This is a genomic window from Xanthomonas sp. D-109 (assembly GCF_017746095.1).
GTDB classification, from domain to species: Bacteria; Pseudomonadota; Gammaproteobacteria; order Xanthomonadales; family Xanthomonadaceae; genus Xanthomonas_A; species Xanthomonas_A sacchari.
In genome coordinates this window covers 373,753-431,423 of the sequence record NZ_JAGHWV010000001.1, presented here as the reverse complement: position 1 = coordinate 431,423, position 57,671 = coordinate 373,753, and the positions used below count along the sequence as shown (strand labels likewise).

Sequence of the window (57,671 nt, the reverse complement as noted above, 5' to 3'; positions counted from 1 at the left end):
CCCGCAGGTTGGGGCTGTGCTGCAGCGCCTGGTCGACCAGCATGCTCAACTGCGGGTCGTGCAGGGTGTCCCACCAGCGCTGCGGCGGCGGCGCCGGTACCACGCCGGCGGCGGCCGCCGTGGCATCGGCGCGATGCAGCCGCGGCTGCGCCAGCGCCGCCTCGGCCACCGGCGGCGGCTTCACGTAGTCCGGGCCGAGCATGCAGGCCGACAGCAGCGAGGGCAGCGCGGCGGCGACGAGAACGCGGGAGAAACGCAGGGCCATGGAATCCTCAATGCATCGCGAGCGGAGCGCCGCCCTTGGGCAGCGGCTTGAGCAGGAACGCCAGCGGGATCGTGCAGACCACGATCACCCCGAAGATCCAGAACAGGTCGTTGTAGGTCATCACCAGCGCCTGCTGCTGCACCAGCCGCGCCAGTTGCGCCAGCGACTGCATCGCCGCGCCGGCGCCGGAGGCCGACTGCAACTGCGCGGCGATGCCGTGCAGGTAGTCCTGCGCCAGCGGCGAATTGGCGGTGGTGCCGCTGCCGAGCATCTGCGTATGGAACACCATGCGCCGCTCCTGGAAGGTGGAGATCAGCGCCAGCCCGATCGAACCGCCCATGTTGCGCGCAGCGTTGAACAGGCCCGAGGCGTCGCCGGCCAGGTCCGGCGGCACCGAGGAGATCGCCGCCTGGTTGAGCGACATCATCGCCAGCGCCAGTCCGCAGCCCTGCAGCAGCTGCCCGACGACGAAATGCATGCCGACCGACTCGGCGGTCAGATGCATGTTGACGAAACAGGCCGCGGCGAAGCAGCTCAACCCGCCGAGCACCAGCACGCGCACGTCCACCGTGGTCAGCAGCTTGGGCATCATCGGCATCAGCAGCACCGTGGGAATACCCGACAGCAGCACCACGTAGCCGGACTGCTCGGTGTTGTAGCCGGAGATCACCGCCAGGAACTGCGGGATCATGTACATGACCCCGAACAGGATCATGCCCACCGCCATCACCATCACGAACACCGCGCCGAAACTGCGCTGCAGCAGGATCGACAGGCGGATCACCGGCTGCCGGCTGAGGAACTGCGAGCCCACCAGGGCGATGAAGCCGACCAGCGACACCACGCTCAGCAGCACGATCTCGGTGGACTCGAACCAGCGCTCGCGCTGGCCTTCCTCCAGCACCACGGTCAAGGCGCCCAGCCCCGCGGTCAGGCCGAAGATGCCGAGCCAGTCGGCGTCGAGCAGCCCGCGCAGGTACATGCGCTCGTGCGGCAACCCGAGCAGCAGCAGCGCCACCAGGCCGGCGCAGACCGGCACGTTGAGGAAGAATGCGTAGTGCCAGCTCACGTTCTCGGTGAGCCAGCCGCCGAGCAGCGGCCCGATCACCGGGCCCAGGATCACGGTCATGCCGAACAGCGCCGTGCCCAGGGTCTGCTGCGCCGGCGGCAGGCGGGTGGCGACGATGGTCAGCGCGGTGGGGATCAGCGCGCCGCCGGCGAAGCCCTGGCCGACCCGGCCGAGGATCATCATGGTCAGGCTGTTGGACAGTCCGCACACCACCGAGAAAAACGTGAACAGCAGCGCGCAGATCAGCAGGAAGTTGCGCAGCCCGAGGGTGCGCACGAACCAGCCGGTCAGCGGGATCATCACGATCTCGGCGACCAGGTAGGAGGTCGAGATCCAGGTGCCCTCGGTGCCGCTGGCGCCGACCTCGCCCTGGATGGTCGGCAGCGCGGCGTTGACGATGGAGATGTCCAGCGTCGCCATGAACGAGCCGATGGTGCCGGCGGCCACCGCCAGCCAGGCGCCGGTGTCGGCCTTTTGCGGCGCCTGCGCGCCGGCCGCCGCGGCCGCTTCGCTCACGGGGTGCGCCCGCGCGGCGCGACCGCATCCTGGCCCTGCGCGTCCTCCTCCTCCACGCGCTCCTTGGCGTCCTTGGCGCTGCGCGTGTCGACCGTCACCGTGACCGACATGCCCGGCACCAGCACCTTGCGCGCCTCGGCGCCGGCCTTGAGGCGGATCCGCACGGGTACCCGCTGCACTACCTTGGTGAAGTTGCCGGTGGCGTTCTCCGGCGGCAGCAGCGCGAACTGCGACCCGGTGCCCGGGGCGATGCTCTCGACCACGCCATCCAGCTCCACCCCGGACAGCGCATCGACCTCGATCCGCGCCGGCTGCCCCGGCCGCATCAGCCCGACCTGGGTTTCCTTGAAGTTGGCGCTCAGGTACAGCGCCTCCACCGGCACCACGCTCATCAGCCGGGTGCCGGCGGCGACGAACTGGCCGACCTGCACGGTCTTGTCACCGATGCGGCCGGCGATGCGCGCGGTCAGGCGGGTGTCCTCCACCGCCACCTCCGCCTGCGCGGCGTCGGCCTGCGCCTGCACCAGCGCGGCGCGCGCCTGGTCGAGCTGGGCGCTGGTGCCCTGCACCTGGCTCTCGGCGGCGACCACCTGGGCCTTGGCCGCGTCGAACTGCGCCTGCGCGCGGTCGCGGTCGTGGACGATGCTTTCGTAGTGTTCGTGGGTGTCGGCGCCGGACGCAGCCAGCGGCCCGAAGCGCTTGGCCTCGCCCTGGGCGAAGCGCAGGCTGGCGGCGGCCGCGGTGACCTGGGTGCGTGCCTGCAGCAGGCTGGCGCGCTGCGCCTGCAGCCCGGCCTCGGCAGCGGCGATGTCGGCCTGGCGCACCGCGATCGCGGCCTGCGCCTGCTCCAGGGTGGCGCGATAGGTGCGCGGGTCGATCTCCAGCAGCGGCTGCCCGGCGGTCACGCTCTGGTTGTCGCGCACGTACACCGCGGTCACGTAGCCATTGACCCGCGGCGCCACCGCCACCGTGTCGGCCTGCAGGTAGGCGTTGTTGGTCTCCTGCAGGTAGCGGCCGGTGGTGAGGTAGTAGATCAACCACACCACCAGGCCGATCACCACCAGCAGGCCGATCAGCAGCAGGGTCCATTTGACCTTCGGGTTCTTCAGCGGCGATGGGGTGTCGGCCTTGCCGGCGTCGTCGTCGCGCGCGCCGTCCTGGCGCTTGCCGGATTGGCCCTGGTCGGCGTGGGCGTCGCGCGCGGCGGTCTGCCGCGGCGCCTGCGAGGAGTCTGGGTCGTGGTTGCTCAAGTCGCTGATTCCTGGGGAGAGGAAGAACGTCGCCGGATCGGGACGGCGACGCCACCAAACGGTAGCGTACGCCCGCCAGCGCATTATTTGTACCGGCGAGTACAGAGTGTGTGAGCATCGCGTGGCGGTGGCGCTGCGGCGTCTCTGCGAGTGCGGATGCTGTGCGGCGCCAGACCCGGCCGCTTGCGTCGAGGGAGCGATTTGCCGGTCGCTCAGCCCGATGGGGCGCCATGCGCGGAGGCGCCCTTCGGTCGCGCGAAGGGCGCTATCGGGAAGGCCTGTCGCGGCTGAAGCCGCTCCTACGGGAGAGGTGCTGCCCGCTCCGATCTCGACCGGGAGAGCGTGCCGGCGCGGTACCTGCGTGCACCGGCAAAAGGGGAAGGAGCGGCTTCAGCCGCGACGGGCGAAGACGCGATGCGTGCCAGGCAGCATCGCGTCGGGACTGAAGTCCCTCCCACAACAGCCGCTTGCACTTGGCATGGCCGGCTCGGGCAAGCATGTCGTGCTGCCCCGCCCGGATCAACGACAACGCATCGCCCGGGACAGCAAAGACCAGCGCCTCAACGGCCGGTCTTGATCTCCGTCCACAGGCGGGTGTACAGCTTGTCCACCTCGGGCGGGTTGATCGAGTAGGTGAACATCTTCGCGGCCACGTCCGGCGGCGGATAGATGGTGGGGTCGTTGCGGATCGCCGCGTCCACCAGCGGGGTCGCCTGCGGCACCGGGTTGGCGTAGTGGATGAAGTCGGTATTGGCCGCGGCCACCTTCGGCGTCAGCAGGTAGTTGATGAACGCGTAGGCGTTGTCCGGATGCTTGGCGTCCTTGGGGATGGCCAGCATGTCGAACCACTGCGGCGCGCCTTCCTTGGGAATCGAGTAGGCCACGTGCACGCCGTTCTTGGCTTCCTCGGCGCGGTCGCGGGCCTGGATGATGTCGCCGGACCAGCCCACCGCCAGGCAGGTGCTGCCGTTGGCCAGCGAAGTCACGTACTGCGAGGAGTGGAAGTTCTGCACGTACGGGCGGATGCGCTTGATCAGCGCCGCGGCCTGCTCGATCTTGGCCGGATCGGTGCTGTGCGGATCCTCGCCCAGGTAATGCAGCGCGATCGGGATCAGGTCCGAGGGCGTATCCAGCAGGGTCACGCCGCAGTCCTTGAGCTTGGCCAGGTTCTCCGGCTTGAACACCAGATCCCAGCTGTTGGCGATGTCGGTGCTGCCGAACGCGGCCTTGACCTTGTCCACGTTGTAGCCGATGCCGGTGGTGCCGACCATGTACGGCACGCCGTACTTGTTGCCCGGATCCTGCTGCGCGATGCGCTGCATGATCTGCGGGTCGAGATTGGCCAGGTTCGGGATCTTGCTCTTGTCCAGCGGCAGGAACACGCCGGCCTGGATCTGCCGGCCGAAGAAGTTCAGCGTCGGCACCACCACGTCGTAGCCGCTGCCGCCGGCCAGCAGCTTGGTCTCCACCATCTCGTCGCTGTCGAAGACGTCGTAGGTGACCTTGATGCCGGTCTGCTTCTCGAAGTCGGGAATCGTGTTCTCGGCGATGTAGTCCGAGTAGTTGTACACGTTGAGCACCTTCGCCTCGCCCTGCCCCGCCTTGTCCGCGTCGCCGCCGGAACCGCCGCAGCCGGCGAGCAGCGCCGTGGCCAGGGAAAGAGTGAGCAGTCGCAAGGTCATGGCAGGTCTCCGCGGGTCCATGGGCAAGAGGGGGAAGGATCGGCGACGCGCGCCGGTCCGGGGACAGTCCAGACTACCCAGCGCCGGGCTATTTGCCCAGGGCCTGCGCCGTGTCCTCCAGCGCCAGCCAGGCCTTGTCGAACAGTTCGTCGACCTGGGCACGGCTGAGGATCAGCGGCGGCGACAGCAGCATCGCATCGTGGGTGGCGCGCAGGATCAGGCCGCGGCGCAGCGCGTTGTCGCGACACAGCGCGCCGACCTTGCCGCGCTCGGGGAAGTAGTGCCGACGCGGTTTGTCCGGCACCAGCTCGAGCGCCCCGATCATGCCGACGATGCGCGCCTCGCCGACCAGCCGGTGCTCGCCCAACTCGGCCCAGCGCTGCGCCAGATACGGCGCGATCTCGCTGCGCGCGCGTTCGACGATGCCCTCGTCCTGCAGCAGGCGCAGGTTCTCCAGCGCCACCGCCGCGCACACCGGGTGGCCGGAATAGGTGCAGCCGTGCGCCAGTTCGCCGCCCTGCTCCTTCAGCACCGTGGCCACGCGGGTGCCGAACATCGCCGCGCCGAGCGGGATGTAGCCGGAGGTGATGCCCTTGGCGATGGTCATCACGTCCGGCTGGAAGCCGAAGTATTGCGAGCCGAACCATTCGCCGGTGCGGCCGAAGCCGCAGATCACCTCGTCGGCGACCAGCAGCACGTCGTAGCGGCGGCAGATGCGTTCGATCTCCGGCCAGTAGCTGCGCGGCGGGATGTACACGCCGATCGCGCCCATGATCGGTTCGCCGATGAACGCGGCCACCCGCTCCGGCCCCAGTTCCAGGATCTTGTCCTCCAGCCTGCGCGCGGCCAGCAGGCCGTACTCCTCCGGGTCCAAGTCGCCGCCGTCGCCGAACCAGTACGGCGGATCGATGTGGTGGATGTCGGGGATCGGCAGGCCGCCCTGGCGGTGCATGCCCTTCATCCCGCCGAGGCTGGCGCCGGCCATGGTGGTGCCGTGGTAGCCGTCGTGGCGGCCGATGAAGATGGTCTTTTGCGGCTGGTCCTGCACGGCCCAGAAGTGCCGCACCAGGCGCAGGATGGTGTCGTTGGCCTCGGAGCCGGAATTGGTGAAGAAGGCATGGTCGAGATCGCCCGGGGCCAGTTCGGCGAGCTTGGCGGCCAGGCGGATGGTGGGTTCGGTGGTGCACTGGAAGAAGCTGTTGTAGTAGGCCAGCTGTTCCATCTGCCGCGCGGCGGCCTGGCCCAGTTCCTTGCGCCCGTAGCCGACGTTGACGCACCACAGGCCGGCGAAGGCGTCCAGCAACTGGTTGCCGTCGGCATCCCAGACGTAGGCGCCGTCGCCGCGGGTGAGGATGCGGGTGCCTTTCTGCGCGAGGGCGGCGTTGTCGTTGAACGGGTGCAGGTGGTGCGCGGCATCCAGGTCCTGCAGGGCGCGCGTGTCGATCGGGTCCATGTCCACTCCAATGTTGGTACCAAGGCCGCAACGCGGCCAAGCTTTGCTGCTCCTGCTGCTCCTGCTGCTGTTGCTCTCGCTGTTGCTCTTGCTTTTGCTTTTGCTTTTGACTTACCGGGTTCCCTTCCGAAGCGGCGGCCGTGCCGGGGAAAAACCCCGAAGGGGCGGCGCACATGGATGTGCGCCGTTCGCGGCAGGGGCAGGATGCCCCTTCCGCGAATCCCCGGCATGGACGCGGACCCGGAGCGCGTTAGCGCGGAGGGCGCGAGGCAGGGTGTGCTTTCTTTTGGTTACTTTTCTTTGCACAAGCAAAGAAAAGTGACTCGCCGCCAGGCGAAAGCTTTGCTTTTGAGGATGCTTCCGCCATGGCCAAATTGTAGGAGCGGCTTCAGCCGCGACCGAGGCGATCAGCCGTGTCTGTCGCGGCTGAAGCCGCTCCTACAGTTCTTCTCGTCTGACACTCAAGCTTGAAGCAACAGCAAAGGCTTTCGCCCTTGCGGGCGAGTTACTTTTCTTTGCTCGCGCAAAGAAAAGGTAACCAAAAGAAAGCGCGCCCTGCCTTCGCGCCCTCCGCGCTGCGCGCTCCGGGTCCGCGTCCATCACGGGGATCCGCGGAAGGGGCATCCTGCCCCTGCCGCGGACGGCGTACATCCATGTACGCCGCCCTTCGGGTTTTTCCCCGCGATGGCCGCCGCTTCGGAAGGGAACCCGGTAAGTCAAAAGCAACAACCGAAGCAACAGCAACAGCAACAGCAACTGCAACTGCAACTGCAACTGCAACTGCAGGATCGAATCTGCTGCAGAGCGTAGGCAATTTCGTCGCAAACGATGCGTCACGCGAGCCACCAAAGCCACCAGGAACTCACACGTTCAACAACAAAAACTCCCGCTCCCACGAACTGATCACCCGGAAGAACGTCTCGTACTCCTTGCGCTTGACCGAAATGTACGCCCGCACGAAGCGAGGCCCCAGCAACTCCTGCAACGGCGCACAACGCTCCAGCTCGTCCAGCGCCTCGCCCAGCGAACGCGGCAACTGATAGCCCATCTCCTTGCCGCTGCCCGTGGTCGGCTCGGTCGGCTCGAGCTTCTCGCGGATTCCGAGCAAGCCGCAGGCCAGCGTCGCCGCCATCGCCAGATAGGGATTGGCGTCGGAGCCGGCGAAGCGGCTCTCCACGCGCATGTTCTCGATCGTGTCGATCGGCACGCGCAGGCCGCAGGTGCGGTTGTCGAAGCCCCACAGCACGTTGCTCGGCGACACCTCGCCGAACATCAGCCGGCGGTAGGAGTTGACGTTCGGCGCGAAGAACGCCATCGCCATCGGCACGTACTTCTGCAGGCCCGCCAGGTAATGGGCGAAGGTGCGGCTGTACTCGCCGGCGCGGCGGCCGCTGAAGACGTTCTTGCCGTGCTTGTCCACCAGGCTCTGGTGGATGTGCATCGCACTGCCCGGCTCGTTCTCCATCGGCTTGGCCAGGAAGGTGGCGTAGACGCCGTGGCGCAGCGCCGCCTCGCGCATGGTGCGCTTGAACAGGAACACCTGGTCGGCACGCGACAACGCGTCGGCGTGGGTGAAGTTGACCTCCAGCTGCGCCGCGCCGGATTCGTGGATCAGCGTGTCCACGTCCAGTTCCATCGCGTCGCAATAGTCGTACATCAGGTCCAGGATCGGGTCGAACTCGTTGACCGCATCGATCGAGTACGACTGCCGCGCCGTCTCCGGGCGTCCGGAACGGCCGGCCGGCGGCAGCAGCGGGAAGTCCGGGTCGGTGTTCTTCTGCACCAGGAAGAATTCCAGCTCCGGCGCCACCACCGGCTTGCAGCCGATCGCCGCATACGCCGCCAGCACGCCGCGCAGCACGTTGCGCGGCGCCAGTTCGTGCGGCTTGCCTTCCTTGGTGTAGCAGTCGTGGATCACCTGCGCAGTGGGGTCGGCGGCCCACGGCACCATGCGCACCGTGTCCGGGTCCGGGCGCAGCTGCATGTCCGAATCCGACGGCGAGGTCAGGTCGTAATAGTCGTCCGGGTAATCGCCGGTGACGGTGGTGGCGAAGATGCCCTCGGGCAGGCGCGTGCCGTAGTCGTGCGAGAACTTGGCGGCAGGAATGATCTTGCCGCGGGCGTTGCCGGTGATGTCCGGCACCAGGCATTCGACTTCGGTGATATGGCGTTCCTTGAGCCAGCGCCGCAGCGAGCTTTCCTGCTGTTCCGGCGTGTGCTTGCGCGATCGGGGTCGACTGGCCATGGGACTCAATGCCTGCGGGTAGCCGCATAGTGGCGACAGGCGTCGCCGAAGGATTGGAAGATGCCGAGATAGAACGCGTCGTCGAGCACCCGCCACTCCGGATGCCATTGCACGCCGAGCAGGAAGCCGGGGCCGATGCCGCGGAAGGCCTCGATCAGGCCGTCCGGCGCCAGCGCCTCGACGATCAGGTCGCCGCCGAGCCGGGCCACGCCCTGCCCGTGCAGCGAGTTGACCCGCACCCGGTCGCGGCCGGCGATCTCCTCCAGCCAGCCGCCGTGGCTCAGTGTCACCTCGTGCGCCGGCGCGTACTGCGCCTCCAGCGGCGCCTGCGGATCCTCGCGATGATCGGACAGCCCTGGCTGCGCATGCACCTTCTGGTGCAGGGTGCCGCCGAGGGCGACGTTGATCTCCTGGAAGCCGCGGCAGATCGCCAGAATCGGCAGGCCCAGCGAGATCGCCTGCGGAATCAGGTCCAGCGTGTTGGCGTCGCGCGCCGGGTCGTGCAGGTTGCCGAGCCAGCTCGGCTCGTCGCTGTAATGATGCGGTTCGATGTTGCTGACCGCACCGGTCAGCAGCAGGCCATCGAGCCGGGTCAGCCAGGCACGGGCATCGACCGGCGGCTGCAGCGACGGCAGCAGCACCGGGGTCACCCCCGCACCATCGACGGCGGCACGCAGATACTTTTCGCCCGCGGTCAGGAACGGATGCTGGCCGATGAGCTTGCGGTCGGTCGGCACGCCGACCAGGGGCGATACGGCCATGCGAAGAACTCGTGTGGCGTCGTCGCAAGTTACCGCGGGCGTTTTATTTTTACAACACGACGCACTTCGGAACGCGGCACAGACTGCATGCGCGGCGCCCACATTGCGCATGCAACACCGTGAAATCTTGCCGCAGCGTGACGACAGTGCGGCCGACCGTTGGCACAGCGCGCCCCGCGGCTGTTGAGTATTCTTGACGCCATGGCGCTCTGCTAAGCTCGAAACACTCCCGCAGTCCGCCGCGATGACCCGCATGCACGATGCTCCGCTGCTGCCCCCGGACGACGCCCAGACCCTGCAGTGCATCGCCGGCTGCGAGCAGATCGACCTGCTGCTGCCGGACTGCAACGGCCTGCTGCGCGGCAAGCGCATCGCCCGCGACGCGCTGGACAAGGTCTACCGCGACGGGGTGTGCCTGCCGATGTCACTGATCGCCACCGACATCACCGGCAACACCGTCGAGGAAACCGGGCTGGGCTACGACATCGGCGACGAGGACCGGCTGTGCTTCCCGGTGCCGGGCAGCCTGCGGCCGGTGCCGTGGGCGCCGGTGCCGTCGGCGCAGGTGCTGCTGACGATGCAGGACGGCGCCGGCGGCGCGCTCGACTTCGCCCCGCGCCAGGTCCTGGCGCAGGTGCTGGCGCGGCTGCAGGCACGCGGGCTGACGCCGGTGATCGCGGTGGAACTGGAGTTCTACCTGTTCGACCCGCACGCCGATGCGCAGGGCCGCCCGCAGCCGCCGCTGCACACCCACAGCGGGCTGCGCAGCGACAGCACCCAGGTCTATTACATGCAGGAACTGGACGACCAGCGCGGCTTCACCGACGCGGTCGCGCAGGCCTGCCGCGCGCAGAGCATTCCGGCCGACACCGCGGTCGCCGAATACGCGCCGGGCCAGTTCGAGATCAACCTCAAGCACCGCGCCGACGCGCTGGCCGCCTGCGACGATGCGGTGCTGCTCAAGCGCGCGATCAAGGCGATCGCGCAGCAGCAGGGCCTGCTCGCCAGCTTCATGGCCAAGCCCTTCGCCGCGCAGTCCGGCAGCGGCCTGCACCTGCACGTGAGCCTGCTGGACAGTGCCGGCGACAACGTGTTCGCCTGCACCCCGCAGGCGCCGGCCGCGCTCTTGCGCCACGCCATCGGCGGGCTGCAGCACAGCGCGGAGGACTGCCTGCTGCTGTTCGCCCCGCACGCCAACAGCTACCGGCGCTTCGTCGCCAACGCCTTCGTCCCGCTCAACGACAGTTGGGGCTTCAACAACCGCACCGTGGCGATGCGGGTGCCGCACAGCGACCCGGCCAACACCCGCATCGAACACCGCATCGCAGGCGCCGACGCTAACCCCTATCTGGTCGCCGCGGCGGTACTCGCCGGCATCGAGCACGGCCTGGCGCAAGGTCTCGATCCGGGCCCGCCGACGCAGGGCAATGCCTACGCCCAGCACCCCGCACGCGAGCCGGACTGGCGCGGCGCGATCGCCCGTTTCCTGGACAGCGATTTTGCCGCCACTTACTTCGGCACGCGCTTCCGGCATATCTACGGCCAGCAGAAGCGCCGCGAGCTGCTGGACTTCCAGGCGCAGGTCAGCGATGTGGACTATCGCTGGTATTTGCGCACGGTTTGAAGGCTGGGAATCGGGAATGGAGAAACGGGAATCGAAAGCAGGCACCGCGAATGCGCCTGCAGCCCGGCGCGTGGTGTGCCTGGGTCATCGCAACGGTTCGCCACCATGACCAACGCTTCTCCGATTCCCAATTCCCAATTCCCGACTCCCGGCGCTTCCTGGTACCTCGACAGCGCCGCGCCGTTCCCGAAACTGGAACCATTACGCGGCCAGGTACGCGCCGACGTGTGCATCCTCGGCGCCGGCTATACCGGGCTGAGTGCGGCGTTGGCGCTGGCCGAGGCCGGGTATCGGGTGGTGGTGCTGGAGGCGCAGCGGGTCGGCTGGGGCGCGTCCGGGCGCAACGGCGGGCAGGCCATCGTCGGCTACGGCTGCGAGCAGCACACCCTCGAAGCCCTGCTCGGCCAGGACGATGCGCGGCTGCTGTTCGATTTCTCGCGCGACGGCATGCACCTGCTGCGCAGCCGCATCGCCCGCCACGGCATCGCCTGCGACTGGCGCGACGGGCATGCGCACGTGGCGATCAAGCCGCGGCAGGAACGCGCGTTGCGCGCCGGCATCATCGAGATGGCGCAGCGCTACGACTATCCGCTGCAATGGTGGGACCGCGCGCAGTTGCACTCGCAGTTGCGCAGCCCGCGCTATCTGGGGGCGATGTACGACGCCGCCAGCGGCCACCTGCATCCGCTGGAGTACGCGCGTGGCCTGGCGCGGGCGGCGCTGGCGGCCGGCGTGCGCATCCACGAGCAGACGCCGGTCACGCAACTGGTGCGCGGCGCGCGGCCGATCCTGCGCAGCGCGCACGGCGAGGTCGAGGGCGAGTTCGCCATCCTCGCCGGCAATGCCTGGCTGCGCGGCATCGCCCCGGAACTGGAATCGCGGATCATGCCGGTCGGCACCTACATCGGCGCCAGTGCGCCGCTGGGCGAGGCGCTGGCGCGCGAGCTGATCGGCAACGACATGGCGGTGGCCGACGTCAACTGGGCGCTGGACTACTTCCGCCTCAGCCGCGATCACCGGCTGCTGTTCGGTGGCCGCGCCAGCTATTCCTCGCTGCCGCCGCCCGGCCTGCGCGGGGTGATGACCCGGCGCATGCGCCGGGTGTTCCCGCAGCTGCGCCAGGTCGAGATGGACTCGGTGTGGGGCGGCTACGTCGACATCACCCGCAACCGCGCCCCGCACTGGGGTCGGCTGACCCCGAACGTGTACTTTGCGCAGGGCTTCTCCGGCCACGGCGTGGCCGCCACCGGCCTGGCCGGCGCGGTCATCGCCGCGGCGATCGGCGGGCAGGCGCAGCGGCTGGACGTGTTCGCGCGGATTCCGCACGCGCCCTTCCCCGGCGGCCGCCTGCTGCGCACGCCGCTGCTGGTGGCGGCGATGTCCTGGTACAAGCTGCGCGACGCGCTGTGGTAGCCAGCGACGCGCCCGCGCCACCCTCAAGTTTGCGCGCGCGCGGCCGCTAACCGGGTTCCACCCCTGGATTGCCGCCCGCGAGGCACGCATGTCGCACCCGTTGTCGATCGCCCCGATCGCCCCCGACGGCAGCCCCGCACAGCAGCGCATCCTGCTGGTGGAAAACTCGCGGACCTTCACCGACCTGCTGCGCGCGGCGATCGCGCAACGGGTCGAACTGCCGGTCGTGGTGGTCTCCACCCTGGCCGAGGCGGCCGCCGCGCTGGACGACGGCGGCTCCTGGTTCCTGGCGCTGACCGGGCTGGTGCTGGCCGATGGCGACCGCGACACCGTGGTGGACTTCTTCGTCGCACGCGGCCTGCCCACGGTGGTGGTCAGCGGGGTCTACGACGAAGGCCTGCGCAAGCGCATCCTGACCCAGCAGATCATCGATTTCGTGCTGAAGAATGCGCCGGACAGCATCGATTACCTGGCCTGGCTGGTGCAGCGGCTGGCGCGCAATCGCGCCATCACCGCGCTGGTGGTGGACGACTCGCCGTCGGCGCGCGCCTACGCCGCCTCGCTGCTGAAGATGTATGGCTACCGCGTGGTCGAGGCCGCCGACGGCGCCGCCGGGCTGCGCGCGATCGAAGCCAACCCGTCGATCCGCCTGGCCGTGGTGGACCAGGAGATGCCGGGCATGGAAGGGGTGGAATTCACCCGCCGGCTGCGCACCTTGCGCGCACGCGACATGCTGGCGGTGATCGGCCTGTCCGGCAACAACGATCCCTCGCTGGTGCCGCGCTTCCTCAAGAACGGCGCCAACGACTTCCTGCGCAAGCCCTTCTCGCGCGAGGAGTTCTTCTGCCGGGTCTCGCAGAACGTGGACCAGTTGGAGCTGATCGGCACCCTGCAGGACCTGGCCACGCGCGATTTCCTCACCAGCCTGCCCAACCGCCGGCACTTCCTCGAACAGAGCCAGCGCATGCTGCCGCAGTGGCTGGCACGGCAGGAACCGGTCAGCGTGGCGATGCTCGACATCGACCACTTCAAGCACATCAACGACACCTGCGGCCACGAGGCCGGCGACGAGGCGCTGCGCGCGGTCGCCGCGACCCTGGCCGCGCACGCGCGCCCGCAGGACATGGTGGCGCGCTTCGGCGGCGAAGAGTTCTGCATGCTGGTGCCGGGCCTGGACGCGGCCGCGGCCACCGATTACTTCGAGAACCTGCGCGCGCGCATCGCCGACCTCAGGATCCCGGTCGGCACGCAGACCCTGCGCCTGACCATCAGCATCGGCGTCAGCAGCAGCGGCCCGCAGCGGCAGACCCTGCATCCGCTGCTGACCGAGGCCGACAAGCACCTGTACCTGGCCAAGGCCGGCGGCCGCAATCGGGTCGAATACGCACCCTCGACGCCGCAGACGCTCAGCGACGCGGCCGCCTGATCGCCAGCAGCGCCAGCAAGGTCAGCAGCGCCGCCGCACTGAGGTAGTAGCCGACCCACGGCAGGCCGTACTGCTTGGCCAGCCACACCGCGACATACGGCGCCGGTGCCGCGCCGACGATGCCGGCCAGGTTGAACGCCAGCGAGGCGCCCGTGTAGCGCACCGGCACCGGGAACAGTTCGGCCAGCAGCGTGCCGCAGGGCCCGTAGGTCAGGCCCATGAAGAAGAAGCCCAGCGCCAGGAAGGCCAGCACCTGCCACGGCTGCCCGGCCTGGAACAATGGCGCGAACAGCAACCCGAACGCGATGATCGCCACGCTGGCCACCAGCATCGCCGGGCGCGTGCCGCGGCGGTCGCCATACCACGCCGACAACGGGATGCCCGCGGCGAAGAACAGGATGCCGACCATCTGCAGCAGCAGGAACTGCTCGCGGCTGTAGTGCAGCGTTTTGGTGCCGTACTGCAGCGCGAACACCGTCATCAGGTAGAACAGCACGAAGGTCGCCAGCACCGCGAACGTGCCCAGCAGCGTCGCGCCGATGTGCTGCGAGAGCACCGTCTGCATCGGCAGGCGCACGCGCTCGTTGCGGTCCAGGGCGCGCTGGAAGTCCGGGGTCTCGTGGATGCGCAGGCGCACCCACAGCCCGGTGATCACCAACAGGGCGCTGGCGACGAACGGAATGCGCCAGCCCCAGCGCAGGAACTGCGCCTCGTCCAGCAGCGCCCCCAGCAGCAGGAAGATGCCCGAACACAGCAGGAAGCCGAGCGGCGCGCCCAACTGCGGGAACATGCCGTACCAGGCGCGCTTGCCCGGCGGCGCGTTCTCGGTGGCCAACAGCACCGCCCCGCCCCACTCGCCGCCCAGGCCCAGGCCCTGGCCGAAGCGGCACAGCACGAGCAGCGCCGGCGCCCACAGGCCGATGCGACCGTAACTGGGCAGCAGGCCGATCAGCACGGTGGACAGGCCCATGGTCAGCAGCGCCGCCACCAGGGTGGCCTTGCGCCCGATCCGGTCGCCGAAATGGCCGAACAGCGCCGACCCCAGCGGCCGCGCGACGAAGGCCACGGCGAAGGTCGCCAGCGACTGCAGCTGCGCCGCATCGGCATCGCCTTCGGGAAAGAACAGCTTGGGGAACACCAGCACCGCGGCGGTGGCGTAGATGTAGAAGTCGAAGAACTCGATGGTGGTACCGACCAGGCTGGCCAGCAGCACGCGACGCGGCGAGTTGACGGGCGGAACGGCAGACGCGGCAGCGGTCATGGAGGCGGTATCGACGGGCAACCGGTCGATTCTGGCAGATCGGCGAAGCTGCGACGCGCTTGGTTGCGCTGGCAACGATCGCCTGCGCGGCGCCTCACGCCACGCTGGCCCGCGCGCGCCCGCCCTGCTTGGCCAGATACAGCTGCGCATCGGCCTGCGCCAGCAACTGCGCGGCGCTGGTCTCGGCCTGGGGCAGCGCCACCGCACCGCCCAGGCTGATGCTCACGCATGGCCCCAGCGGCGAAGCCGCATGCGCCAGCTGCAGCTCGGCGACCCGCTGCAGCATGCGCTGCGCCACCTCGCGCACGCCCTCGGCCTCGCTGCCCGGCAGCAGCGCCACGAATTCCTCGCCGCCGTAGCGGGCCAGCAGATCGTGCGGACGCAGCACGCAGCCGGCCAGCGCCTGGGCGACCGCGCGCAGGCAGCCGTCGCCGAGTTGATGGCCGTAGTGGTCGTTGTAGCGCTTGAAGTAGTCCACGTCGATCATCAGCGCCCCGCAGGGCTTGCCTTCGCGCAGGCAGGCCTGCCAGTGCGTGCCCAGGGCCTCGTCGAACCGGCGACGATTGGCCACCCCGGTCAGCCCATCCAGCAGCGCGACCTCGCGCAACAGGTCGCTCTGCAGCTTCATGATCAGATGGTTCTGCACCCGCGCCCGCACCACCACCGGCTGCACCGGCTTGCTGATGAAATCGGCGCCCCCGGCCTCCAGCGCGGCGACCTCGTCCTCCGGCGCATCCTGCCCGGTGACGAACACCACCGGAATGTCCGCCGTCGCCGGGTCGGCCTTGAGCCGACGGCAGACCTGCAGCCCGTCCAGCTCCGGCATCATCACGTCCAGCAGCACCAGGTCCGGCGGCTGCTGCTGGCACAAGGCCAGGGCGCGCGCGCCATCCAGCGCCATGCTGACCTCGCAGGCGTCGCGCAGCAGTTCGTGCAGCGCGTGGATGTTGATCGGCTGGTCGTCCACGATCAGCACACGCGGGCGCCGTCCCTGCGGGGCGAGGCGTCGGTAGGCAGCGAAATCGCTCATGGGGAAGCGGTCTCCAACAAGGTGTTCAGGGTGACGAGGGCGTCGTCGAAACGCAGCGCCTGCACCTGCTCGCGCAGCCGCAGCGCGTCGCCGGCCTGGGCGCCGGCGATGGCCGGCGGTGCCCGGGCCAGCAGGGTCAGCGCGGCCAGGTCGGACTGACGCAGCAGCGGTTCCAGCGCACGCAACCACGGCTGCAGGGGCGCTTCGCTCATGGCGTTCGTCGCGGCAGGCGGCGTGGGCGTGGGCGTGCGCAGCGGCGCGGCCGCGGCGCGCAGCGCGTCCAGATCCTGCGCGGCCACCGCGTGCAGCGCCGCCAATGTCGCCGCCACGTCGGGCAGGTGCCCGCCGCGTGCGTCCTGCTCCAACGCGGCGGCGGCCTGCGCCAGGTTGGCGGCACCCAGCGTCGCCGCGCTGCCTTTCAAGGCATGTGCGGCATCGGCGCTGGCGCCGGCATCGCCCTGCCGCAACGCCTCGTCGACCCGCTGCAGCAGCATCCGGTGCTCCTCGGCGAAAGCATCGAGCATGCGCACGAACAGGCCGGCGTTGTTGCCGAACCGGGCCAGGATCGCATCGAGCGCAGCCGGTACAGGCGGCGCCGGCTGCGGGGCCGCCGCCGGCGCAGCGGTACGGCCGCTCAGGCGCAGCAGCGCTTCCACCATCTGTTCCAGATCGATCGGCTTGCCGATATGCGCGTCCATGCCCGCCTCCAGGCAGGCGTCGACGTCGTCCTGCGCGGCGTTTGCGGTCATCGCCAGGATCGGCAGCCGCGCAAAGCGCGCGTCGGCGCGGATGCGCCGGGTCGCTTCCAGGCCGTCCACGCGCGGCATCTGCATGTCCATCACCACCACGTCGAAGACCTGGCCGCTCTCGCGCACGCACTGCACGCCGGACAGGCCGTCCTCGGCCAGCGCCACCTGCGCGCCCTCCGCGCACAGCAGTTCCTCGGCCACCTGCCGGTTCAGCGCATTGTCCTCGACCACCAGCACGCGCAGCCCGGGCAGGCGCGCCACGCGCTGCGGCGCCGGCGCTGGCGCGGCGATGCTGGCGTCGCCGTTCCAGGCCCGCTCCAGTGCTTCGATCACCTGGCACGGCGTCACCGGCTTGACCAGGTGACCGGCGAACGGCGGCGACACGTGGCTCTGCGTCTGGCCCAGCAGTTCGCTCTGGTAGGCGGTCAGCATCAGCACCAGCGGCGGCACGGCGCACATCGCGCGCAGTTGCGCCGCCGCGGTGACGCCGTCGATGCCGGGCAGGCGCCAGTCCATCAACACGGCGTCGTAGCGTGCGCCGTTGCGCTCGGCCGCGAGCGCACGCGCCACCGCCTCCTCGCCGCTGGCGACGCCGTCCACCCGCCAGCCGCATGCGCCCAACGCATCGGTCAGCACCTCGCGCACCAGCGCGCTGTCGTCGACGACGAGCACATGCCGCGGGCGCGTGCAGCCGCATCCAGTACCCGCCTCGGCGTTCGCGTCCAGCACCAGCGGCAGGTCGAACCAGAACCGGCTGCCCTCGCCGAGCACGCTGTGCACCTGCAGCTCGCCGCCCATCATGCCGATCAGGCGCCGGCTGATCACCAGGCCCAGGCCGCTGCCGCCGAAGCGGCGGCTGATCGAGGCCTCGGCCTGGGTGAAGCTGTGGAAGATGCGCTGCTGCTGCTCGGCGCTGATGCCGATGCCGGTGTCCTCCACGATCATCCGCAGGGTCACCGCCTGCGCCTGCCGCTGCAGCAGCTCCACGCGCAAGCGCACATGTCCGTGCTCGGTGAACTTGAGCGCGTTGCCGGCCAGGTTGATCAGCACCTGCTGCAGGCGCAGCGCGTCGCCGATCACCCGGTCGGGGATGCCGCGATCGAGCTGGTAGACGATCTCCACTTCCGGCCGCTGGTGATTGCCCGCCAGCACCACCGCCAGGTCGCGCAGCAGTTCCTCGATGCGGAACGGATGCAGGTCCAGCTGCAGTTTGCCGGCCTCGATCTTGGAGTAGTCGAGGATGTCGTTGAGCAGGCTCAGCAGCGACTTGCCGGCCTTCTGCGCCTTGCTCACGTAGTCGTCCTGGCGCGCGTCCAGCGCGGTGCGCTGCAGCAGCTGCAGCATGCCCAGCACCGCGTTCATCGGCGTGCGGATCTCGTGGCTCATGTTGGCCAGGAACGAGGACTTGGCCTGGCTGGCCTCGTCGGCGCGCGCCTTGGCCTGGCGCAGCTCCTGCTCGGCCTGCAGTTGCGCGCTGATGTCGCGGTTGATGCCGATGACCCGGGTGACCCGGCCCTGCGCATCGCGTTCGGTGTGCGCGCCGGCCTGGATATGCCGCAGGCCGCCGTCGCCGCGCCGCACGCGGAACACCGGGTCGTAGACCGTCCCGTGCGCCACCGCCGATTGCAGGCTGGCCTCGGTCATCGCGAGGTCGTCGGGATGCACCTTCACCCGCCAGTCGGCATAGCGCAGGCCGCTTTCCCGCAGCGCTGCAGGCCACTCGTACAGCTCGTACATGCGCTCGTTGCATTCCAGCGCGTCGTCGCCCGGGGTCCAGGTCCAGATGCCGAGTTCGGCGGCGTCTGCGGCCATCGCCAGTTGGTCGTGCGCGCGGGTCAGCGCCTGGCGCTGGCGATGCCGATCGGTGATGTCGGCGATGACGCCGACCAGCAGGCATTCGCCGTCGATCCACATCGTACCGAGGCTGATCTCGATCGCGAACGCGTCGCCGTTCTTGCGCAGCGCCTGCAGTTCGCGGGCGCTGTCGACGCGCTCCGGCCACGCGCCCGTCGGCGGCACGTCGGCCGCCACCGCCGCGTGCAGGCTGGACGCCGCCTCGGGCATCAGCCGGCTGACGTCCTCGCCGACCAGTTCGTCGGCACCATAGCCGAACACGCGTTCGCCGGCGCGATTGACCGAACGCACCTTGCCGCGCGCGTCGAAGGTAATGATGGGATTGACCGCGGTGTCCAGGATCGCCTGGGTCAGGGCCATGCTACGCGCCAGCGAGCGCTCGGCCGCCTGCCGTTCGCTGATGTCCAGGGCGATGCCCAGGTAGCCGGAGAGTTCGCCCTGTGCGGTGCGGATCGCCGTCACCACCAGGCTCACCTGGCGGGTCGCGCCGTCGCGGCGCACATATGTCCACTCGCAGGTATCGGCGCCATCGCGCTCTGCCTTTTCCACGAACACGCGGAAGCCTTCCACCGGATGCCCCAGCTCGGCGGCCAGCATCGCGCCGCGGGCGGCCACCTCCTCGGCCAGGTGGAACGCGCCAGGCGTCAGCGTGCCGACCACGTCCTCGCGGCGGTAACCGAGCAGGCGCTCGGCGCCGGTGTTGAACAGGGTGATGGTGCCGTCGCGGTCGGTGGCGATGATCGCCACTTCCGAGGCGGCGCTCAGCACGCCTTCGAGCATCGCGGTGCTGCGGCTCAACTCGGCGGTCCGCGCCGCCACCTGGCTTTCCAGGGTCGCGTTCAAGGCCAGGATCTGCGCCCGCGCGGCCTTTTGCTCGGAGATGTCGCGCACCGTCTTGGACGCACCGATCGGCCGGCCTTCGGCGTTGTAGATCGGCGATACGCTGACCAGCACGTCCAGCAGGCGTCCGTCGGCATGCCGGCGCACGGTCTCGAAATACGGCACATCCTCGCCGCGTCCGATCCGCCGCAGCACCGATTCTTCCTCGTGCATCAGTTCCGGCGGCACGATCAGCTCGCCCAGCCGCCGCCCCATCGCCTCGGCCTCGCTGAAGCCGAACAGCTGTTCGGCGGCCCGGTTCCAACTGGTGACCACGCCCTCGAGCGTCTTGCCGATGATGCCGTCGGCAGAGCTTTGCACGACGGCGACCAGGTTCGCCTGGTCGCGGGCGATCTGCCGGCGCCGCACGCGGTTGCTGCACAGGGCGAACGCCAGCGCCGACGCGAGCACGCTCAGCACGGCGCCCAGCGACAGCGCCGTGCGCAGCGACCACGGCGTGTTGGCCGCCAGGAATGCCGGCCCCGCGGTCACGCGCAGCTGCCAGCGCCGCCCCATGACCTCTCGCTGCAGCGCCACCACCGGCGCCGGCGCGTCGGTCGGCTGCGCCGCACTGGCATAGAAGGTGCCCGCATCGGCGGCATCGAGGTCGCGCAATGCCATGCCCGACCATCGCGGATCCGGATGCAGGGCCTGCATCATCTGCGACATCAGCAGCGGCGCATAGGTCCAGCCAAGCAGCTCGCGCTGGCGTTGCGCCGGCGCGGCGGGCGTCGCGCCATCGCGGTACACCGGCAGCAGCATCAGGAACGACTGCGCACGCTGCGCGCCGGCCTGCACCAGGGTGATCGGCGCGGTCAGCCGTGGCGCACCGCTGTCCGCGGCCGCCTGCGCGGCGGCGCGGCGGGCGGACTCCGAGGCGATGTCCAGGCCGACCGCGGCGGCATTGTCCGCCAGCGGCTCGATGTATTGGATGACGAACCGGTCGCCAGCGTGCGGCGCCAGCTGGCGGATGCCGAAGCCCGGCCGTCCTTCCGCGCGCGCAGCGGCGACGAAGGCGTCCTGCCCGGTCTCGGTGACGCGGCGGATGAAGCCGAAGCCGCGCGCGCCCGGAAACTCCGTGCGCAGGTCGCGACTGCGCGTATAGCGTTGCACCTGCGCCTGGCTCAACCCATCGCCGGCAGTCAGCACCACGCCGCGCATCCCGCGCAAACCGTACTGATAGCGGTACAGCACTTCCTCGATCTCGTCGAAGGTGGCGCGCGCGTGCGCGGCGAGCTGCGCCTGCAAGTGGCGCGCATTGGCCCGATGCAGTTGCATGGCGACCATCGCCGTCGCCGCCATTCCCAACAACAGGACGCTGCCCGCCCAATAGAACGGCCAGCGCGTGATGCGCCGCTTCGCCATGCGTGTCCCCGGTGCGGCATCGGCGGCTGCCCGCGGCAGCGCGACCGACGCCCGACGTGCCTTCCGCCCGGCATGACGCGGAAGCTGCAGTCGTTGCTGGCGTGATCGGCGTGGGCCGGGCGAACTTGACCGTCGGCGGGCGCGAATGCCGGTCAAAACGCGAGAAACCAAGGGCTTTTCGCGCATGCTGTGGTGAACATCACAGGCCATGCCGGGCGTTTCCCGCAGCGTCGCGCGACGCGGGCAGCTCGCCGGGCAGCGCTGTCTGTCGACGCCGCAGGGCGAGACAGAGACGGCGCGCGCCTGCAGACTCAGTCGTGCCCGACCTCCGCATGCAGCGTCTGTGCCGCCGCCCGACCGGCAACGGTCAGCACCGCCAGCTCGCGCTCGCCCGCCCGCTCCACCCGCACCCAACCCGGCCCCGGCTGCCCGGCCAGTTCGGCATCGCCTAGCCAGGCCAGGGTGCGCAACAGCACGCTCATGCGCACCTCCAGGCGCTTGCACACGCGCGCCAGTACCATGCCCTCCGGCGCCTCGGCCAGCAGCTGCAGCAGACGCGCGGTCAGCAGCGGATCAGCGGACAAGCGCGACGCCGATGTCGCGCGGGGCCGCTGTGGCGGCGTCGGCCAGATGCGCAGTGACCACCACCGGAATCGACTTGGAGGTCGGCGTGCGCGCCTCGTCGGCGAAGCTGGACAGGGGCACCAGCGCGTTGGTTTCGGGGTAATAGGCCGCCAGGCAGCCGCGCGGGATGTTGTACTCGACCAGCATGAAGCGCTTGGCCTGGCGCGGCACACCGTCCTCGCACAGGCTGTGCAGGTCCACCCAGTCGCCGGCGCGCATGCTCAGGTCGGCGATGTCGGCGGCGTTGATGAACAGCACCCGGCGCTCGCCGAACACGCCGCGGTAGCGGTCGTCCAGGCCGTAGATGGTGGTGTTGTACTGGTCGTGCGAGCGCGTGGTGGCCAGGGTGAACACCAGTTGCCCGGGATGCTGACGGCGCGCGCGGTGGATCGGGTTGTCGGTGGGCACCGCATGCACCTTGAACACCGCGCGGCCTTCGGGCGTGTCCCACTCGCGGTCGCGCGCGCCGTTGGACAGGCGGAAGCCGCCCGGCACCCGCACCCGCGCATTGAAGTCGGCGAAGTCGTCGAACATCTGACCGATCAGGTCGCGGATGCGGTCGTAGTCGGCCACCAGCCAGCGCCAGCGCACCGCACTGCGCGCGCCGAGCGTGGCCTCGGCCAGGCCCGCCACGATCGCCGGCTCGGACAGCAGGTGCGGCGAGGCCGGCGGATTGATGCCGCCGGACAGGTGCACCATGCTCATCGAATCCTCGACACTGACCTGCTGCGGCCCACCCTCCTGGATGTCGATTTCGGTGCGGCCCAGGCACGGCAGGATCAGCGCGTCGCGGCCGTGCACCAGATGGCTGCGGTTGAGCTTGGTGGTGACGTGCACGGTCAGTTCGCAGCGGCGCAGCGCGCGGTGGGTAGCATCGGTGTCGGGCGTGGCGGTGGCGAAGTTGCCGCCCATGGCGAAGAACACCTTGGCGCGGCCGTCGGCCATCGCCTCGATCGCGCCCACGGTGTCGTAGCCGGGCGCGCGCGGCGGGGCGAAGCCGAACACCGCCTGCAGCCGGTCCAGGAACGCCTCCGGCGGCTTCTCGTAGATCATCATGGTGCGGTCGCCCTGCACGTTGCTGTGGCCGCGCACCGGGCAGGCGCCGGCGCCGGGACGGCCCAGGTGGCCGCGCAGCAGGAGCAGGTTGGCGATCATCTGGATGGTCGCCACCGAATGCTTGTGCTGGGTGATGCCCATGCCCCAGCAGGCGATCAGCCGCTCGGCCTTGAGGTAGATCTCGCCGGCCTTGCGCAGCGCAGCCTCGCTCAGCCCGGACTCCTCGACGATGGTGTCCCACGGCTCGGCCGCGACCTCGGCGGCGAAGGCCTCGAAACCGACGGTGTGGCGCGCGATGAACTCCAGGTCCAGCAGCCGCGGCTGGCCACTGCTTGCCGCCTCGGCGTCGCGTTCCAGCACGTGCTTGATGATGCCCTTCACCGCCGCCAGGTCGCCGCCGATCTTGAGCTGGAAATAATCCGAGGAGATGCGCGTGGAGCCGTTGTGCAGCATCTGCAGCTTGTCCTGCGGATCGGCGAACTTCTCCAGGCCGCGTTCGCGCAGCGGATTGAACGAGACGATCGCCGCGCCGCGCTTGGCCGCCTGGCGCAGTTCGCCGAGCATGCGCGGATGATTGGTGCCGGGGTTCTGGCCGAAGATGAAGATCGCATCGGCCAGTTCGAAATCCTGCAGCGATACGGTGCCCTTGCCGACCCCGATCTGCGCCTTGAGCGCGGTGCCGGACGGCTCGTGGCACATGTTGGAGCAGTCCGGGAAGTTGTTGGTGCCGAACTCGCGCACGAATAGCTGGTACAGGAAGGCGGCCTCGTTGCTGGTGCGGCCGGAGGTGTAGAAGATCGCCTCGTCCGGCGACGCCAGGCCATTGAGATGCCGGGCGATCAGCGCGAACGCCGCGTCCCAGTCGATCGGCACGTAGTGATCGGTCTCGGCGTCGTAGCGCAGCGGCTGGGTCAGCCGGCCCTGCCCCTCCAGCCAGTAGTCGCTGTAGCGGGCCAGTTGCGCGACGCTGTGCTGGGCGAACAGTTCCGGAGTGGCGCGGCGTGCGGTGGATTCGGCGGCCACCGCCTTGGCACCGTTCTCGCAGAACTCGAACGTCGAGGTGTGGTCGCGGTCGGGCCAGGCGCAGCCGGGGCAGTCGAAGCCGTCGGGCTGGTTGGCGTGCAGCAGGGTCTTGGCGCCCTGCACCGCCACGTCCTGCTCCATCAGGTGCTTGGCCACGGCGCGCAACGCGCCCCAACCGCCGGCCGGTTGCGTGTAGGGCTGGATGGTCTTCTTGCTCATGCGGGCTCTCCGGCGGGTTCGGTCTGCGCTAGGCGCTGCGGATGGCTGTAGACGACGTAATCGTGATCGCGGGCGAAGCCGATCAGGGTCAGGCCGGCGCTGTCGGCGAGCGCGATGGCCAGCGCGGTGGGTGCGGAAATGGCGGCCAGCAGCGGGATGCCGGCCTGGGTGGCCTTCATCGCCATTTCATAGCTGGCACGGCTGGTGACCACCGCGAAGCCGGCGCCCGGGTCGAGGCCGGTGCCGGCCAGCGCGCCGATCAGCTTGTCCAGCGCGTTGTGGCGGCCGACGTCCTCGCGGATCAACTGCAGCTCGCCCTGCGCATCGGCCCAGGCCGCGGCATGGGTCGCGCCGGTGAGCGCGTTGAGCGTCTGCCGCGCGCGCAGGTCGCACAGCGCCCGGGCCAGCGCCTCGGCCGCGATCGGCACGCCGGCCGGCACCGGACGCGGCGTGCGCAGCACCGCCTCCAGCGACTCGCTGCCGCACACGCCGCAGCCGCTGCGCCCATCCAGGTTGCGGCGCCGAGTCTGCAGCGCGGCGGCCTGGGCCGGCGGGATCCGCAGGCGCAGCGACACACCTTCCAGATAGGTTTCCACCGCCTCGATGCGCAGCTGCGCCGGCGCCGCGACGATGCCTTCGCTGAGCGAGAAGCCCAGCGCGAAATCCTCCAGGTCTTCCGGCGTGGCCATCATCACCACGAACGGCGTGTCGTTGTAGGCGAAGGCCACCGGCACCTCGGCCGCGACCAGGTCTTGGGCGACAGCCGTGCGCCCGTCGCGGTGGCGACGCACGCCGCGCGCGACCGCACCTGGCCTGGATGACGCACCCGAATACATCGCGACCCTCCGGACTCAGTGGAACAGCACGAACGCCTTCTGCAGGGTGACCCAGATGCCCCACAGCATCGGCACCCCGACCGCCAGCCAGGCCAGCACCAGCCACAACGGGTTGCCGCCGCGGCCGACCTGCGCCAGCTGCGCCGCGTCCGGCGCCGTCTGCCCGCTGCCGCCGACCCGCTCGTGCGCCAGCCGCTTCTCCGCCGCCAGTTCCTCCGGCGTCATGAAGTGCCTGGCCGCGACCGGCCGTACCAGCAGGTTGCAGATCAGGCCCAGCACCAGCATCCCGGCAAGGATGTACATGGTGGTGTTGTACACCTGTGACGGCGGCACGCCCATGCCCAACTGGTACTCGCGCATGTAACCCACCACCACCGGGCCGAGGATGCCGGCGGTGGCCCAGGCGGTCAGCAGGCGGCCATGGATGGCGCCGACCATCTGCGTGCCGAACAGGTCGGCCAGGTAGGCCGGAATGGTGGCGAAGCCGCCGCCGTACATCGACACGATCACGCAGAAGATGCCGACGAACAACGCACTGCCACCGAACTTGCCGGCCCACGGCGCAGCCGCGTACAGGGCGATGCCGAGCACGAAGAACACCGTGTAGGTGTGCTTGCGGCCGAGCTTGTCGGACATGCTGGCCCAGAAGAAGCGCCCGCCGATGTTGAACAGGCTCAGCAGGCCGGTGAAGCCGGCGGCGATGGCGGCGATGGCCGCCAACTGCGTGGTGTCGAGGCTGGCGAAACCGGCATCGACGCCGATCAGGCGGCCGCCGAACACTTCCTGCAGCATCGGCGAGGCCATGCCGATCACGCCGATACCGGCCGACACGTTCAGGCACAGCACGCCCCACAGCAGCCAGAACTGCGGAATGCCCCAGACCTTGCGCACGTGCACGTGATGGGCGGTGATCATGGCATTGGCGCTGGCCGTTGGCGCGGTCCAGCCGGCCGGGGTCCAGCCGCTCGGCGGCACCCGGTAGCCGAACGCGCCGGCCATCATGAACACGAAATACAGCCCGGCCATGACCAGGAAGGTTTCCTTCACGCCCACCGAGTCGGGGCCGGCGAAATGCCGCATCAGCGCGTCGGCCAGCGGGCTGCCGATCATCGCGCCGCCGCCGAAGCCCATGATCGCCATGCCGGTGGCCATGCCGCGGCGGTCCGGGAACCACTTGATCAGCGTGGACACCGGCGAGATGTAGCCCAGCCCCAGGCCGATGCCGCCGATCACGCCCGAGCCCAGCCACAGCAGCCAGATCTGGTGCAGGTGGATGCCCAGCGCCGAGATCACCAGGCCGCCGCACCAGCACAGCGCCGCGACCACGCCGGCCTTGCGCGGGCCGGCGCGTTCCAGCCAGCCGCCCCACAGCGCCGCCGAGCAGCCCAGCAACACGAAGAACAGCGTGTACATCCACTGCAGCTCGCTGATCTTCCAGTCGCAACTGGCCGAGACGATGCGCGCCAGGAAGCCCATGTCGGGCGGACAGGCCACCGCCGCGGTGACGCCCAGCGCCTTGGACAACGGCAACCAGAACACACTGAAGCCGTAGGCCATGCCGATGCACAGATGGATGGCCAGCGCCGCCGGCGGCACCAGCCAGCGATTGAACCCGGGCTGGGCGACGATGCGTTCCTTCGAGAGCAGGCCGGCGTGATCGGCCGGCACGGAGCCAACGATGCGGTGCGGTTCGTTCATGCAGTTGTTTCCTCCGAGACGTGGCCCCCTGGTTGCGGCGGAGCGCCTGCGGCATCTCCGCCATCCCGCTTGCTGAACGGCGCCATAACGGACCACCGGACGGACCGAGGGTATTACAAAACGCGCGTCGCCGCCGCGCCCGCCAGCACACAGCCGCCGTGCGCTGGCGCACGAGGGCGGACGCGTGCCCCACGATCCACCAGCACACAGGACGCCGGCCGATGCGTGATTCCGCTCCTGCAAGCGGGTCGGTTAGGCTTGCGCCCCCTTCGCCTGCGAAACGTCCATGCCCGTCCTGTCCCGCCTCGGCGTCGCCGCCACCCTGCTGCTCGGCAGCCATCTCGCCCATGCAGCCGACCTGCCCGCCGACGTGCTGCGCCAGGTGCCGGCCGGCTACCAGCCGCTGGCGCAATTGCAGGCCGATCTCGATGGCGACGGCCGCGCCGACTACCTGCTCGCGCTGCAGCAGCGCGGCGAGGCGCAACGCGATCCGGCGCCGGCCCGACCGTTGCTGATCTTCGTGCAGCAGGGCGATGGCCACTACCGGCTGGCGGCGCGCAACGACCGGGTGATCCTCAAGCGCGACGAGGGTGGCCAGTGCGACCCGTTCACCGATAGCGAGGACCCGTTCGCCGCCAAGGGCCGCTATTTCACCGTGCAGAACGGGGTCTCCTGCGGCCAGCACTGGACCGACTTCATCACCTTTCGCTACGACGCGCAGCGCAAGCAGTGGCTCTTCCACAAGCGCATCCAGCAGCGCTGGGAGATGAACCCGAATCCTGCGCCCGACGCCGAGGCGCTGGTCAAGGACGGCGACCAGGTGCAGTCGGCCGATCCGCGGCATCCGGTCGATTTCGCCGCTTACGTTCCGCGCTGAAGGCGCGAGGCGCGCCGTCCCGGCGGCGCGTCCGCGACATCATGGCGTGTCGCCGACCCTGGCGGCGACGCACCGCGCACGGGCACATGGCCAATGCCGCGTCCGAATGCGGCCAGCACGACATCAGCGCGAACGGCACGCTGCGCGCTCCATCCGTTCCCGGAGCCTCCATGTCCAGCTTCCGTTGCGTCGGCCTGCCGGCCGCCCAGTTCGCTCCCCTGTTCGAGCTCGACGACGCGCACCTGCAGGCGCACCACGCGCGGCGCCTGCGCGCCGACAGCGCGCTCGGCTATCCGTGCAGGATCAGCCTGGAGGACGCGCGGCCCGGCGAGGAACTGCTGTTGCTGCACTACCTGCACCAACCCGCGCAGACGCCGTACCGCGCCGCCGGCCCGATCTACGTGCGCCGCGACGTCGCCACTGCCACGCCAGCGCCGGGCGAGGTGCCCGATGCCATCGTCCGCCGCCTGATCTCGCTGCGCGGCTACGACGCCGATGACCTGCTGATCGCCGCCGACGTGCAGCCCGGCGAACGCATCGCCACCGCGATCGCCTGCGCCTTCGCCGACCCGCAGGTGCATTACCTGCACCTGCATCATGCGCGACAGGGCTGTTTTGCGTGCCGGGTGGAGCGGGAGCCGGGATTGGGGAGTCGGGATTGGGAATGAGTGGCTGCGCCGCGCTCTAGAACACCACCTGTTCCGTAAGAGCGGCTTCAGCCGCGATGAGGGTTACCGGGAAAGCCCGTCGCGGCTGAAGCCGCTCCTACGACATCCGCAGCCGCAACCCCGCTTTTCACCAATCCCGAATCCCCAATCTCCAATCCCCGCTCCGGGCTACTCACCCAGCTTGATCCAGGTCGCCTTCATCTCCGTGTACTTGTCGAAGGCGTGCAGCGACTTGTCGCGGCCGTTGCCCGATTGCTTGTAGCCGCCGAACGGGGCGGTCATGTCGCCGCCATCCCAGTAGTTCACCCACACGCTGCCGGCACGCAGCTTGCGCGCCACGCGGTGCGCGCGGCCGATGTCGCGGGTCCAGACGCCCGCCGCCAGGCCGTAGTCGCTGTCGTTGGCCATGCGCAGGGCGTGCGCCTCGTCGTCGAAGGCGATCACCGACAGCACCGGGCCGAAGATCTCCTCGCGGGCGATGGTGTGTTCGTGGCCGACCTCGTCGAAGATGGTCGGCTCCACGTAGCAGCCGCCGGGCACCACCTCCACGCGCTTGCCGCCGAGCAGCAGGCGCGCGCCTTCGGCGTTGCCGCGGGCGATGTAGTCGAGCACGCGGTGGGTCTGGGTCTCGTCCACCAGCGCGCCCATCGCCGCGTCGTCGTCGAACGGATGCCGCGGCTGCAGCGCGCGGCCGGCGGCGACCACGCGTTCGACGAAGCCGTCCTTGATCGAACGCTCCACCAGCAGCCGCGAGGCGGCGGTGCAGACCTCGCCCTGGTTGTAGAAGATCGCCGCAGCCGCGGCCTGCGCCGCCTGCTCCAGGTCCGGTGCATCGGCGAACACCAGATTCGGGCTCTTGCCGCCGCATTCCATGTAGGCGCGCTTCATGTTCGACAGCCCGGCGCACTGCAGCAGGCGCCGCCCGACCGCTGTGGAGCCAGTGAACACCAGCCCGTCCACGTCCATGTGCAGCGCCAGCGGCTCGCCGGCGCCCTTGCCGAAGCCGGGCACGACGTTGAACACGCCGTCGGGAATGCCCGCCTCGGCCACCAGCTCGGCCAGGCGCAGCGCGCTCAGCGGCGATTTCTCCGACGGCTTGAGCACCACCGAGTTGCCCGCGGCCAGGGCCGGGGCGATCTTCCACGCCGCCATCAGCAACGGGAAATTCCACGGCACGATCGCGCCGACCACGCCCAGCGGCTCGCGGGTGATGAGGCCCAGTTCGTCCTGTCCGGTCGGCGCCACTTCGCCGTAGAGCTTGTCCACCGCTTCGGCGGTCCAGGACAGGCAGCGCACCGTCGCCGCCAGGTCCACTGCGCGCGCATCGCGCACCGGCTTGCCCATGTCCAGCGATTCCAGCAACGCCAGTTCGTCGGCATGGCGTTCGACCAACTGGGCCAGCGCCAGCAGGGTCTTCTTGCGCTGCGCCGGCTTGGCCTGCGACCAGTGCCCGGCCTCGAAGCTGCGCCGCGCCGCGGCCACCGCGCGGTCGATGTCCGCGGCCTCGCCCTCGGCGACGTGGCCGAGCAGGCGGCCGTCGATCGGGCTGACGCAGTCGAAGGTCTTGCCGCTGACGGCGTCGACGTAGCGGCCGTCGATGAAGGCCTGGGTCCGCGGACGCAGCGTGTCGGCCAGCGCCTGCCAGGCGTCGCGGGTGCGGGGTGCGGTCATCGGGAACTCCTGCGGCGGCGGAAGGATCGGAAGGACGCGACGGCGGGCGGCGGCGCGGCGCGCATGCGATTCAGAACGTGGCCGGCGTATTGGCGCTGACCAGCACCGCGGTGTCGCGGCCGACGTTGCGGAACCGGTGCGGCACCCGGCTTTCGAAATAGTAGCCCTCGCCGGCGCGCAGCACCCGCACCTGACTGCCGACGGTGATCTCCACCTCGCCGGCCACCACCACCCCGCCCTCTTCGCCGTCGTGCACCAGCATCGCGCTGCCGGTGTCGCTGCCCGGCGGCATCACCTCGCGCAGGATGCACATCTGCCGCTGCGGGCGATGCTGGCCGACCAGGTAGTAATGGATGCCGTCGCTGCCGACGTCGGGCAGTTCGTCGGCGCGGTAGAACGGCGCATCGGCCTCGCCCGGGTCCAGGTCCTGGGTGAAGAATTCGGCCAGCGAGATCGGGATGCCATCCAGCACCTTCTTCAGCGAACTCACCGACGGGCTGACCTTGTTCTGCTCGATCAGCGAGATGGTGCTGTTGGTCACGCCCACCCGCTTGGCCAGCTCGCGCTGGCTCAGGCCATGGGCGGTGCGAACCCGATGCAGGCGGGCGCCGATGTCCATCGCGGGGGAACGCCGGTGACGGTGTTGCCGGATACTTTACACACCCGCCCCCGGCGGTCAATTTCGCGCCGCGCGCCGGTGCTGCGGCGCAACCAGGAAATGCCGGTACCGCTCGCGCGAACTGCGCCATGCCGGGTCACCCCTCGCACAGCGGCATGGTGTAAAGTTTTTTCAACATCCCTCGCGTGGAGCCTGCGATGCGCCCTCAGCCGCCCCTCTCGCCCCAGGCGCTGTCCGACCACTACGCCGCGCAGGCGACCCGCGAGCCGGACACGCTGGAGGCGTTCTGGATGCCGTTCACCGCCAACCGCCAGTTCAAGGCGCGGCCGCGGCTGCTGGCCTCGGCCGAGGGCATGCACTACCGCAGCGTGGACGGGCGCCAGATCCTCGACGGCACCGCCGGCCTGTGGTGCTGCAACGCCGGCCACGCGCGGCCGCGCATCGTCGAGGCGGTGGCGCGGCAGATCGCCACGCTGGATTTCGCGCCGACCTTCCAGATGGGCTCGCCGCTGCCGTTCGTGCTCGCCGAACGCCTGGTGGAGCTGGCGCCGCCGGGCCTGGACCACGTGTTCTACACCAACTCCGGCTCCGAGTCGGTGGATACCGCGCTGAAGATCGCGCTGGCCTACCACCGCGCCCGCGGCGAGGGCCAGCGCACCCGCTTCATCGGCCGCGAGAAGGGCTACCACGGCGTCGGCTTCGGCGGCATCTCGGTCGGTGGCCTGCCGAACAACCGCAAGGCGTTCGGCCCGCTGCTGCCGGGCGTGGACCATCTGCGGCACACGCTCGACCTGGAGCGCAATGCGTTCTCGCGCGGCCTGCCGACGCATGGCGCGGAACTGGCCGAGGACCTGGAGCGGCTGGTGACGCTGCACGACGCCTCCACCATCGCCGCGGTGATCATCGAACCGATCTCCGGCTCGGCCGGGGTGGTGCTGCCGCCGCACGGCTACCTGCAGCGCATCCGCGAACTGTGCGACAAGCACGGCATCCTGCTGATCTTCGACGAGGTCATCACCGGCTACGGCCGCGTCGGCCACGCCTTCGCCGCGCAGCGCTTCGGGGTGACCCCGGACATGATGACGACCGCCAAGGGGCTGACCAACGGCTGCGTGCCGATGGGCGCGGTGTTCGTGTCCCACGCCATCCACGAGGCCTTCGCGCACGGCCCGGCCAACGCCATCGACCTGTTCCACGGCTACACCTACTCCGGCCATCCGCTGGCCTGTGCCGCGGCGCTGGCGACGCTGGACACCTACGCCGAGGAGCAATTGTTCGACAAGGCGATCGAACTGGGCCCGGTGTGGGAGGAAGCCATCCATCGGCTGCGCGATCTGCCGCACGTCATCGACATCCGCAACTTCGGCCTGATCGGCGCGATCGAACTCGCGCCGCGCAAGGGTGCGCCCGGCGCGCGCGCCTACGAGATCTTCGAGCGCTGCTTCCACGAAGGCGACCTGCTGATCCGCGTCACCGGCGACACCATCGCGCTGTCGCCGCCGCTGATCGTCGAACCCGCGCACATCGAGCGCATCTTCGCGGTGCTGGCGGACATGATCCGCAGCACACCCTGACCCCTCCCTCACCCAACCCACCGCCCGCGCTCCCCACGCGCCGCGTCTGCCTGGAGAACCGCTCATGCTGGTCGGCGTTCCGAAAGAGATCAAGAACCACGAATACCGGATCGGGCTGACCCCGTCCGGGGTGCGCGAACTGGTGCTGCACGGCCACCAGGTGCTGGTGCAGCGCGGCGGCGGCCAGGCCATCGGCCTCACCGATGCCGAGTACGAACGCGCTGGCGCACGCATCGCCGAGGATGCGGCCAGCGTGTTCGCGCAGGCCGAGATGATCGTCAAGGTCAAGGAACCGCAGCCGGAGGAATGCGCGATGCTGCGCCCCGGGCAATTGCTGTTCACCTATCTGCACCTGGCGCCGGATCCGCAGCAGGCCGCGGCGCTGCAGCGCTCCGGCTGCACCGCCATCGCCTACGAGACCGTCACCGACGGCCACGGCGGCCTGCCGCTGCTGGCGCCGATGAGCGAGGTGGCCGGGCGCATGGCGATCCAGGCCGGCGCGCATGCGCTGGAGAAGGCGCAGGGCGGCTCCGGCGTGCTGCTCGGCGGTGTGCCCGGGGTCAAGCCGGCGCAGGTGCTGGTGATCGGCGGCGGCGTGGTCGGCATCAACGCCGCGCGCATGGCGATGGGCCTGCACGCGCGGGTGACCGTGCTGGACCGCTCGCTGGAGCGGCTCAAGTACCTGGACGAACTCTACGGCCAGCAACTGACCACGCTGTACTCCACCCGCGATGCGATCGAGCAGTGCCTGCCGCACACCGACCTGGTGATCGGCGCGGTGCTGATCCCCGGCGCCGCCGCACCCAAGCTGGTGTCGCGCGATCAACTGGCGCTGCTGCGGCCCGGCTCGGTGCTGGTGGACGTGGCGATCGACCAGGGCGGCTGCTTCGAGACCAGCCACCCGACCACGCACCAGCAGCCGACCTACGAGGTCGACGGCATCGTGCACTACTGCGTGGCCAACATGCCCGGCGGCGTCGCCCGCACCTCCACCTTCGCCTTGACCAACGCCACCCTGCCGTTCGTGCTGCTGCTGGCCGAACACGGGCTGCAGGCGCTGCGCGACGACCAGGACCTGCGCAACGGCCTCAACGTGCACGCCGGCAAGCTCACCCACCGCGCGGTGGCGCAGGCCCTGGGCCAGGACTTCGTGCGGCCGCTGGACGCGCTGGGCTGACGATTTCAATGCAAGGACCGAACACGATGGGCGAGATCCTGTCCCACTACATCGATGGCCAGCCGGTCGCGTTCCGGGGCGACGAACACGCCGAGGTCTTCGACCCGGCGACAGGCGCCGTCCAGCGCCACGTGCCGCTGGGCGCCGCGCATGCGGTGGAGATGGCGGTGCGCGCCGCCAGTACCGCTTTTCCCGACTGGGCGGCGACGCCGCCGCTGCAGCGCGCGCGGGTGCTGTTCCGCTTCCGCGCGCTGCTGGAACGCCACACCGACGCCCTGGCCCGCTGTATCAGCGCCGAGCACGGCAAGACCGTCACCGATGCGCGCGGCGAAGTGGTCCGCGGCATGGAGGTAGTGGAGTTCGCCTGCGGCATCCCGCACCTGCTCAAGGGCGAGCATTCGCACGACGTCGGTCGCGGCGTGGATGCGTGGAGCGAGTACGCGCCGCTGGGCGTGGTCGCCGGCGTCACCCCGTTCAACTTCCCGGCGATGGTGCCGCTGTGGATGCTGCCGGTGGCATTGGCCTGCGGCAACAGCTTCGTGCTCAAGCCTTCCGAACACGCGCCTTCGGCCTCGCTGCACCTGGCCGAATGGCTGCACGAGGCCGGGTTGCCGGCCGGCGTGTGCAACGTGGTGCACGGCGCCAAGCCGGCGGTGGATGCGCTGCTGACGCACCCGCAGGTGCAGGCGCTGAGCTTCGTCGGCTCCACCGCGGTGGCCGCCGACCTGTACGCGCGCGGCAGTGCGCTGGGCAAGCGCGTGCAGGCGCTGGGCGGTGCCAAGAATCACCTGGTGGTGCTGCCGGATGCCGACCTAGACGACGTCGCCGATGCCCTGCTCGGCGCCGGCTACGGCTCGGCCGGCGAACGCTGCATGGCGATCTCGGTGGCGGTGTGCGTGGGCGATGCGCTGGCCGATGCGCTGGTGGCCAAGCTCGCGCCGCGCGTGGCCGCACTGCGCCTGGGCCCCGGCTGCGCCGAGGGCGGCCGCGACGAGCCGGACATGGGCCCGCTGGTGAGCGCTGCGCACCGCGAGCGCGTGCTCGGTTACCTCCACAGCGGCGTGGCCGAGGGCGCACGCCTGGTGGTCGACGGCCGCCCGGCGGGCGCGGCCGGCCACCCGGACGGCTTCTTCCTCGGCGGCAGCCTGTTCGACCACGTGCGCAGCGACATGCGCATCTACCGCGAGGAGATCTTCGGCCCGGTGCTGTGCGTGGTGCGGGTGGCCGACGCCGCCGCTGCGCTGCGCCTGATCGCCGACCACGACTACGGCAACGGCGCGGCGGTGTTCACCCGCGACGGCGGCGCGGCGCGTGCGTTCGCACGGCAGGTGCAGGCCGGCATGGTCGGCATCAACGTGCCGATCCCGGTGCCGATGGCCTTCCACAGCTTCGGCGGCTGGAAGCGCTCGCTGTTCGGGCCACTGCACGTGCATGGCCCGGACGGGGTGCGCTTCTACACCCGGCTCAAGACCGTCACCGCACGCTGGCCCGAGGCCGCGGGCGGCGCCGAGTTCGCGATGCCGACGATGCGGTAGGCGATGAAGCCGGGAATGGAGAATCGGGAATAGGGAATCGCAAAAGCGTCCCGGCGCGCACCGGTCGACGGGCAGGCGCATCCCTTGCTGTTGCTGTTGCCATTCCCCATTCCCGACTCCCCATTCCCGGCCCTGCGCCCGCCGCAGCGCAACACGCGCCGGCCTTACCCGGGTGTAGCCTTGCGCCACCCCGGCACCCGGCCGGGGTCCGCCGCCGCCACAGGAGCCGCTCCATGATCAAGGTCAGCGTGATGTACCCGTACACGCCAGGCGCCCGTTTCGACCATGCCTACTACCGCGACACGCACATGCCGCTGCTGCAGGCGCGCATGGGCGCGGCCTGCCTGCGCTACACCGTGGACAAGGGCCTGTCCGGCGGCACCCCGGGCAGCGACCCGACCTACGTCGGCATGTGCCACATCTTCAGCGAGTCGGTGGAGGCCTTCCAGGCCGGCTTTGGCCCGCACGCGGAGGAGATCCTCGGCGACATCAAGAACTACACCGACCTGACGCCGGTGATGCAGATCAGTGAGGTGGTGGTGGGGTGAAGCCGGGAATGGGGAAACGGGAATAGGGAATCGCAAAGCGCCGCATGCGCGAACGACTCAGGCCATGCGGCCGCGACACACGCTGTTGCCATTCCCGATTCCCCGCTCCCGATTCCCGGCCTCTACAATGCCGCCCCCGTCGCCACGCCGTACCGCCCGTTGATGAACATCGTTGTCAAAGAAGACCTCAAGGCCTATATCGATCCGCTGACCGCCGACGAATACGCCGCCCTGGAACGCAGCCTGCTGGCCGAGGGCTGCCGCGACGCGCTGGTGTTGTGGGGCGACATCCTGGTCGACGGGCACAACCGCTACGGCATCTGCCAGAAGCACGGGTTGCCGTTCCAGACCGTGCAGAACACCCGCTTCCAGTCGCTGCAGGACGTGCACCTGTGGATGATCGACCAGCACCTGGGCCGGCGCAGCGTCTCCGACTTCCAGCGCGGCGTGCTGGCGCTGCGCAAGCGCGAGATCCTCGCCGAGCGGCGCGCCAGCGCGGCCGCCGCGGATGCTCCCGCGGCCGACGCCACTGACCCGGATGCGGCTGCCGAGGCCGCCAACGACACCGACACGCCGCCCTGGGCCGACGCACCGGCACCGCTCAGCCGCGCCGAACTGGCGCGCGTGGCGCGGCTCAGCAACAGCCAGGTGGTGCAGATCGAGAAGATCCAGAAGCAGGCCGCCGCCGAAGTGGTCGAGGCGGTCAAATCCGGTGCGATCTCGATCAACGCCGCCGCGGCGGTGGCCAGCCTGCCCGAAGAGGAACAGCGCGCCGCGGCGATGGCCGGCAAGGACGAACTGAAGCAAGCCGCCAAGCGCGCCCGCGAGTCAAAGCGCAAGCCCAAGCCGGCGCCTGCGGACGCCCTCGAGGACGCGGCCCTGGCGGCGGATGCCGAGGGCGACACGACGGCCGCGCTGCGTCAGCGCGTGGCTGCGCTCGAAGCCGAGAACCAGGCGCTGCGCGAGGAACTGGCGGCACTGCGCGCGCAGCTCTCGGACTGATCCACGCGCACCGGCCATCCCTGCCCCGGCCGGATACCGGGGCGCCGCGCATGCAACCGCGCTCACCGCGCACTGCGTAGACTCGGCCGCATGAGCGTGTCTCCCGGCCTTCCCCTGCCCCCCGATCCGCGCCGCGCACAGTTGCGGCGCATGAAGCTGCTGGCGGCGCTGTTGCTGCTGGCGATGCTGTGTGGCTTCCTGCTCAGCCATGCCATGGGCCTGCACGGCGTGTGGGCCTGGATCGGCGCCTTCTGCGAAGCGGCCACGGTCGGTGCGCTGGCCGACTGGTTCGCGGTGGTGGCGCTATTCCGGCACCCGCTGGGCCTGCCGATTCCGCACACGGCGATCATCCCGCACGGCAAGGCGCGCATCGCCGACAGCCTGGCCGTGTTCGTGCGCGATCAGTTCCTGGAGCCGGCCGCGCTGCTGGCCAAGCTCAGCGCCTTCGATCCGGCGGCACGGCTGGGCCAGTGGCTGGCCGAACCGGCGCAGTCCGCACGGCTGGCCGACCTCGCCCGCGGCTGGGCGCTGCAGGCGCTGGATCTGCTCGACGAAGCGGCCGTGCGGCGTCGCATCCACGGCTTCGTGGTCGCGCGGCTGCGCGACTGGGACGCCGCCGCCACCGCCGGCGAGCTGCTCGGCCTGCTCACCGCCGACGGCCGCCACCATGCCCTGCTCGACGAAGCGCTGACCCGGCTCGGCCGGCACCTGGACGATGCCGCGGTCAAGCAGCGGGTGTCGGAGATGATCGTCAAGTACGCGCGCCGCGAGTGGCCCAAGCTGGTCGGCACCGTGGAGTGGGTGAAGCCGGTCGAGGGCATCGCCGACACCCTCGCCGAGCGCCTGGCGCATGCGCTGCTGGAGGAACTGCAGGAGGTGCTGTCGCAGCCGCAGCACCCGCTGCGCCAGGACTACGAGCGCTGGCTCGGCGGTTACGTGGAACGGCTGCGCAGCGATCCGGCCACCGCCGACAAGGTGCAGGCGCTGAAGCAGCGGCTGATCGACCACCCCGGCGTGCAGGCGTACGTGCAGGGCCTGTGGGACCAGATCCATGCTGCGCTGCGCGAGGACCTGTCGCGCCAGGACGGTGCGCTGGTGCAGCACCTGCAGCGTGCCCTCGGCGCGCTCGGCCAGTCGCTGGCGCAGGATCCCGCCCTGCGCGAGGCGCTCAACCAGCACCTGCTCGGCGGCGCCGAGCGGCTGACCCAGCGCCTGCGCAGCGGCGTCACCGAGCACATCGCGCAGACCGTGAAGGGCTGGGACGAACGCCACCTGGTCGAGCAACTGGAACTGAGCGTGGGCCGCGACCTGCAGTACATCCGCTTCAACGGCACCCTGGTCGGCGGATTGATCGGGTTGGCGCTGCACGCTGCCGTCACGCTGCTTGGCTGAGCGTGGCTGGCAAGGATGCACTGCGCTGCGCGAGCGGCCGGCCCGCCGCCGACGCACCACGCCACCCGGACACCCCGCTTGGCGGACCGCGCGCCCGCGGCAGCCCTGCCAGCCGCGCAGCAAGGTGTAGACACGCCTCGGCTCTTCGGCCTGGAGGGCTGGCGCGACCGCCGCGCCCGCGCTAGCGTTGAGGGACGACCCGCGGGACGTTCGCCACCACCGTGAACGCCATCCCGCAACCAACCGGGGAATCCGTGCCGCGTGCCGCTCGCGCGTTCGCCAAAGGAAGGGGGAGCATGTCGAATCAACGCCGGACACCCGTCGCCGGCCCTGCGCGTCTAGCGCGGCTCGCCGCCCTGGCCGTGCTGGCCGTCGGGCTGCTCGCCGCGCTGCTGATCGCGCACGGCGTGCAGCAGCGCAATCGCGCACAGGCGCAGGCGCGCTTCGATCAACTGGCCTCGCACGTGGCCAGCGACCTGCGGCAACGCCTGGACATGTACGAGCACGGCCTGCGCGGCGCGCGCGGCGCGGTGATCGCCGCTGGCGGCGAGCACATCTCGCGCGAGCGTTTCGCCCGCTACAGCGCCTCGCGCGACTACCTGCGCGAGTTCCCCGGCGTGCGCGGCTTCGGCTACATCCAGCGGGTGCCACGCGCGGACGAGGCGGCGTTCCTGCAGCAGGCCCACGCCGACGGCGCGCCGTCGCTGCGGATCGTCGAACTGGCCCCGCACGACGGCGACCGTTTCGTCATCGTCTATATCCAGCCGCTCCGATCCAACAACGCCGCCGAGGGCTTCGACATCGCCTCCGAGCCGGCTCGGCGGGCCGCGGCGATCGCCGCGGCGCGCTCCGGTGCGCCCACCATCACCGCGCCGATCCGCCTGGTGCAGACGCCGGGGCTGGGCCAAGGCGGTTTCCTGCTGCTGTTGCCGGTGTACCGGGAAGGCATGCCGCTGCAGACCCCGGAGCAGCGCTGGCAGGCCACCACCGGCTGGGCCTATGCACCGCTGAACATCGCCGAGGTGCTGGCCTCCTCCGACGATCACAGCAACGAGCTGCGCCTGCGCCTGGCCGACAGCCAGAACCCGGCACAGCCGTTCTACCGCGACGACGCCACGCCGATCCTGGCCGGCGGGCAGGCCGCCGAGCGCACTCTCCAGGTCTACGGACGCCAGTGGCGGATCGGGGTGCAGGCCACGCCGGGCTTCGTGCGCTCGCTGGATCAAATCTCCCCGCTGCTCGCCGGCGGCTTGGCCGCCGGCATCGCGCTGCTGCTGGCCGCGCTGCTGTACGTGTTCCTGACCAGCCTGCGCCGCCGCGACCTGATCCTCAGCGAGCAGAGCCAACTGGCCGCGCTGGTCGCCGGCACCAGCGAGGCGATCGTCGCCGAAGACCTGCACGGCCGGGTGACCCACTGGAACCCGGCGGCCATGCGTATCTTCGGCTATACCCCGGAGCAGGCCATCGGCCAGCCGCTGCAGCAGTTGCTGGGTACGCAGATCCGCGATCCGGCCAACGGCGGCGACGGCGTGCGCGAACTGCGCCACCGCGACGGCCATGCGGTCAGCGTGCTGGCCAGCGTCTCGCCGATCGTCGGCACCGGCGGCGGCACCATCGGCCATTCGCACCTGCTGCACGACGTCACCGAGCAGGTGCGCGCGCAGGCGCGGGTGCTGGAACTCAATGCCACGCTCGAACAGCAGGTGGCCGAGCGCACCAGTGAACTGGTCACCTATTCGGCGCTGCAGCGCGCGATCCTGGCCAATGCCGGCTACGCGATCGTCGCCACCGACCCGGACGGCGTCATCACCCTGTTCAACCCGGCCGCCGAGACCCTGCTCGGCTACGCCGCGCACGAACTGATCGGACGCAAGGCCACCGGCCTGTTCCTGGATCCGGAGCAACTGGCCGCGCGTGCCGAACGCATGGCCACGCAGTCGGGCATGCCGGTACAGCCCTCGTTCGAATCGGTGGCGGCGCTGTCCACGCTGGGACGCAGCGACACCCGAGAATGGACCTACCTGAGCAAGGACGGCCATGCCTTTCCGGTGTTGCTCACCCTGAGCACGCTGCGCGACGACGACGACCGGGTAATCGGCTACCTCGGCATCGCGGTCGACCTGACCGAGCAGAAGCGCCACGAGCGCGAGCTGCGCCTGGCCATCGACGCGGCCGAAACCGCCAACCAGTCCAAGAGCGATTTCCTGGCCAACATGAGCCACGAGATCCGCACGCCGATGAACGCGATCCTCGGCATGCTGTACCTGCTGCGGCACAGTGCCCTGTCGCAGGCGGCGCAGGACATGATCCAGAAGATCGAGCTGTCGGCACGCAACCTGCTGGAGATCATCAACGACATCCTCGACTTCTCCAAGATCGAGTCCGGGCGCATCGACCTGGAATCGGCGCCGTTCGACCTCAACGAACTGCTGGAGAACATCGCCGCGCTGATGACCTCGGCGACCAGCGCCAAGCCGGTGGAGATGATCGTCGAGCCGCTGCCGCCGGGCTGCCGCTGGCTGCAAGGCGACGCGCTGCGCCTGAACCAGGTGCTGATCAACCTGGTGGGCAATGCCATCAAGTTCACCGAACAGGGCGAGGTGGTGCTGTCGGTACGCGCCTTCCCCGGCGCCGAACCCGGCAAACTCAAGCTGCTGTTCTCGGTGCGCGACACCGGCATCGGCATCGCGCGCGAGAAGCAGAGCCTGATCTTCTCGCCGTTCCTGCAGGCCGACACCTCCACCAGCCGCCGCTACGGCGGCAGCGGCCTGGGCCTGACCATCAGCCGGCGCCTGGTGGAGCTGATGGGCGGGCAACTGGAAGTGCAGAGCGCCCCCGGCCAAGGCAGCGATTTCTACTTCGTCATTCCGTTCGCGGTGGCGCCGGCAGCGGCCGACGACGACGCACCGGCGCAGGCGCGACGGGTGCTGATCGCCGACGACCATGAGCTGGTGCGGCGCAGCCTGACCGACATCGCCAACGGGTTCGGCTGGCAGGTGGAAGCGGTGTCCAGCGGCACCGCCGCCTTGGCCGCGGCCGCGGCCGCGCCCGAACGCGACGAGTTCGACGTGATCCTGCTGGACTGGCGCATGCCCGACCTGGACGGACTGAGCGTGGCCCAGCGCATTCGCGCGCAATCGGCGCCGGACCGGCAGCCGATCATCGTCATGGTCACCGCCTACGAACGGCGCATGATCCAGGAGCAGCAGCCCGGCGTGGCCGACGTGGATGCGGTGATGACCAAGCCGGTCACCGCCTCGGCCCTGCAGCGCACCATCGCCATGCTGCTGGCGCGCCGCAACGGCGAGCTGCCCGCAGCAGCGCCCGGCGACGGCGTCGCGCGCCTGGCCGGGGCCCGCTTGCTGGTGGTCGACGACAGCGACATCAATCGCGAGGTCGCGCAGCGCATCCTCGAAGGCGAAGGCGCGGTGGTCGACCTGGCGCAGGACGGCGCCCAGGCGCTGCAGCGGCTACGGCGCGATCCCGGCCGTTTCCACGTGGTGCTGATGGACGTGCAGATGCCGACCATGGACGGCTACGAAGCCACCCGGCACCTGCGCGCCGACCCGGAGCTGGCCAGCATGCCGGTGATCGCCCTGACCGCCGGCGCCTATCGCCAGCAGCAGGAGATGGCGCTGTCCAGCGGCATGAACGACTTCATCGCCAAACCGTTCCAGGTGGAGGACCTGATCGCGATCATCCGTCGTTATCTGCCGCCGAACCTGGCGGTGCTGCCGTTGCTGCCGCTGGCGCTGCCGCCGTCGGTGCTGCCGTCGGACGACTGGCCGGTCAGCGATCCGGCGTTGCTCGATACCGTCCAGGCGCAGCGGCTCTGGGGCGAGCGCGATCCGTACCGGCGCTATCTGCTGAAGCTGTTGCAGGAATATCCCGACCCGGCGGCGAGCGTGCGCGCCCTGCTGGACGCGCAGCGGCCGGGCGAGGCGGTCTCGCTGGCGCACAAGTTGCGCGGCTCGGCCGGATCGCTGGCATTGCCGGCATTGAGCGTCGCCAGCGCCGCCCTCGAGGAACGCTTGAGCACGGCGCCAGCGGAGGCCGCGGGGGAGATCGCGGCGCTGGCCGCGGCGATGGCCGACACCGCCGCCGAAGTGCTGCGCTTCGCCGACGCCACCCAGATCGCCACCACGCCTGCGACGGCAACCGACGCAGCGGCGGACCCGGCGACGTTGCAGGCGTCCTGGTACCAGGTGCTGCAGGTACTGGACAGCGACGATCCGGACCGCATCGACCACACGCTGCGGCAACTGGCCGCGGTCCTGCCGGCGGCGCACACCGCCGAACTGCAGCAGTTGCTGGAGAGTTTTTCCTTCCGTGAGGCCGAGGCCAAGGTCAGGCAATGGCTGGCCGAGGCACATGACTGAGCGCGCGTAACGAGACACCACCATGAGCCAGCCGTGCATTCTCTGTGTCGACGACGAACCCAGCAACCTGGCGCTGATCCGGCAGTTGCTGCGCGAGGACTACGCGCTGGTGTTCGCCAAGAACGGCGCCGAAGCGCTGCGCGGCGTGGCCAAGCATCGCCCGTCGCTGATCCTGCTCGACGTCGACCTGCCCGACGTCGACGGCTATACCCTCGCCCGCACCCTCAAGGAGGATGCGCGCAGCGCGGCGATCCCGATCATCTTCGTCACCGGCAAGGACAAGGACGCCGACGAGAGCATCGGCTTCGACGCCGGCGGCGTCGACTACATCACCAAGCCGTACTCGCCGAGCATCCTGCGCGCGCGGGTGCGCACCCACCTGTCGCTGGTCAGCGCCGCCAGCCTCGCCGACAGCCACCGTGCCGCGATCGAGATGCTGGGCATGGCCGGCCACTACAGCGACTCGGATACCGGCACCCACATCTGGCGCATGGCCGCCTACGCCCGCGCGCTGGCGCTGGCCGCGGGCTGGTCGCGCGAGGACGCCGACCTGCTGGAACAGGCCGCGCCGATGCACGACACCGGCAAGATCGGCATCCCCGATGCGGTGCTGAAAAAGCCCGGGCCGCTGGATGCGGACGAATGGCAGGTGATGAAGCGGCACCCGCGGATCGGCTACGACATCCTCAGCCGCAGCAGCGCGCCGCTGTTCCGCCTCGCCGCCGAGGTGTCCCTGTACCACCACGAGCACTGGGACGGCGGCGGCTACCCGGCCGGCGTGTCCGGCACGCAGATTCCCGAATCGGCGCGGATCGTGGCAGTGGCCGACGTGTTCGATGCCCTCACCTCGCCGCGCCCGTACAAGGCGCCGTGGACGCTGGAGCAGGCGATGGAACTGTTCAACGACAAGTCCGGCAGCCAGTTCGAGCCGCGCCTGGTCGCGCTGTTCGAGGCGATCCTGCCGCAGATCCTGCAGATCCAGGCGTACTGGAACGAACGCGAGGGCGAGGACGACCCGCCGCCGCGCGGCAAGGCGCAGGCCGCACTGCGGCATCACGGCGGTTGATACAAGCCCCTCTCCCCCCGGGAGAGGGGTTGGGGTGAGGGTACGGCGCGAAGCGACTCGCAGAGATGGAGGACACCAGGCTTCGCCCGTACCCTCACCCGCCCCTTCGGAGCACCTTCTCCCTGATGGAGAAGGAACAGCGCACTACGCTCCGCGATGGGCGTTACCGGTAACGCCCATCGCGGCTGAAGCCGCTCCTACAGAAAAGCACACGAGGCGCCGCGCGCTCAGCGCCGCTGCAGACGCCAGGCGCGATGGATGCGCGGGTTGCGCTCGAAGTCCGGATCGAGGGTCTGCGCGCTGATTTCCTCGCACACCGCGAACTCGGCCAGCGCGTTCTCGTCCAGCTTGAAGCGGCGGAAGTTGTTGGAGAAGTACAGCACGCCCTCGGGCATCAGCCGCGCCACCGCCGCGCGCAACAGCCGCACGTGCTCGCGCTGGATGTCGAAATCCTCGGCGCGCGCGGAGTTGGAGAAGGTCGGCGGGTCGCAGAAGATCACGTCGTAGCGGTTCTTCTCCGCCTCCAGCCAGCTCAGCGCGTCGGCCTGCACCAGCCGGTGCTGGGCGCCGCCCTTGCCGTTGAACGCCAGGTTGTCGGCGCACCACTGCAGGTAGGTGCCGGACAGGTCGACGCTGGTGGTGGAATCGGCGCCGGCCACCGCCGCCTGCACGCTGGCCACGCCGGTGTAGCAGAACAGGTTGAGGAAGCGCTTGCCGCGCGCCTGCTGCGCCATCACCCCGCGCAGCGGGCGGTGATCGAGGAACAGCCCGGTATCCAGGTAGTCGAACAGGTTCACCCGCAGCAGCGCAGCGTGCTCGCGCACCACCAGGAACTCGCCGCGCTGCTCGAAGCGGCCGTACTTGCTGCCGCCCTTGCCACGCTCGCGGGTCTTCAGCGCCACCTGTTCGGCGGGCACCGCGAACACTTCGCGCGCGGCCGCCAGCAGTTCGTTGCGACGGCGGCGCACGTCCGCGTCGGGAATGCTGTCCGGCGCCGCGTACTCCTGCACGTGCAGGAAGGTGCGCGCCTGGCCGCCGTCCTCCTGGTACACGTCGATCGCCGCCGCGTACTCGGGCAGGTCGGCGTCGTAGGCGCGGTAGCAACTGATCCCCGCCCGCGCGCGCCAGGTCTTGAACTTGCGCAGATTCTTGCGCAGGCGGTTGGCCACCATCTGCGCACCGTCGCTGAGCGCGCGCGGTTCCTCGGTGGCGCCGGCGCGCGGCGCGACCGCGATCGGGTCGCAGACGATCAACGGGCACTCCAGCGCGCCGTTGAACATCTGGTACTTCTTGGCCGCACGCAGGCCGGTGGCATAGGCCAGTTCGTCGCTGCCGCACAGCAGGCTGGCGCGCCACTGCGGCACCGCGCGCTTGAGCGCATCGCCCAGGCGCCGGTACAGCGCCGCGTCGGCCGCCAGGCGCTCGTCGTAGGGCGGGTTGCACACCACCGTGCCCAGCGCCTGCGCCGGTGCAGGCAACGCGGCGACGTCGTGCACGGCGAAGGCGATCGCCTCAGCCACGCCGGCGGCCTGCGCGTTCTCGCGCGCCGCGCGCAGCGCATGCGGGTCGAGGTCGCTGCCGTACAGCACCGGCCGCAATGCGGCGCGGCCGGCCTGGGCACGCTGCCGCGCCTCGGCCAGCAGCGTGCGCCAGGCCGCCACGTCGAACCCCAGCCAGCGGCTCGGCGCGGCATCGGCATCGGTATCGCCGCGCTGCTGCGCGGCCAGCTCGCCGCGCAGCAGCCCCGGCGCGACATCGGCGGCCATCAGCGCGCCTTCGATCAGCAGCGTGCCGCTGCCGCACATCGGATCGAGCAGCCCGCCGCCCTGCGCATACAGCGCCGGCCACTGCCCACGCAGCAGCACCGCCGCGGCCAGGTTCTCCTTCAGCGGCGCCTCGTTCTGCGCCTGGCGCCAGCCGCGCCGGTGCAGCGAGCCGCCGCCCAGGTCCACCGACAGCGTGGCGCGGCCCTTGCGCAGCGACAGGTTCAGGCGCAGGTCCGGGTGCTCCACGTCCACCGACGGCCGCTCCAGGCCCTCGCCGCGCAGCGTGTCCACCACCGCATCCTTGACCCGCTGCGCGGCGAAGCGCGCGTGGGTGATGCCGGTGCCGGACACATGCGCGTCCACCGCCAGGGTGTGTTGCGGCGCCAGATGGCTGCGCCACGGCAGCGCGGCCACGCCGGCGTACAGCGCCGCCTCGTCGGGGCAGTCGAAGGACTGCAACGGCCACAGCACGCGGCTGGCCAGGCGCGACCACAGCACCGCGCGCTGCGCGTCCTGCAGGCTGCCTTCGGCATTGACACCGGCGACGGTGGCGGTGGCCTGCGCCACGCCGAGCGCGAGCAGTTCATCGACGAGCAGGTATTCCAGGCCCTTGGCGCAGGAGACGAAGAATTTCACGGAAGGCGGACCAGGACGGACGGGAGGGAGGCACGGCGGGCACCGCGCGCGTGGCGCATCGCAGCGCCGGATCCGGCGTTGCCGCGGCCGCGGCCGCGGATCGGGGAGTGGGCACGCGAACGCACCGCACCGGAACGGCGCGCAGAATACCACAGGGCCTGTGCGCCCCTGCCTGCTGCGCAGCGCCCTGGTGCCGTGCGCGCCGTGGCCGTCGCTGGCCTCGTGCGCCTGGCATCGCGACGTCGCCCGCCGGCGCTCGCGTCGCGACTGCGCCGCGCCGTTGCAGGTGATTGTGGCGCGCCAGACGCCGCCGCGGCCCGCGACGCAGCGCTCAATGCGAGGCCACGAATCCGGCGCCGGGCATGGCCGGCGGCACCGCGAACTCGGCGCGCATGCGCCGCGCTTCGGCCATCGGCGGCCGGCCGAACAGGCGCTTGAACTCGCGGGTGAACTGCGACGCGCTCTCGTAGCCGACCGCATGGCAGGCGCTGGCCGCGGTCATGCCCTCGCGCGCCATCAGCAGGCGCGCCTGGTGCAGGCGGATCGATTTCAGGTACTGCATCGGCGCGACCTGGGTCACCGCCTTGAAATGCGCATGGAACGACGGCGTGCTCATCCCGGCCTCGCGCGCCAGTTGCGCCACGTCGAGGCGCCCGGCGTGATCGCGGTGGATGCGCTGCAGGGCGCGACCGATGCGACCGAAGTGACCCTGTTGCGCCAAGGCCGCGCGCAATCCATGACCTTGCGGCCCGGTCAACACGCGGAAGTACAGCTCCCGCACCAGGGCACGGCCGAGGATCGCCGCGTCCAGCGGGCGGCTCAGCGCCTGCAGCAGGCGCTGCACGGTGTCCCGCAGCGCCGCGTCCATCGGGCTGGACAGCATGCTCGCCGGCGCCTGCGCCTCCGGCACCGGACCGGCCTGATCGAGCTCGACCATGAGCCCCGCCGCGAGCTGGAAGTCCAGATGCAGGTACAGCGCCAGCAACGGCCGCTCCGCACTGCCGTCGGACTGCATGGTGAACGGCACCGGCACCGCGACGGACAGATAGTGCTGCTCGTCGTAGACGTACACCGCATCGCCGAAATGGCCGCGCTTGGCGCCCTGGCAGACGATGACGATGCCCGGGTCGTACAGCACCGGCGTGTCGGCCAGGGGCCGGTCCGAACGCAGCAGCCGCACATCCGGCAAGGCGGTCAGGTTGTAGCCCTCCTGTGGCGCCAGGGCGCGCAGCAGGTCCACGGAACTGGCGGCAGCAGTCATAGGAACAGGCAAGGATCGCAGAGTTCGCGGCATCGGCGCGGCGCATCGATCATCGCATCATTCGCCGCTCATCCCCATCAGGAGCGTGCCATGACGCAGCAGAAAACCTTGCTCATCACCGGCGCCAGCAGCGGTTTCGGTCGCGCGCTGGCGCAGGCGGCACTGGCGGCCGGACACCGCGTCGTCGGCACGGTGCGCAGCGCGCAGGCGCGGCAGGAATTCGAGGCGCTGGGCGCCGGGGCGTTCGGCCGCGTGCTGGACGTCACCGACGTCGACGCCATTCCCGGCCTCGTCGCCGCGCTCGAAACCACGCTCGGGCCGCTGGACGTGCTGGTCAACAACGCCGGCTACGGCCACGAGGGCATCCTTGAGGAATCGCCGCTGGACGCGCTGCGTCGGCAACTCGAGGTCAACGTGGTCGGTGCCGTGGCCATGATGCAGGCGGTCCTGCCCTACATGCGCCAGCGACGCCGCGGGCACATCGTCAACATCACCTCGATGGGCGGCTTCATCACCATGCCCGGCATCGCCTACTACTGCGGCAGCAAGTTCGCGCTGGAGGGCATTTCCGAGGCGCTGGGGCAGGAGGTCGCGGCGCTGGGCATCCACGTGACCGCGATGGCGCCGGGCTCGTTCCGCACCGACTGGGCGGGCCGCTCGATGGTCAGGACGCCGCGCAGCATCGCCGACTACGATGCGCTGTTCGATCCGATCCGCGACGCCCGCCAGGCCAAGAGCGGCCGCCAGCTCGGCGACCCGGCCAAGGCCGCCCAGGCCATGCTGGCGTTGATCCAGGCGCCCGCGCCGCCGGCGCACCTGCTGCTGGGCAGCGACGCGCTGGCCCTGGTGGGCGACAAGCTGGACCGCCTGCGCGCGGACATCGCCGCGTGGGAGGCGGTGAGTCGTTCCACCGATGCCTGAGCGCTCGTCGGCAGGGCGCCGTGCGACGTGCAGGCTCGGCACCGGCCGCGCCGACATGCGGACGGCGGAGCGACACGGCGCCCCGCAACGCGGACGTGCAGCAGGCCGCCAACGCCCTCTTCCGCACCCTGCGCACCCGCCAGGCAGCCGGACGGCACGCCGACCGGATCGCGCAGCGCTGCCGCCGCATCCACTCACCACGGCGTCAGCCGCCACGCCTCGGTGTCGGCCTGCAAGCGCTGCTGCAGGCGCAATGCGTCGAGAAAGTCCGCATCGTGCGACACCACCAGCAGCGCGCCGGGATACTGCAGCAGCACGGCGCGCAAGGCGTCGCGGGCCTCGCGGTCCAGGTGGTTGTCCGGCTCGTCCAGCAACAGCAGTTCGGCCGGCGGCATACGGTAGAAGGCGCAGGCCAGCGCAGTCTTCAGCCGCTCGCCGCCGCTGAGCTGGCCGCAGGGTACGCCGATGCGCTGCGCGTCCAGGCCGAGCAAGGCCAGCCGCGTACGCAACTCGGCGAGCGCACTGCCGGGCGCGGCGGCCTGCACCTGCGCCAGCGCAGTGGCGTCCGGGTCCAGCGCCGCCAACGACTGGTCCAGGTAGGCGCTGGCGGCGCGTACCCGGCAGGTGCCGGACAGCGCCGCCACCTGCCCGGCCAGCAGCCGCAGCAGGGTGGACTTGCCGCTGCCGTTCGCCCCGACCACGCCGATGCGTGCGCCGCCCTGCACCACCAGGTCCAGCGGCTGCCGCGTCGCCGGCGCGAACGGCAGCCGCACTGCCTGCAGCTCGACCAGGCGACGGCTGGCCGCATCGGCCGGCGGCGGCGCGAACAGCGCCACCGGCGCGTCCGGCTGCACCTGGCGCGCGGCCTCGGCGATCCGCGCAAGACTGCGAGCCTGGGTGGCCTGATGGTCGCGCACGCGCTTGCCGGCGCTGTCCTGGCTGCGCTGTTTCTGCCGGCCGAGCAGGATCGGCGCCTGGTTGGCCACTCCTGCCTGCTGCCGCCCGCGCGCACTGCGCCGCTGCTGCCGGTCGTGCTGCGCCTGCCAGGCGGCGTTGTCGCGCGCGTGCTGCAGCTTGTGCTGGGCCAGTTCGGCCTGCGCGGCGTCGCGCTCGCGTGCCCGGCACTGCAGGTAGAACGCGTAGTCGCCGCCATAGTCGCGCAGCCCGCCGGGCGACAGTTCCAGCGTGCGCTGCATGTCCTGCAGCAGCAGCGCATCGTGGCTGATCACCAGCAGGCCGCCCGGCCAGCGCTGCAGCGTCTCGCGCAGGCGCTGCCGCTGCGCCGCGTCCAGGTGCAGGGTCGGCTCGTCCAGGATCAACGCATCGGCCTCGGCCAGCCAGGCGCCGATCAGCGCCACCCGCATCGCCTCGCCGCCGCTGAGCGTGGCGGCCAGGCGCTGCGGCTCCAGCGCGCCCAGGTCGTGCGCGTGTAGCTGTGCCTGCAGGCGCTGGGCGATGTCCCAGCGCTCGCCGAGCGTGTCGAAATCCGCCGCGTCGGCGCTGCCGGCCTCGATCCGCGCCAACGCCCGCAACGCCGCGCCCACCCCAGCCAGATCGGCGACGGTGGCGTGCGGCGCCGGCGCGATCTGCTGCGGCACGTAATGCAGGCGACCGTGGCGCACGCAGCGCCCGGCGCTGGGTGTCAGTTCGCCGGCGAGCAGGCGCGCGAACATGCTCTTGCCGACGCCATTGCGGCCCACCAGGCCGGTAGGCCGCGCATCGAGCGCGAAGTGCAGATCGGAAAACAGGGTCCTGCCATCGGGCAGGAGGTACGTCGCGCCGTCCAGCGCAAGCAGCGGATGCGTCATGGGAACCTCCATGGATGCCGGTCGTGCCCGCCGATCGCTCGGCAGGAAGGACGAAGGCCGTCGCGAAGACGGCGGCATCAATGGCGCATCGGCGTAGATCCTCGATGAAGGTGCGGGACGATGCTAGCGCACCCGGCCCGCGCCGGGCGACATCGCGCTGTGCAGGCTCAGGGCGCGGACAGGAACGCCGGGTGGTATTCCACCTCGGCCATGGGCGGCAGGCGCTCGCCGAAGGCCAGCGCCTGGAAGGCCTCGATCGGCGCGCCCGGCAGGGTCAGCCCCGGTTCCGGGCGGAACCCGAAGCGCGCGTAGTACGCCGGATCGCCCAGCACCACGCAGCCGGCCGCACCCAGCGCCTGCAACTGCGCCAGCGCCTCGCGCACCAGCCGCGCGCCCAGGCCCTGGCGCTGGTGGCCCGGTCCCACCGACAGCGGGCCCAAGCCGTACCAGCCGCGGCTGCCATCGGACAGGCTCACCGGCGACACCGCGACGTGGCCGACCACGTAGCCCTCGTGCTCGATCACCAGCGACAGGGTCAGCGCGCCGTCCGCGCGCAGCCGTTCGATGATGTCCTGCTCGTCGTGGCGGCTGTGCGCGACGCGGAAGAAGGCGACCAGGGTCAGCGCCTCGATCGCCGCCGCGTCGGCCGGCCGCTCGGCGCGCAACAGCATGTCGTCGGCTGCGCTCACAGGCGCTCCAGCAGCTCGGCGAAGGCCTGCGCCGAGGTCGCCACGTGCTCGCCCAGGCGATGCGTGTCGTCGACCAGCAGCAGCCGCGCAGCGCGCGCCTGCGCCCAGGCGATCACCTCGGCGGCGGGAATCAGTTCGTCGCGCCAGGCGTGCACCACCGAGGTCGGCACCGGCGCCGCGTCCAGCGCCGGCAGATGGCCCATCCGCGTCGGCGGCACCATCAGGAACAGGCCGCGCACCGGCACGTGCAGCGACACCTGCGCAGCGATGTAGGCGCCGAGGCTGGAGCCGGCCAGCACCAGCGGCCCGCGCTGCGCCGCCGCCTGCGCCAGTTCCAGCAGGCGCTGCAGGCGGGTCGGCACGTCGCCGAGCGGGCTGATGTCGCGGCGCGCGTCCAGGTCGGTGTAGTCCGGGCGCGACTGGGTCCAGCCCAGACGCTCCGCGACCTCGGCCAGTGCGGTCACCTTGATCGCGTCCGGCCCGCTCTCGAAGCCGTGCGAGAGAATGCAGTGGCCGCGGCTCACAGCGCCACCACCGCATCGCCCAACCGCAGCGTGCCGCCCTGCACGATGCGCGCGCACAGGCCACCGTGGCCGCGCATGGCGTTGTAGCCGCCCGGCCCCAACGCCTGCTCCATGCGCGAGCACGGATCGCATGGCGCGATGCCTTCTAGTTCGACTTCGCCGATGCGGAAGCGGCGCCCCTTCAGGGCGATCAGCGGAATGCCGGAGACCACCACGTTGCGCCGCAGGGTCGCCGGCGCCACCGCCGCATGGCCAGCCAGCGCGGCGATCGCCGGCAGGTGTTCGGCCTGGATCAGGGTCACGCCGCGCTTGCCGTTGCGGCCGGCGTAGCGGTCGCCGTGCAGGCCGCCCTCGGTCTGCGCGGTGGCGGCGTCGACTTCGTGCATCGGCACATCGCGCGCCGGGCGCAGGCCGATCCATTCCACGCGCCCGGCGCGCGGCAGTGTGGCCAGCAGAGTCGCCAGCGGGCTTTCGGAATTCAGGGTCATCGGCGAATGCTAGCATCCGCGCATGTCGCCTACCCCGCCGTTGCCGATCCACGATGCGCCCCTGCCCTACGTCGGCCTGCTGCAGGAGCGCGCGCCGGACAGCATCACGCTGGCGGTGATCCACTGCACCGAGTTGCCGGACCTGGCCAGCGCGCGCCTGTACGGCGAGCGCGTGCTGTATCCGTCGGGCACCGGCAACAGCGGCCACTTCTACATCGACCGCGACGGCAGCGTGCATCGCTACGTGCCCGCGGAGCGCATCGCGCATCACGTGCGCGGCTACAACCCGCGGTCGCTGGGCATCGAACTGGTCAACCGCGGGCGCTATCCGCTGTGGCTGGATTCGCGCCACCAGGCGATGCGCGAAGACTACCCCTCGGCGCAGATCCAGGCGCTGATCCGCTTGCTGCAGCAGTTGCGCGCGGAACTGCCGCAGTTGCGCCACATCGCCGGACACGAGGCGCTGGACCGCAGCCTGGAACCGGCCAGCGACGATCCGACGCGGCAGGTGCAGCGCAAGCTGGATCCAGGGCCGCGCTTCCCCTGGCCGCAGGTGCTGGAGGCGGTAGCGCTGGCGCCGTATGCGCCGTCCGCCGATCGCGCCCTGTCGTAGGAGCGGCTTCAGCCGCGACCGGGCATTGCCGATCGCATCGGGTCGCGGCCGATCCCGCAAAAGAGACCGAGAACCAATCCAACAAGAGTGCCGCACCCGCTCAGTGCGCGCCGACGTAGTTCTTCTCGCCGGCGGTCACCGGTACGTCCAGGCGATTGCCCACCGGCGCCAGCGGACACACCACGTGCGGGGTGAATGCGCACGGCGGGTTCTGCGCCAGGTTGAAGTCCAACACGATGCGGTCGCCCTGCGGCGCCGGCACGAACAGATAGCGGGCGCCGCCATAGCTCTCGCGGCCGCTGGTGCGATCGGAGAACGGCAGGAACAGGCGCTGGCTGGCGCCGTCGCGCAGGACCTGCAGCTTGTAGCGCCGCCCCCGCAGCACGAACTCGGCGCTGCCGACCAGGGCCAGCGGCTGCGGCGTGCCGATCGAGGTGAGCAGCACCATCGCCTGCGGCGCCGGCACCGGATGCCAGTCGGCCACCACCCGCCATTGCGGATCGATCGGGAAGTAGTCGATGCCGCGGAAGCGCGCGCGCGCCGGCGCCTGCGGATCGCGGAAGCGCCAGCCGAACAGGTTGCCGGTGCGCACCACGTAGAACTCCTGCGCCCCCAGCGCCAGCCGGGTCTGGGTGTCGTGCGCCGCGTCGGTCTCCAGGCGGCCACCGGCGAACGGCCGGCCGTTCACCTGCAGCGTCGCGTCCGCGGCGGGCTGGAAGTGCACGCCCTCCTGCAGATCCACCTGCAGCATGCCCAGATGCGCCGGACCGGCCGGCAACTGCACGTCGTTGTCCGGTGCGCTGCCGACCCGGTGCAGGCCGCTGTGCAACCGCCCGGAGCCGGTGAAACTCAACCAGCCCGACGGCGCGCGCAACGTCGCCAGGCGCTGCGCACGGTTGCGCTCCACCGCCTCGCGATAATGCGTGGCCGATTGCGCGCGCGGCGAGGCGTCGGCGCCATCGGCCGACGTACGTCGCTCGCCGCAGGCCGCCAGGCCCAGCATCAACGCCAGCCCGCAGGCCTCACGCCAGCGCATGGTGCCGCCCGTGTCGCGCCCCATCGTGCATGCGTTCGGTGTGCGCCGCGGCCCTAGCCGACGGCGCGCGGCCGCGCCGGATCGGCGATCCAGCCGCTCCAGGAGCCGGCATACACGCGCGCGCCGTGCAGGCCGGCATGCTCCAGCGCCAGCAGCAGATGACAGGCGGTGACGCCGGAACCGCACATCAGCACCACCTCGCGTGGATCGCGCCCCTGCAGCAACGGCTCAAGTTCCGCGCGCAGTTCCTGCGCCGGGCGCAGGCGGCCGTCGCGCAGGTTCTGCGCCAGCGGCCGGTTGAGCGCGCCGGGCACGTGTCCGGGCAGCGGGTCGATCGGCTCCACCTCGCCACGGAAGCGTTCGCCGGGGCGCGCATCCAGCAACCAGCCCGGCGCCTCGTGCAGACGCGCGGCGACCTCCTCGGCGAAGACGATGCGCGCCACATCGAACGCCTGCGGATACGGCGGCAGCGGCGACGGCGCGGAGGCCGCGTCGGTTTCCGGCAGGCCCAGCCGGCGCCATTCGGCCAGGCCGCCGTCGAGCACGGCGACCCGACGATGGCCGAGCAGGCCCAGCATCCACCACAACCGCGCCGCGGCCATGCTGCCATCGCCGGCGTCGTAGACCACCACCTGGTGCTGCGGGCCGATGCCCAACTGCCCCAGGGTGCGCGCGAAGGCCGCGTCGTCCGGCAACGGGTGCCGGCCCAGGCCGGGACGGCCGAGATCGGACAGATCGGCGTTCAGATCGGCGTAGACCGCGCCGGGCAGGTGCGACTGCGCATAGGCCGCGCGCGCCGCCGCTGCCGCGGCAGGATCGAGCAGCGCCGCCGGCACGAACCGCGCATCGACCAGGCGCAGCGCGGGATCGCCGAGCGCGGCGGCCACTGCCGGCGCATCGACCAGGGTGTGCCATGCGGGGGACATTGCGGTCATGCGGCTTGCTCCAGTCGGCGGCGCAGGTTGAGCAGGATCGCCGCGGTCGCGCCCCAGATCCGCTGGCCGGGCCAGCCGTACTCCAGCACCACGCGCGGGCGTCCGCGGTAATCGGTCTCGATGCTGCGCAGGTTGTCCGGCGCCATCAGGTAGGCCAAGGGCACTTCGAACACCTCGGCCACTTCGCCCGGATGCGGCTGCGGCACGAAGCGCGGATCGATCGCCGCGACCACCGGCATCACCCGGAAACCGCTGATGGTGACGAACGGATCCAGATAGCCCAACGGCTCGGCCTGGGACGCCGCCAGCGCGATCTCTTCCTCGCTCTCGCGCAGCGCCGCGGCCACCGCATCGGCGTCGCTGGCCTCGATGCGGCCACCGGGAAAACTGACCTGGCCGCCGTGGTGACGCAGGCTGTCGGTGCGTCGGGTCAGCAGCACGTGGGTGCCGTCGGCGCGCGGCACCAGGCCGGCCAGCACCGCCGCTTCCACCGGCGCGCCGTCCGGCAACAAATCCTGCAGCTCGTGGTGGTTCCAGCCCGGCCCCGTCGGCGGCTGCTGCAGCGGATGCAGTGCGCGCAGCAGATGCGCGCGTTCGGCCAGGCGCTGTCCCGGCGATGGCGACCAGCCGCGGCCCGGCAGCACCTCGTCCATGTAGCGGCGGCGTTCGGCGTCGCTCATGCGGCGCCAGCCTGCGATTTCGTCGCCGTTGCGCAGGCAGCCCGTGCAATAGCCCTGCGCATCGAGACGGCAGATACCGATGCAGGGCGTGAGCGGGGCATGCGGAACGGGATCCATCTGATTCGACACCTTGCCAGCCTAGCGCGATTCGTCGGCGCCGTCGTCGCCTGCCCAAAAAAATTGCGCCGGCATCGCTGCCGGCGCAATCGTCGTGCACTGAACCAGCGTGCTTACTTGACGCTGACCAGCTTGATCTCGAACTGCACCGCCACGTTCGGCGGGAACGGCGTACGCGGGTCGGCACCGTAGGCCTTGTCCGGCGGCAGGGTCACTTCCCACTTGGAGCCGGCCGGCATCTGCAGCAGCGTGTCGCGCATGGCCTGCATCTCGACTTCGCTGACCTTGATCGCCGGGATCTGCTGCGCCGGACGCGCCTGCGCCGGGCGCTGGCCGAACGGATACGGACCGGCCACTTCCAGCTGAACGGTGCTGGCCTGGGTCGGCTTGGCACCCTTGCCGGCCTCGATCACGCGGTACTGCACGCCGCTGGGCAGCACCTGCACGCCGGCCTTGGCCTTGTTCTGGGCCATGAACTGGTCGCTCTTGGTCTTGTTCTCGGCAGCGGCCTTCTCGTAGTCGGCCTTGGCCTGCTGGGCGCGGGCCTGCTCGCGCTTCTGGAACGCTTCCACCGCCGGCTTCAGCTGGTCGGCGCTGACCGCCGGCTGCTTCTTGGCGTAGGCGTCCTGCAAGCCCTTCACCACCGCATTGATATCGAGCTGCTCGCCGCGGCCGGTGAGTTCGGCAAGGTTGTTGCCGTAGTCGTAGCCGAAGTAATAGCTCAGCTTGCCCTTCTCGGACGAGGTGTCCTGGGCGAACGCATTGCCGCTCAGGGCGAGGGCCGCGACAGCGACCGCAATAGAACGCAACTTCATCAAACAATTCTCCAGGGTGGTGGCACAGGGCGGCCCGTGCCGCCTGAGATGACGCGTTAGGATAGCCGCCGCGGCGCGGAACCGCTACCGACGACGCTGCTCTGACTGGTGCGGCCCGCCCAGAGTTCCCATCACTTTTTTTTAACAACCAGGAAAGCACATGTCCGGCACGCCGGTCCTCGCCGATACCCAGGGTGCGATCCGCATCCTCACCGTGAATCGAGCCGACAAGCTCAACGCCTTGAATCGCCAGGTTTTGCAGGCGCTGGATGCGACCTTCGCCGACGCCGCGGACGACCCGCAGATCCGCGTGGTGGTGCTGACCGGCGCCGGCGAGAAGGCCTTCGTGGCCGGCGCCGACATCGCCGAAATGAACGAACTGACACCGGTGCAGGGCCGCGATTTCTCGCAACTGGGCCAGCGCCTGATGCGCCGGATCGAGCGCATGCCCAAGCCGGTGCTGGCGATGGTCAACGGCTTCGCCCTCGGCGGCGGGCTGGAACTGGCGATGGCCTGCCACCTGCGCCTGGCCGCCGACGGCGCCCGCCTTGGCCAGCCGGAGATCAATCTCGGCTTGATTCCCGGCTTCGGCGGCACCCAGCGCCTGCTGCGGCTGGTCGGCCGCGCCGCGGCGCTGGAACTGTGCCTGCTCGGCGCGCCGATCGATGCGGCGCGCGCGCTGCAGTTGGGCCTGGTCAACCGCGTGGTGGCCGCCGGCGACCTGCAGGCGACCACGCTGCAGTTGGCGCAACAACTGGCCGATGCCGCGCCACTGGCGCTGCGCGGCATCCTCGACGCGATCCAGATCGGCGGCGAGAGCGCGATCGAGCAGGGACTGGAGTACGAGACCGCGCAATTCGGCCTGCTGTTCTCCAGCGAAGACATGCGCGAAGGCACCCGCGCTTTCCTGGAGCGGCGCCCGCCGCAGTTCCGCAACCGCTGAGCCCGCGCACGATGTCGCACGCCCCCGCTCCCGCCACGCCGCTGCAGTTGCTGCGCTGGATTCTGGACGACGATCTGGATGCCGCGATCGACGGCGGCCTGATGGACTACCGCGGCACCGATCCCGGTGACGACGCGCTGGACCCGGCGCATCCTCAGTTGCGCGCACAATTGCTCGCCACGCAGCAGCGCCTGCGCGACGCCTGGGCCGCACGCGCGCGCTATCGGGCGCGCACCGCGCGGCTGCAACGCCGTGCCGCGGCGCGCCAGGCGCGGCGTGAGGCAGTCGTACCCACCGCCACGAGCACGACCACCGCCGCCCCCAGCGCGCCGGCGCTGCCCGCCGCGGCGGCGGCGATCCTGGCCCGCGCCAAGGCCAAGGCGGCGCAGCGAGGCGGCCGATGAGCGCGACCACGAGCACGCCCGCGCGGCGCGGACGCCTGCTGAGCAAGGACGAGATCCACGAACTGTTCGCGCGCCTGTCCGAACTCAATCCCAGCCCGACCACCGAGCTGGAATACGGCAGCCCGTTCGAACTGCTGATCGCGGTGATCCTCTCGGCGCAGGCCACCGACGTCGGCGTCAACAAGGCCACGCGTCGCCTGTATCCGGTGGCGAACACGCCGGCCGCGATCCTGGCGTTGGGCGAGGACGGGCTGAAGCGCTACATCTCCACCATCGGCCTGTTCAACGCCAAGGCCAAGAACGTCATCGCCACCTGCCGCATCCTGGTCGAGCAGCACGGCGGCGAGGTGCCGCGTGCGCGCGCCGCGCTGGAAGCGCTGCCTGGGGTCGGCCGCAAGACCGCCAACGTGGTGCTCAACACCGCCTTCGGCGAGCCGACCATGGCGGTGGACACGCACATCTTCCGCGTCGCCAACCGCACCGGGCTGGCCCCGGGCAAGGACGTGCGCGCGGTCGAGGATTCCCTGCTCAAGCGGGTGCCGGCGCAGTTCCTGCAGGACGCGCACCACTGGCTGATCCTGCACGGCCGCTACGTGTGCAAGGCGCGCAAGCCCGACTGCCCGCAGTGCGCGATCCGCGACCTGTGCCGGTACAAGGACAAGACGCCGGGTTGAGCGGTGCGCAGCATGGTCTGGGGCTTTGTCCGGCGCGGGCTGCTGGTCGTCGGCTCCGGCAACGTGTACGGCACGCGACGTCCGCCGCTGCGTTCGTCGCGGTTGAAACCGCTCCTACACCCCACCGAAACGCTCGCTGCATGCAGCACTTGTAGGAGCGGCTTCAGCCGCGACAGTCTCCGCCGCCGACACTGCCTCGCCTGCGCGTCGCGGTTGAAACCGCTCCTACAGATCTTCGAATCACTCACAGGAAACACGGCCGGCCACGCCACCGACTACGCCGCACGCTGCCCTTCCACGCGCCGGTCCAGTTCCTTCCAGTCCACCACCAGCGCGCAGCCGCGGGCCGCGGCGTTGCGGCTCCAGTCGCGCAACAGTTCCAGGCACGCGTGGTCGACGTGGCGCAGCCGCGCCACGTCCAGGTGCAGCTCGGTATTCGGCGGCAGCCGCTCCAGGGTCCGCGCCATCGTCGGCACCCGCAGGAAGGTGGCCGAACCCTCCAGCGACAGGCGCAGCTTGCCGGCCCCCTCGCCCGCGCCCGCGTCGCCGGCGTCT

Annotated in this window: 45 protein-coding genes (2 of these 45 only partly in view); 18 read left to right on the top strand and 27 right to left on the bottom strand. The window is 70.6% G+C overall.

Features of this window, described 5'->3' with window-relative positions; translation table 11 throughout:
• From J7357_RS01775 to J7357_RS01745, 7 genes are all read right to left on the bottom strand, one after another.
• A protein-coding gene (locus J7357_RS01775; RefSeq protein WP_209244881.1) for an efflux transporter outer membrane subunit crosses the window boundary here: on the bottom strand, positions 1 to 259 show its start. Its footprint begins 1,244 nt before the window's first position; only the first 259 of its 1,503 coding nucleotides appear in the window; the start codon lies at positions 257 to 259; the stop codon falls past the left edge of the window.
• Between the two features lie 13 nt (positions 260 to 272).
• Positions 273 to 1,850, bottom strand: a complete 1,578-nt coding sequence (locus J7357_RS01770; protein WP_041500356.1) for a DHA2 family efflux MFS transporter permease subunit — start codon at positions 1,848 to 1,850, stop codon at positions 273 to 275.
• A complete protein-coding gene (locus J7357_RS01765) occupies positions 1,847 to 3,100 on the bottom strand; it encodes an HlyD family secretion protein (RefSeq protein ID WP_209244430.1) in 1,254 nt (417 codons plus the stop codon). The genes J7357_RS01770 and J7357_RS01765 overlap by 4 nt, the downstream gene beginning before the upstream one ends.
• Positions 3,101 to 3,660: 560 nt before the next feature.
• Entirely contained in the window at positions 3,661 to 4,782 is a 1,122-nt protein-coding gene (locus J7357_RS01760) for a polyamine ABC transporter substrate-binding protein (protein ID WP_209244428.1), read from the bottom strand.
• An 88-nt stretch (positions 4,783 to 4,870) separates the two neighbouring features.
• Entirely contained in the window at positions 4,871 to 6,235 is a 1,365-nt protein-coding gene (locus tag J7357_RS01755) for an aspartate aminotransferase family protein (RefSeq protein ID WP_209244426.1), read from the bottom strand.
• Positions 6,236 to 7,097: 862 nt separating this feature from the next.
• Positions 7,098 to 8,480 (bottom strand): glutamine synthetase family protein, encoded by a 1,383-nt coding sequence (locus tag J7357_RS01750; RefSeq protein WP_209244424.1) that lies wholly within the window; start codon positions 8,478 to 8,480, stop codon positions 7,098 to 7,100.
• A gap of 5 nt (positions 8,481 to 8,485) precedes the next feature.
• On the bottom strand, positions 8,486 to 9,241 hold the full coding sequence (locus J7357_RS01745) for a gamma-glutamyl-gamma-aminobutyrate hydrolase family protein (protein WP_209244422.1): 756 nt from the start codon (positions 9,239 to 9,241) through the stop codon (positions 8,486 to 8,488).
• A gap of 244 nt (positions 9,242 to 9,485) precedes the next feature.
• On the opposite strand from J7357_RS01745, the gene J7357_RS01740 reads away from it, so the two are divergent.
• From J7357_RS01740 to J7357_RS01730, 3 genes are all read left to right on the top strand, one after another.
• A complete protein-coding gene (locus J7357_RS01740; protein WP_209244419.1) occupies positions 9,486 to 10,865 on the top strand; it encodes a glutamine synthetase family protein in 1,380 nt (459 codons plus the stop codon).
• Positions 10,866 to 10,970: 105 nt separating this feature from the next.
• Positions 10,971 to 12,278, top strand: a complete 1,308-nt coding sequence (locus J7357_RS01735) for an FAD-binding oxidoreductase (RefSeq protein WP_209244417.1) — start codon at positions 10,971 to 10,973, stop codon at positions 12,276 to 12,278.
• 88 nt (positions 12,279 to 12,366) lie between these two features.
• Entirely contained in the window at positions 12,367 to 13,704 is a 1,338-nt protein-coding gene (locus J7357_RS01730; RefSeq protein WP_209244415.1) for a diguanylate cyclase, read from the top strand.
• On the opposite strand, the gene J7357_RS01725 is transcribed toward J7357_RS01730, so the two are convergent.
• The 7 genes from J7357_RS01725 to J7357_RS01695 form a co-directional block, all read right to left on the bottom strand.
• Positions 13,685 to 14,965, bottom strand: a complete 1,281-nt coding sequence (locus tag J7357_RS01725) for an MFS transporter (protein WP_209244413.1) — start codon at positions 14,963 to 14,965, stop codon at positions 13,685 to 13,687. The genes J7357_RS01730 and J7357_RS01725 overlap by 20 nt on opposite strands.
• 94 nt (positions 14,966 to 15,059) lie before the next feature.
• The gene (locus tag J7357_RS01720) at positions 15,060 to 15,995 is read right to left on the bottom strand and encodes a diguanylate cyclase (RefSeq protein WP_209244411.1); all 936 of its coding nucleotides are present in this window, start codon (positions 15,993 to 15,995) and stop codon (positions 15,060 to 15,062) included.
• Positions 15,992 to 20,842 carry a PAS domain S-box protein gene (locus J7357_RS01715; RefSeq protein ID WP_209244401.1) on the bottom strand — a complete coding sequence of 1,617 codons (4,851 nt, stop codon included), beginning with the start codon at positions 20,840 to 20,842 and terminating at the stop codon, positions 15,992 to 15,994. The genes J7357_RS01720 and J7357_RS01715 overlap by 4 nt, the downstream gene beginning before the upstream one ends.
• A gap of 311 nt (positions 20,843 to 21,153) precedes the next feature.
• Positions 21,154 to 21,426, bottom strand: coding sequence for a hypothetical protein (locus J7357_RS01710; protein ID WP_209244399.1), 273 nt, complete (start codon positions 21,424 to 21,426; stop codon positions 21,154 to 21,156).
• Positions 21,416 to 23,764, bottom strand: coding sequence for an FdhF/YdeP family oxidoreductase (locus tag J7357_RS01705; RefSeq protein ID WP_209244397.1), 2,349 nt, complete (start codon positions 23,762 to 23,764; stop codon positions 21,416 to 21,418). Before J7357_RS01705 ends, J7357_RS01710 begins: the two co-directional genes overlap by 11 nt.
• Complete coding sequence (gene fdhD / locus J7357_RS01700; protein ID WP_209244395.1) at positions 23,761 to 24,600, bottom strand: formate dehydrogenase accessory sulfurtransferase FdhD; 840 nt, start codon at positions 24,598 to 24,600, stop codon at positions 23,761 to 23,763. The genes J7357_RS01705 and fdhD overlap by 4 nt, the downstream gene beginning before the upstream one ends.
• A gap of 15 nt (positions 24,601 to 24,615) precedes the next feature.
• Positions 24,616 to 26,298: an OFA family MFS transporter gene (locus J7357_RS01695; RefSeq protein ID WP_209244393.1), complete on the bottom strand. Its 1,683-nt coding sequence runs from the start codon at positions 26,296 to 26,298 to the stop codon at positions 24,616 to 24,618.
• A gap of 286 nt (positions 26,299 to 26,584) precedes the next feature.
• Between J7357_RS01695 and J7357_RS01690 the strand changes: the two genes are divergently transcribed.
• Positions 26,585 to 27,175, top strand: coding sequence for a hypothetical protein (locus tag J7357_RS01690; protein WP_209244391.1), 591 nt, complete (start codon positions 26,585 to 26,587; stop codon positions 27,173 to 27,175).
• Positions 27,176 to 27,345: 170 nt separating this feature from the next.
• On the top strand, positions 27,346 to 27,843 hold the full coding sequence (locus tag J7357_RS01685; RefSeq protein ID WP_209244389.1) for a DUF1203 domain-containing protein: 498 nt from the start codon (positions 27,346 to 27,348) through the stop codon (positions 27,841 to 27,843).
• Between the two features lie 168 nt (positions 27,844 to 28,011).
• Here the strand turns inward: J7357_RS01685 and J7357_RS01680 are convergent, their stop codons facing one another.
• Both J7357_RS01680 and J7357_RS01675 read right to left on the bottom strand, forming a co-directional pair.
• Positions 28,012 to 29,514, bottom strand: coding sequence for an aldehyde dehydrogenase (locus tag J7357_RS01680; RefSeq protein WP_209244387.1), 1,503 nt, complete (start codon positions 29,512 to 29,514; stop codon positions 28,012 to 28,014).
• Between the two features lie 70 nt (positions 29,515 to 29,584).
• A complete protein-coding gene (locus tag J7357_RS01675) occupies positions 29,585 to 30,133 on the bottom strand; it encodes a cupin domain-containing protein (RefSeq protein ID WP_010343946.1) in 549 nt (182 codons plus the stop codon).
• Between the two features lie 197 nt (positions 30,134 to 30,330).
• Here J7357_RS01675 and J7357_RS01670 point away from each other — a divergent pair, with 197 nt between their 5' ends.
• From J7357_RS01670 to J7357_RS01635, 8 genes are all read left to right on the top strand, one after another.
• On the top strand, positions 30,331 to 31,707 hold the full coding sequence (locus J7357_RS01670; RefSeq protein WP_209244385.1) for an aspartate aminotransferase family protein: 1,377 nt from the start codon (positions 30,331 to 30,333) through the stop codon (positions 31,705 to 31,707).
• 64 nt (positions 31,708 to 31,771) lie between these two features.
• Entirely contained in the window at positions 31,772 to 32,884 is a 1,113-nt protein-coding gene (gene ald / locus J7357_RS01665; protein ID WP_010343948.1) for an alanine dehydrogenase, read from the top strand.
• Positions 32,885 to 32,910: 26 nt separating this feature from the next.
• A complete protein-coding gene (locus J7357_RS01660; RefSeq protein ID WP_209244384.1) occupies positions 32,911 to 34,419 on the top strand; it encodes a CoA-acylating methylmalonate-semialdehyde dehydrogenase in 1,509 nt (502 codons plus the stop codon).
• Positions 34,420 to 34,652: 233 nt separating this feature from the next.
• The gene (locus tag J7357_RS01655) at positions 34,653 to 34,967 is read left to right on the top strand and encodes an EthD family reductase (protein ID WP_017908811.1); all 315 of its coding nucleotides are present in this window, start codon (positions 34,653 to 34,655) and stop codon (positions 34,965 to 34,967) included.
• A gap of 162 nt (positions 34,968 to 35,129) precedes the next feature.
• Positions 35,130 to 35,969, top strand: a complete 840-nt coding sequence (locus tag J7357_RS01650; protein ID WP_209244382.1) for a plasmid replication/partition related protein — start codon at positions 35,130 to 35,132, stop codon at positions 35,967 to 35,969.
• A gap of 150 nt (positions 35,970 to 36,119) precedes the next feature.
• The gene (locus J7357_RS01645; RefSeq protein ID WP_209244880.1) at positions 36,120 to 37,361 is read left to right on the top strand and encodes a DUF445 domain-containing protein; all 1,242 of its coding nucleotides are present in this window, start codon (positions 36,120 to 36,122) and stop codon (positions 37,359 to 37,361) included.
• Positions 37,362 to 37,657: 296 nt separating this feature from the next.
• Positions 37,658 to 41,740 (top strand): CHASE domain-containing protein, encoded by a 4,083-nt coding sequence (locus J7357_RS01640; protein WP_209244380.1) that lies wholly within the window; start codon positions 37,658 to 37,660, stop codon positions 41,738 to 41,740.
• 22 nt (positions 41,741 to 41,762) lie between these two features.
• Complete coding sequence (locus J7357_RS01635; RefSeq protein WP_209244378.1) at positions 41,763 to 42,806, top strand: HD domain-containing phosphohydrolase; 1,044 nt, start codon at positions 41,763 to 41,765, stop codon at positions 42,804 to 42,806.
• A 227-nt stretch (positions 42,807 to 43,033) separates the two neighbouring features.
• Here the strand turns inward: J7357_RS01635 and rlmKL are convergent, their stop codons facing one another.
• Both rlmKL and J7357_RS01625 read right to left on the bottom strand, forming a co-directional pair.
• Positions 43,034 to 45,208, bottom strand: a complete 2,175-nt coding sequence (gene rlmKL, locus J7357_RS01630; protein WP_209244376.1) for a bifunctional 23S rRNA (guanine(2069)-N(7))-methyltransferase RlmK/23S rRNA (guanine(2445)-N(2))-methyltransferase RlmL — start codon at positions 45,206 to 45,208, stop codon at positions 43,034 to 43,036.
• A gap of 331 nt (positions 45,209 to 45,539) precedes the next feature.
• Positions 45,540 to 46,469: an AraC family transcriptional regulator gene (locus J7357_RS01625; RefSeq protein WP_209244374.1), complete on the bottom strand. Its 930-nt coding sequence runs from the start codon at positions 46,467 to 46,469 to the stop codon at positions 45,540 to 45,542.
• A 90-nt stretch (positions 46,470 to 46,559) separates the two neighbouring features.
• Between J7357_RS01625 and J7357_RS01620 the strand changes: the two genes are divergently transcribed.
• Entirely contained in the window at positions 46,560 to 47,390 is an 831-nt protein-coding gene (locus J7357_RS01620) for an oxidoreductase (RefSeq protein ID WP_209244372.1), read from the top strand.
• Positions 47,391 to 47,584: 194 nt separating this feature from the next.
• Here J7357_RS01620 and J7357_RS01615 read toward each other — a convergent pair whose 3' ends face one another.
• The 4 genes from J7357_RS01615 to J7357_RS01600 all read right to left on the bottom strand — a co-directional run bounded on the left by J7357_RS01615 (position 47,585) and on the right by J7357_RS01600 (position 50,899).
• Positions 47,585 to 49,198 (bottom strand): ABC-F family ATP-binding cassette domain-containing protein, encoded by a 1,614-nt coding sequence (locus J7357_RS01615; protein WP_209244370.1) that lies wholly within the window; start codon positions 49,196 to 49,198, stop codon positions 47,585 to 47,587.
• Positions 49,199 to 49,365: 167 nt separating this feature from the next.
• The gene (locus tag J7357_RS01610) at positions 49,366 to 49,869 is read right to left on the bottom strand and encodes an N-acetyltransferase (RefSeq protein WP_209244879.1); all 504 of its coding nucleotides are present in this window, start codon (positions 49,867 to 49,869) and stop codon (positions 49,366 to 49,368) included.
• Between the two features lie 14 nt (positions 49,870 to 49,883).
• The gene (locus J7357_RS01605; protein WP_209244368.1) at positions 49,884 to 50,411 is read right to left on the bottom strand and encodes an alpha/beta fold hydrolase; all 528 of its coding nucleotides are present in this window, start codon (positions 50,409 to 50,411) and stop codon (positions 49,884 to 49,886) included.
• Positions 50,408 to 50,899, bottom strand: coding sequence for an MOSC domain-containing protein (locus J7357_RS01600; protein ID WP_010343960.1), 492 nt, complete (start codon positions 50,897 to 50,899; stop codon positions 50,408 to 50,410). Before J7357_RS01600 ends, J7357_RS01605 begins: the two co-directional genes overlap by 4 nt.
• A gap of 22 nt (positions 50,900 to 50,921) precedes the next feature.
• On the opposite strand from J7357_RS01600, the gene J7357_RS01595 reads away from it, so the two are divergent.
• Positions 50,922 to 51,512, top strand: coding sequence for an N-acetylmuramoyl-L-alanine amidase (locus J7357_RS01595; RefSeq protein WP_209244366.1), 591 nt, complete (start codon positions 50,922 to 50,924; stop codon positions 51,510 to 51,512).
• 100 nt (positions 51,513 to 51,612) lie between these two features.
• On the opposite strand, the gene J7357_RS01590 is transcribed toward J7357_RS01595, so the two are convergent.
• The 4 genes from J7357_RS01590 to J7357_RS01575 all read right to left on the bottom strand — a co-directional run bounded on the left by J7357_RS01590 (position 51,613) and on the right by J7357_RS01575 (position 55,095).
• The gene (locus J7357_RS01590) at positions 51,613 to 52,548 is read right to left on the bottom strand and encodes a DUF1684 domain-containing protein (protein WP_209244878.1); all 936 of its coding nucleotides are present in this window, start codon (positions 52,546 to 52,548) and stop codon (positions 51,613 to 51,615) included.
• Positions 52,549 to 52,601: 53 nt separating this feature from the next.
• A complete protein-coding gene (locus J7357_RS01585) occupies positions 52,602 to 53,483 on the bottom strand; it encodes a sulfurtransferase (protein WP_209244364.1) in 882 nt (293 codons plus the stop codon).
• Positions 53,480 to 54,280 carry a DUF1289 domain-containing protein gene (locus J7357_RS01580; protein WP_010343964.1) on the bottom strand — a complete coding sequence of 267 codons (801 nt, stop codon included), beginning with the start codon at positions 54,278 to 54,280 and terminating at the stop codon, positions 53,480 to 53,482. The genes J7357_RS01585 and J7357_RS01580 overlap by 4 nt, the downstream gene beginning before the upstream one ends.
• Positions 54,281 to 54,393: 113 nt before the next feature.
• Positions 54,394 to 55,095 carry an FKBP-type peptidyl-prolyl cis-trans isomerase gene (locus J7357_RS01575; protein ID WP_209244362.1) on the bottom strand — a complete coding sequence of 234 codons (702 nt, stop codon included), beginning with the start codon at positions 55,093 to 55,095 and terminating at the stop codon, positions 54,394 to 54,396.
• Between the two features lie 160 nt (positions 55,096 to 55,255).
• Here J7357_RS01575 and J7357_RS01570 point away from each other — a divergent pair, with 160 nt between their 5' ends.
• Genes J7357_RS01570 through nth form a run of 3 tightly spaced genes read left to right on the top strand, consistent with a single transcriptional unit; the run spans position 55,256 to position 57,116 of the window.
• A complete protein-coding gene (locus J7357_RS01570; RefSeq protein WP_209244360.1) occupies positions 55,256 to 56,038 on the top strand; it encodes an enoyl-CoA hydratase-related protein in 783 nt (260 codons plus the stop codon).
• Between the two features lie 11 nt (positions 56,039 to 56,049).
• Positions 56,050 to 56,442 carry a hypothetical protein gene (locus J7357_RS01565; protein WP_209244359.1) on the top strand — a complete coding sequence of 131 codons (393 nt, stop codon included), beginning with the start codon at positions 56,050 to 56,052 and terminating at the stop codon, positions 56,440 to 56,442.
• On the top strand, positions 56,439 to 57,116 hold the full coding sequence (nth, locus tag J7357_RS01560) for an endonuclease III (RefSeq protein ID WP_209244357.1): 678 nt from the start codon (positions 56,439 to 56,441) through the stop codon (positions 57,114 to 57,116). Before J7357_RS01565 ends, nth begins: the two co-directional genes overlap by 4 nt.
• Before the next feature lie 275 nt (positions 57,117 to 57,391).
• On the opposite strand, the gene J7357_RS01555 is transcribed toward nth, so the two are convergent.
• Positions 57,392 to 57,671 carry the 3' portion of a SulP family inorganic anion transporter gene (locus J7357_RS01555; protein WP_209244877.1) on the bottom strand. Its footprint extends 1,286 nt past the window's final position, so only the last 280 of its 1,566 coding nucleotides appear in the window; the start codon falls outside the window, past its right edge — the gene reads right to left on this strand; it ends in the stop codon at positions 57,392 to 57,394.

What these genes read in the sequence shown, in the direction of transcription:
- J7357_RS01760 (WP_209244428.1), bottom strand. Translation starts at nt 4,782, where the DNA reads ATGACCTTGCGACTGCTCACTCTTTCCCTGGCCACGGCGCTGCTCGCC.
- J7357_RS01755 (WP_209244426.1), bottom strand. Translation starts at nt 6,235, where the DNA reads ATGGACCCGATCGACACGCGCGCCCTGCAGGACCTGGATGCCGCGCAC.
- J7357_RS01750 (WP_209244424.1), bottom strand. Translation starts at nt 8,480, where the DNA reads ATGGCCAGTCGACCCCGATCGCGCAAGCACACGCCGGAACAGCAGGAA.
- J7357_RS01745 (WP_209244422.1), bottom strand. Translation starts at nt 9,241, where the DNA reads ATGGCCGTATCGCCCCTGGTCGGCGTGCCGACCGACCGCAAGCTCATC.
- J7357_RS01740 (WP_209244419.1), top strand. Translation starts at nt 9,486, where the DNA reads ATGACCCGCATGCACGATGCTCCGCTGCTGCCCCCGGACGACGCCCAG.
- J7357_RS01735 (WP_209244417.1), top strand. Translation starts at nt 10,971, where the DNA reads ATGACCAACGCTTCTCCGATTCCCAATTCCCAATTCCCGACTCCCGGC.
- J7357_RS01730 (WP_209244415.1), top strand. Translation starts at nt 12,367, where the DNA reads ATGTCGCACCCGTTGTCGATCGCCCCGATCGCCCCCGACGGCAGCCCC.
- J7357_RS01725 (WP_209244413.1), bottom strand. Translation starts at nt 14,965, where the DNA reads ATGACCGCTGCCGCGTCTGCCGTTCCGCCCGTCAACTCGCCGCGTCGC.
- J7357_RS01720 (WP_209244411.1), bottom strand. Translation starts at nt 15,995, where the DNA reads ATGAGCGATTTCGCTGCCTACCGACGCCTCGCCCCGCAGGGACGGCGC.
- J7357_RS01715 (WP_209244401.1), bottom strand. Translation starts at nt 20,842, where the DNA reads ATGGCGAAGCGGCGCATCACGCGCTGGCCGTTCTATTGGGCGGGCAGC.
- J7357_RS01705 (WP_209244397.1), bottom strand. Translation starts at nt 23,764, where the DNA reads ATGAGCAAGAAGACCATCCAGCCCTACACGCAACCGGCCGGCGGTTGG.
- fdhD (WP_209244395.1), bottom strand. Translation starts at nt 24,600, where the DNA reads ATGTATTCGGGTGCGTCATCCAGGCCAGGTGCGGTCGCGCGCGGCGTG.
- J7357_RS01695 (WP_209244393.1), bottom strand. Translation starts at nt 26,298, where the DNA reads ATGAACGAACCGCACCGCATCGTTGGCTCCGTGCCGGCCGATCACGCC.
- J7357_RS01690 (WP_209244391.1), top strand. Translation starts at nt 26,585, where the DNA reads ATGCCCGTCCTGTCCCGCCTCGGCGTCGCCGCCACCCTGCTGCTCGGC.
- J7357_RS01685 (WP_209244389.1), top strand. Translation starts at nt 27,346, where the DNA reads ATGTCCAGCTTCCGTTGCGTCGGCCTGCCGGCCGCCCAGTTCGCTCCC.
- J7357_RS01680 (WP_209244387.1), bottom strand. Translation starts at nt 29,514, where the DNA reads ATGACCGCACCCCGCACCCGCGACGCCTGGCAGGCGCTGGCCGACACG.
- J7357_RS01675 (WP_010343946.1), bottom strand. Translation starts at nt 30,133, where the DNA reads ATGGACATCGGCGCCCGCCTGCATCGGGTTCGCACCGCCCATGGCCTG.
- J7357_RS01670 (WP_209244385.1), top strand. Translation starts at nt 30,331, where the DNA reads ATGCGCCCTCAGCCGCCCCTCTCGCCCCAGGCGCTGTCCGACCACTAC.
- ald (WP_010343948.1), top strand. Translation starts at nt 31,772, where the DNA reads ATGCTGGTCGGCGTTCCGAAAGAGATCAAGAACCACGAATACCGGATC.
- J7357_RS01660 (WP_209244384.1), top strand. Translation starts at nt 32,911, where the DNA reads ATGGGCGAGATCCTGTCCCACTACATCGATGGCCAGCCGGTCGCGTTC.
- J7357_RS01655 (WP_017908811.1), top strand. Translation starts at nt 34,653, where the DNA reads ATGATCAAGGTCAGCGTGATGTACCCGTACACGCCAGGCGCCCGTTTC.
- J7357_RS01650 (WP_209244382.1), top strand. Translation starts at nt 35,130, where the DNA reads ATGAACATCGTTGTCAAAGAAGACCTCAAGGCCTATATCGATCCGCTG.
- J7357_RS01645 (WP_209244880.1), top strand. Translation starts at nt 36,120, where the DNA reads ATGAAGCTGCTGGCGGCGCTGTTGCTGCTGGCGATGCTGTGTGGCTTC.
- J7357_RS01640 (WP_209244380.1), top strand. Translation starts at nt 37,658, where the DNA reads ATGTCGAATCAACGCCGGACACCCGTCGCCGGCCCTGCGCGTCTAGCG.
- J7357_RS01635 (WP_209244378.1), top strand. Translation starts at nt 41,763, where the DNA reads ATGAGCCAGCCGTGCATTCTCTGTGTCGACGACGAACCCAGCAACCTG.
- J7357_RS01625 (WP_209244374.1), bottom strand. Translation starts at nt 46,469, where the DNA reads ATGACTGCTGCCGCCAGTTCCGTGGACCTGCTGCGCGCCCTGGCGCCA.
- J7357_RS01620 (WP_209244372.1), top strand. Translation starts at nt 46,560, where the DNA reads ATGACGCAGCAGAAAACCTTGCTCATCACCGGCGCCAGCAGCGGTTTC.
- J7357_RS01615 (WP_209244370.1), bottom strand. Translation starts at nt 49,198, where the DNA reads ATGACGCATCCGCTGCTTGCGCTGGACGGCGCGACGTACCTCCTGCCC.
- J7357_RS01610 (WP_209244879.1), bottom strand. Translation starts at nt 49,869, where the DNA reads ATGCTGTTGCGCGCCGAGCGGCCGGCCGACGCGGCGGCGATCGAGGCG.
- J7357_RS01600 (WP_010343960.1), bottom strand. Translation starts at nt 50,899, where the DNA reads ATGACCCTGAATTCCGAAAGCCCGCTGGCGACTCTGCTGGCCACACTG.
- J7357_RS01595 (WP_209244366.1), top strand. Translation starts at nt 50,922, where the DNA reads ATGTCGCCTACCCCGCCGTTGCCGATCCACGATGCGCCCCTGCCCTAC.
- J7357_RS01590 (WP_209244878.1), bottom strand. Translation starts at nt 52,548, where the DNA reads ATGCGCTGGCGTGAGGCCTGCGGGCTGGCGTTGATGCTGGGCCTGGCG.
- J7357_RS01585 (WP_209244364.1), bottom strand. Translation starts at nt 53,483, where the DNA reads ATGACCGCAATGTCCCCCGCATGGCACACCCTGGTCGATGCGCCGGCA.
- J7357_RS01580 (WP_010343964.1), bottom strand. Translation starts at nt 54,280, where the DNA reads ATGGATCCCGTTCCGCATGCCCCGCTCACGCCCTGCATCGGTATCTGC.
- J7357_RS01575 (WP_209244362.1), bottom strand. Translation starts at nt 55,095, where the DNA reads ATGAAGTTGCGTTCTATTGCGGTCGCTGTCGCGGCCCTCGCCCTGAGC.
- J7357_RS01570 (WP_209244360.1), top strand. Translation starts at nt 55,256, where the DNA reads ATGTCCGGCACGCCGGTCCTCGCCGATACCCAGGGTGCGATCCGCATC.
- J7357_RS01565 (WP_209244359.1), top strand. Translation starts at nt 56,050, where the DNA reads ATGTCGCACGCCCCCGCTCCCGCCACGCCGCTGCAGTTGCTGCGCTGG.
- nth (WP_209244357.1), top strand. Translation starts at nt 56,439, where the DNA reads ATGAGCGCGACCACGAGCACGCCCGCGCGGCGCGGACGCCTGCTGAGC.